The organism is uncultured Martelella sp. (genome assembly GCF_963677965.2).
Lineage (GTDB): Bacteria > Pseudomonadota > Alphaproteobacteria > Rhizobiales > Rhizobiaceae > Martelella > Martelella mangrovi.
Genome location: NZ_CAXXFM010000001.1, coordinates 57,672 through 110,134, shown reverse-complemented (window position 1 = coordinate 110,134; position 52,463 = coordinate 57,672). Strand labels below are relative to the sequence as shown.

Genomic DNA, 52,463 nt, shown 5'->3' with positions numbered 1-52,463 from the left:
AATGGGTTTTGCAGGATGACCTTGTCAGTGTTGTCGAAACCAAAGGTTCGGCCGCCTCTGACGCTGCCGAACAATCGGCCAACGATGCAGCGCAATTCGCTCAGACTGCGGACGAAAGAGCGACTGCGGCTGGTGTGAGCGAGACAAATTCGGCCGAAAGTGAAGCTAATTCGGAATCTTACAAGGATCAGGCCTTCGCCAGCTTGTCTGGTTCCCAAACCTACAAGAATGACGCGGCCCTGCTCGCTCAACAAGCGCAGGATGCGCGAAACGCAACTATCGCGGCAACCGACCTTAGCGCAATCGCCGAGTTCATCGACACTGATGCTGACCTGTCCGGCGCTGGTCTGAGCGCCAATGACATTGTGATGGTCTGGAAAGATAACACACGCGGTGATGCGACCACCCTTTATCAATGGGACGGCTCAGCTTTCGGCGATCCTACGGTCTGGCTCAACTCTCAGCGGCTTTCTGACCGCCAGCAAATGCTGCCCTATCTCTCGAAACAGATCATTGAATGTATCAGCGCACATCAGGCCAAAACCTACGGCCAATCGGTTTCGTACCTGTCACTGATCGACAGCATCAATGGCGAACCTGGATACGCCCTTCTGCCGTGGTTGTCCTCGAAGATATACAACAAGTCTCTCGATCCTGCCAGCGGCGACGGTGTTCCTGCCCGTGCGTCAACGACAGGAGGAATGGCTGCTGTTGAAGTCGGGGCAATAGCGTCCACGTCGAGCGACGATTACGCGGCGATTTTTAACGGCAATACGGCGGTTTGGAATGTCGGCTCGTGGACGGTTCGGAAGGGCGGCGCTTCGTTTGATTTCGACACGCTCACGCTTTGCTACATTGTCACGGCCGGTGGCGGGACTATCGAATTTTTCCGAGACGGTGTGTCCGTTGGCGGTCCTTACGATACGTCTGTTGGTACGGTCGGAGCCATAGGCTTCGCCGAAGCAGTCGAGACGGACAACACCCGCACTGCCGAGTTGACAGTAGTGATTTCCGGCGGAACCGTGAAATCTTGTGCGACCACCAACGGGCACGGCCTTTATCGTCTGCAAGAAACGGATACAGGTAACCGTCTTTATGATCACAACTGGCTGGCAGAAGGCGGGCTTGGCATCTATGACGCGGTTGAATTCGCACAAAGCCGCGCCAACACACAAGCCTTGGTCGCGCGACTTGCGCCGGACATCATCACAGTCAACGGGCGTGAACAGATTGAAACCGTCGAGGACGCCGCACCCCTTCTGTTCGATATCCTCGACGCCGCAGCACCAAACTGCGACAAGGTTGTTTTTTCTGGAGCACCTATCCCATATGGTGGCGCGGATGAGGCCAGCTCCATCCAACAGGCCAATCTCTGGCGGGCCTTCACACTTCAGCGCCGCGCTCTCAACAAACCATACACATTCATCGATATCCGAAATCAATTCGAAGTCGATGGAGACCCGACGACTGCCTTAGGTTATTTCCAAGCCCTGCCGGATGAATGGGAAGACGGTGGTGTGCACATCGGACCGGAGGGGATGGCGGCGTTTTACGGTCCATGGACACGGCTTTTCAGTAGTATCCTACCCGGTCAAGGCGGACAAAGTGGCGCTCCTTACACGCGCGAAGCTGGTTGGCTTGGTATTGATACACAGATCGCCGACATTAGTGGTTTGGGCTATAAGTTTTCAGTGATCGCCCCCTACGACGGTAGGTTTTATCTACCCCGCTCTGTTCGGTTTCTGACCAATGAAAGTCTGGGCAATAACGACGAATACTTTCAGGTAGGTTCCGGTGGTACGGGGTCTGGTGGGCGTGATTATAAAAACCATGTTGTGCCTCTCACTATGTCTTTCGGCACGTGGGATGGTCGATTTTCCCGGTCCGAAAGTATCGTCAACGGTTTGCACGTCATCGAATACAAAGATAGCGCGGCCGACAATCCAGCGGACGATGCGATTGTGAAATTTGGCGCTGTATGGCACGACCAGATCACACTGGCGGAGGCAAACGCCCTGGCTGGTGGATCGATCAACCAGATTCGGGGCACAGTTGCCCATATCAATTACGGCACACAGACTGGCATGGCCGTAGCTTCTGGCGGTGGCAGCGGTTCGTGGCGCGCGCTTGGCAGAATGGTTTCACCACCCAATAACAGTGGGTCGCCTGGCGCGCCAGGCGACTTTGCCGCGTCTGCCACAGAGGTAAGCTTTTACATCGGGAACGGCGACGATAGCCACGCGTGGTCAATCTGGAAGAGATCTGCATTCGAGCCAGACGTTAGTGTTGTGGATGCTGCGACTCCTACATCCGCCGCTGCGACCTATGATCAGGCGCAGATTGATGCGCTGTTCGACGAAGTCGAGGCGTTACGTGATGCTCTCAGGGCAACGCAGCAAAAACTAAACGCTGACTTCAGCAAGCGCAGGTCCGCCGGCCAGATGTTATCGTCCTGACGAACATCGCTCGGCCAATCCTCCAATCTGATGACCGCACCGCCTCCACTCGAGGCGGACGGCGGAGTTATATCCCATGACAGACGAACAGAAATTCATCCTCTGGCTTGAGGGCCGGCTGACGGCGCATGGCTTTACGCCGGGCGCGATCGATGGCGTTTTCGATGATACGGCCAAGGCTGCGCTGACGGCGTTTCAGCGCGCGCGCGGCATTTCGCCATCCGGCAAGGCCGATGTCGAGACCGTGGCGGCGCTCAGGCTTTCCTCCAGCCGCGTGTCGCCGGCCGATCGTGACGACATTCCCGATCGTGACCGGCCGGGCGCCGCCGACGCGCGCGGCGGTCCGTGGCCGTTGCAGCGCGATTGCACGAAAATATTCGGCGATCCGCAAACGCAGGTGCCGGACAGGCTGGTCATGGTGCGCATGCCTTGGGATTGCCGCGCGGCATGGAACCCCGCGCTGCGCATCACTCGCCTGCGCCTGCACGAAAAGGTCGCCGACAGCGCCGAGCGCTGCCTCGATCGTGCGTCCCGCACCTTCGATAGCGACGCCCGCCATCGCCTCGGGCTTGATCTGAGCGGGGGCTCCTATGCCAAGCGGCGCATGCGCGGCGGCAGCAGCTGGTCAATGCACGCCTATGGCATCGCCATCGATTGGGACCCGCAGCGCAATGCGCTGCGCACGCACGCGCCGGAGGCTCGCCTTTCCCATGATGACGCCCGCCGCTGGTGGGAAATCTGGGAGGATGAGGGCTGGGTTTCGCTTGGCCGTGCGCGGGACTTCGATTGGATGCACGTCCAGGCGGCGCGGATCTAGCACCGTCACTTCAACCGAAAAATCGAGGTGACGCCATGATCGCGCTTTTCGCCTTCTGGATGATCCCGGCCGTGCTTTCCGTGGCCGTGGTCATCTGGTTCATCGCCGCCGCCCGTCGCGCGCCCATGAGCGCCAATGGCTATGCCGGGCTGATGGTCCGTGCGCGCGCGGCGCTATTTTCGCTTTTCGTCATGTGGGCGCTTTACGGCCTGTTCGCGCTGGGCGCATGGCTTGTGCGTCTGATCGGTGGCTGGTGATGGCTGAAATCGTCAAGTCCGCAGCGGAAAAGACCTTCAAGCGAGAGGCGGCAACCTTCCTCATGCTGTGGTTCATGGCGCTGACCTCGTGGGGCTTTTTCACCGGCACGGAAGACATGCGCAAATATATCCTCGGCATGCTGATCATCCCGATCCCGACCATCTTTGCCGGCGCCTATGGCCTAGACTGGATCGGCAAGAAAACCCATTGGGGCGGACCGCCGGAAAACGCACGGCCGGGCAAGCCCAAAGCGGCGGAAGGTGAGGGCGCATGAGCTGGGTTATCGCGATATGGTCATGGTTGACGAAAACCCGCCTCGGCCGCTTCGTCGGCGCCACCCTGTTGGTGGCGCTGATTGCCGGCGCTGCCGTCTTCTGGATCAACCGTGAAATAAACGGCGTGTGGAAGCGCGGCATTGCCGAGGGCGAGCGGCGGGAACGCGTCGCGTGGGAGGCCGAAGAGTTCGAGCTTCGCAACCAGCTGCAGACGGCGGAAGATGACAAGCAGGCGGCTTATAACGCCATTGACGCGAACGACCAGGCCCGCCGGCGCACGGCGCTCGAACAGGCCCAGACAATCAGCGCGCTGCAGATGTCGCTGGAACAGGAAAGGCAGGCCAATGGCGGCAGCACATGCACAAAAGCGCCTGGTGGCGCTTCTTCTTCTGGCGCCGGCCGCATTTCTCGCGGCGTGTGGAACGACATCCGAGCGGCGGATAACGATTGATCCGGCCACCGTCAACCAGGCGAAAACACCGGATACGCTTCTGGAGCCATGTGAAGACCTGGAAGCGCTGCCGGCCGAACCGCCGGATGTCTATGGCGCGGTCTCGTTCCTGATCCGCGACCGGGCGCAATACCGCAACTGCGCGGCCGAAAAACAGGCACTGATCGATGTGATCGCGGTGCAGGAAGGGCGGCAAGACCGGCCTTCGAATTGAAATGCGTGCGCAGGGGCGGCGGCATGACCATGACGGAAGCAGAGCGCAATGCGCTCGAAAAACTGACCAAAGTCGATGAGGAAGGCGAATTCCCGCCCTTCACGACGGAAGAGCGAAAAGCCCTGAAGACCCTTGCCAAGGCCATGCGCGGCATCGAGGCGATCGGATGGCTCGCAGGATCTCTGAAAACCTTCCTGATATGGCTCGGGATTATCGTAGGAGCGTGGGTTTCATGGAAAGCGGGATTTCTCGAATGGATGCGGGCGAACCTTTGACGCGCCGGCTCTGGATGCACTTCGCACGGCACGTCTTCATGTTCGCTCTGGCTGGGCTGGTGTTCGCCGTCCTGTCGATGATCTGGCGCCAGGCCGTGCCGGTCGTCGCATTCATGCATGCCGATGAATGGCAGGTGATGGACGGCCGGGTCAGTGCCCATGTCCAGGGCTACAAGCTGCGCAAATGCACACGGATCGCCGGCAGCGAGGTCGGCTATGTGCGCACCGATGGCGATGCCTGGATTGAAACCCGATTCGCTTACCTCGCCGACGACACGCCGGATAACAGCAAGCCGCGCGGTTGGTATTCATTCGGCCGTTGGCAGTGGAACGATCAGGGCCGCCCGCCATCGCATGTGATGATGACCATCCAGCACGATTGCGACGGAAAACTGCTGAGCACGACCATCGGCCCGTTCCGCGTAGATCGGTAATAACAAATCGTTTTGGTGATGAGTAAGCCGCTCCTGGAAACCGGGGCGGCTTTTTTGTATTTATCCACAGCGGTCAAAAAACGGTGAATTGTTTCTTATTGCCGTGGGGCACGTGGTCGGCAAGTATTTGTTTTTAAAGTCCGTGCTGTTGGCATGCGTGGGGCACGTAGGCATTGAAAGGATTATGAAAATTGAATTTTCCGTGTCTTCCCGAGCGCGCCATTTTAACTTCTCCTGAATTTGTAAGATTTCTGCGCTTGGTTTTGTGCCGGGTTGTTCGTGTGTCCTGTTGTCCGGCGTGTGCCGAATGACGTCTGCGCGGCAACAGAAAAGCCGGCCCGTTTCCGGCCCGGCTTGTCGCAGTCGTCGTTTCTCAAACTTACGCCAACCCTCAAAACACCCCGATCATGGGAGGCGGAATCGTGGGTGCTTGGTCTTAGCCGTATTCTGCCATGTCTGCGGCGACGGCGGCCTGCATTTCGTCGAGAATGTCTGGCAGGGCGCTCAGGACGCGGTTCCAGCGCGGCATCAGCGGCGTGGCGTCCGGCGTTTCCAGGAAGGAATTGCCGGCCTCGATGAGGTTCGAGGCAAACAGTTCGACAGCCTGTTCCTCCTTGTGGCGGTCGGTGGAAAGGCCGTTCATGCGCGCATCGTTGTGATAAACCTCGACGAGGTCGAGCGCGTTGCGGAAATAGGCGGCCTTCACCGTTCTGAGCGTTTCCTGCGAGAAGGTCACGCCGTCGGTCGCAAGCTTGCGGAACACGGCCTTGCAGATATCCGTCGACATGCGCGACAGGCCCTTCTGGGCGTCTTCCGGCGAAAGCGGCTGATGCTTGTGGTCATAGGCATCGGCAATATCGACCTGGCAGATGGCGGTGTTGGAATAATTGCGCCACAGCTCCGAAAGCACGCCGATTTCCAGGCCCCAGTCCCACGGAATGCGGATATCGGGCAGGATATGGGTGCGCATCGCGAATTCGCCGGCAAGCGGATAGCGGAAGGCTTTCAGATAATCGATATAGGGCTGGTGGCCAATGGTCTTTTCAAGGCTGAGCAGCAGCGGCGTGACCAGAAGCCGGGTGACGCGGCCGTTGAGCGAGCCATCGGCAATGCGCGGGTAATAGCCCTTGGAAAACACGTAAGGGAAGGCCGGGTTGGTGACCGGATAGACGAGGCGGGCCAGCATTTCGCGCGAATAGGTGACGATGTCGCAGTCGTGAAGGGCAACCACGGAGGAATTGCGCGCGCCGAGCACATAGCCGATGCAATACCAGACATTGCGGCCCTTGCCCGGTTCCTCCGGCGCAAGCGCGGCATCGCCAAGGCGGTTGTGAACGGCTTTCATGCGCGGGCCGTCATTCCACAGAACCGCATGCTGCTGCGGCAGGCGGCTGAAATATTTCAGCGCGTAACGGTACTGTTCCTCGTCAGCCTGATCGAGGCCGATGATGATGTTCGAGATATAGGGCACTTCCGTCAGATGATTGACGATATTGTCCAGCGCTTCGGCCTCGAGTTCGGAAAACAGCGATGGCAGGATCAGCGTGATCGGCCGGGTCGCGGAAAAGCTAGTGAGCTCGCGTTCGACCCGATGCAGCGAGCGCTCGCGCAGATTGTGAAGCGTTGCGACAACGCCATTTTGATGAAAATCAGCCATTGCAGGCGCTCCTGGTCTTTTTGTTGCGGCAAGGCCCGAAGACGGGCGGCCGAAAGGGGAAGGGCCTTACCTACCAACTATATTATGCCAATAATTGCAATATCATGTCGTTCCAGCCGGATGGGCCCGGCTGCTCGGATCGGGTGATGTGGCCCTCGCGCTCACGCTGGCTTTCTTCAAGCGGGGCGTGGGCGGGATTGGCGATGATAACCCCCCTGTCAGCGGCTTGAAGCATAGCGGCGTCATTGGGGGCGTCCCCAAGCGCGATGGTGAAGACGGGGCCGCCGGTCTTTTGCCGGAAAAACGCGGCGACACGCTTCATCGCGTCCGCCTTGGAGGTTTGCGGCATCAGCGTGAAAAAACGTCCGCCCTGGACTGCCTGAAAGCCGTTTTCCCGCAGATATGTGCGGAATGTTTCACGCTCCGCCTCACTGCCGGACCAAAGACCCGGTTCGGAAAAGCGCCGTTGCCGGGCAAGCCGCGCGGCTTCAATCCGCATGCCGGTTTTTTCGGCAACCGTTTCGTCGCTCCAGTCGCCGAACCCTTCGAATTTTGCTCTTAAGTCCGGCGGCATCGCGGCCAGCGTGGCGCGCAGCCGCTCATAGGTATCTTCGGCGTCATCCTCCGAAAGGCCGACAATTCCTGCGCCGTTTTCCACGATCATCGGGTCGTTTATGCCGATGTCCGCGGCAATCGGCCGCATCTCCGCCTCCGTCTTGCTGCTCGCCAGCACAATCGGGATGCCGCGCGCCTTGAGCGCTTCGAGCGCGGGGCGTGCCGGCTCGAGCGAATAGGTCTCGTGGTCGAGGAGTGTGCCGTCGAGATCGGTGAAGACGATTTTCATGGGCGGGCCTTTCGAATCTTGAAGCTTCACATCGCTAAACGCCTGCCATGCCGGTTTGTTGCCGGCCGGGATGTTCAGGCTCCGCCGGATTTTGCCAGAAACTGGCGGGCGGCATAAAGCGAGATCGCCGAGGCATTGGAGACATTGAGTGACTTGATCGGCCCCGGCATATCGAGGCGGGCCAGCGCCGTTACGGTCTCGCGGGTTTTCTGGCGCAGCCCCTTGCCTTCGGCGCCGAGCACAAGGGCGATCCTGTTGCCGTTCATCGTTTCTTCCAGGGGGGCGGGACCTTCCGAATCAAGACCGACGGAGGTGAAGCCCATGGCATGCAGTTCTTCCAGAGCCTTGGCGAGATTGGTGATCTGGATATAGGGAATATGTTCGAGCGCCCCGGAAGCGGACTTGGCCAAAACACCTGATTCGGCCGGGCTGTGGCGCATGGTGGTGATCACGGCGCCGGCGGAGAAGGCGACGGCGGAGCGCAGGATTGCCCCGACATTGTGCGGGTCGGTCACCTGGTCGAGCACCAGAAGGAGCGGGCTGTCATGCAGCGCATCCAGCTTGCGCACCGGCAGTGCCCGGGTTTTCAGCATCACGCCCTGATGGATGGCGTCTTCGCCCAGAATATCGTCGATTTCACGCGGGCGCACGATATCGACGGCCAGGTGTTTCGGCAACTCAAGGCCGTCCGTCAGCCGGGCAAACGCATTCTGGGTCACCTTCAGGGAGAGCAGCTTGCGCTCCGGATTTTCGATTGCAGCACGCACCGTATGCAGGCCGTACAGCAGCACCTCGTCGTCGCTGACGGGCAGGGGGCCGGGCGCCTTTTTCGGGCCGCGCCTGCCGGTTTTTTCGGGTTGTCCCTCGCGAAAACGCTTGGCATCGCGGTGCGCGCGTCTCAGCTTGGCGTAGTGGGCGTCCCTGGGGGAGCCGTTCTGGTCATCTTTTTTGCTCATGCGCCCCTTATAAAGCCGCAGCCGGCCTCAAGCTAGAGCCCTTCAGGTTTATATGGAAGCGTTCTGCGGCAAGGAATTTGCGCCAGAACCAAGGGCTTTGGCGCAGGGCATAGCCGAAGCTATGTCCAAGCCGAAGACCGCCGGTAATGGCGCAAATTAATGCCGCCCTTCAGGGTTTGCCGAAACCGGCCATCCACTTTGTCGAAGCCCTTCGCCATAGCTATGGCTATGCCGCGCGGGCTTCTTCGCGTGGAATGACCGGTTTGGGCAAACAGAACTGTTTCCATATAAACCTGAAGGGCTTTAGGCCATTGAAGCTGAAGAAAGCCGAAAGCTGCGTGTGCGGGAAAGCGGCTGTGATTTTTCTGTCATTTTTTTCTGGCGTCCCGTGTTGACAGAGCGGGGCGAGCCGGTCATATACGCGGCGCAGATCGACATCGCCCAACGCAATCGCGAACGGCCAGACGATCTGAGGCATGACTGCCGTCCAGGCTGGTACTGGAGGAGTGCGTGAGTGGTTAAAACGGACGGACTGTAAATCCGTTGACTTAGTCTACGTTGGTTCGAATCCAACCTCCTCCACCACCGGCGTCTGACATTTGGGCGGGTATAGCTCAATGGTAGAGCAGCAGCCTTCCAAGCTGAATATGCGGGTTCGATTCCCGCTACCCGCTCCAGATTTTACCGTGATTGATTCTCTATCCGACGTGGTTGCAGGGATATTGTAAATTCCCGTGATGCCGCTATCATGCGCGTCTATTGACTGAATGCAAAACGGCGCTTTGGGGCATGGAGGCGCCGGTTTCCCGTCACGGGACGATAATCTGTATCAACGGGTAGGGGCGGGGGCACGCTTTTGGCGTCGGCAACAGTTACGTTATGATGATGCAAGCGCTCATAGTTCCGGGCGGGCTGCTGATTCTGGCCGGAAGTTTCATTGTTGCCTGGTTTACCGGCGTGCGCCGCCTGTATCTTATTCTTCTGGCCGGTTCCTATGGAATGCTGGCTGTTGGCTTTTGCGCCATGATGCTGCGGGGGCTTTTGCCCGATGCCTTCATCCTGCCGGTTGCCAACGGTCTTTTCATCGCCACGCAGATCGGCCTTGCGGAGGCCCTGCTGCAGCGCCGGGGCAAAAGTTTCGGCATAGCGGTCAACATGGCCGTTTTCCTCATCACATTCGCGATCTATTGCTACTTCCTGTTTTTCGGTTCGACATTCGAACGCACACTGGCGATCAATGTCGCGCTCTTCCTGATCATGTTCGTCACCATGCTGCGTTTCTGGATCCGCAGGGACGACACTATCCATGACAAGCTGATTTTCTGGACCATCGTTGCGCTTGGTCTGGCCCATTCCGTCCGGTCAATCGGTATTTTCTATTCCGTCGACATCGTCGATCCGAATTCGATTTTCTGGCAGTTCATGCAGGTCTACATCCTGTTGCTGGCGATGGTTCTGGCGCTCGAGGTGCTGGCTGCGCATTTTGTGGAATCGCTCGACCGGCTGAACACCCTGCGCGACCGCGACAAGCTGACCGGTGTGCTGAACCGCGAGGGTTTCGACCGGGCTGTTGGGGGCTTTTATACCGATCGTTCGGCAACCCTCGTCGCGATGACGCTGCTCGATCTCGACAATTTCAAGGTTACCAATGACACGCTGGGCCATCCCGCCGGAGACATGGTGCTGAGAGCCTTCGGGGAAATCCTGCGGCGGGAGACGCGCGCGACCGATGTGATCGGGCGCATCGGCGGCGACGAGTTTGCCATCTTTTCCGTCGGGCTTGACCGTCAGGGCGCCTGCGTGATGGCGGAACGTATCCGCAATCATCTGAGCCAGCGCTGGTTTTCGGATGCCGGGATGGATTTCGAGGCAACCTGCAGCATCGGTGTGGCGACCGCGCGCTCGCAGGAGGGCTATGAAGCGCTTTATCGCATGGCCGACAATGCGCTTTACGGGGCAAAGCGGCTCGGTCGCAACCGGGTTGTGGCCGAGGGCGCGCCGTCCACTGTCGTGCGCGAGACATCGGTTCTTGCCGGGTGCTGATGGTTGCCGGGCTCCCGGCATGGGCTGCCGGCTGCCGCTGTCGGCCGCATCCAACGCGTTGACGCGGCGCTGTTTTTTCCCAAAACCGGCATTCACACGCGCAACCGGCCCGGTGAAACCTGTCGGCTTTCGGGCTCTGCTGTGGTCCGGCGTGTCAAAGTATTGAATTTGGTCTTGCTTATTGGCGGCGAAAGCCTTAAACGGCGGCACTAAACCGGTTCGCCGGGTCATCCGTGTTACCAGTTACAGGAAGCATTTTCATGGCAAAGGCAAAGTTTGAGCGGAGCAAACCGCACGTCAACATCGGCACGATTGGTCACGTTGACCACGGCAAGACGACACTGACGGCTGCGATCACGAAGTTCTTCGGTGACTTCCGTGCGTATGACCAGATTGACGCGGCGCCGGAAGAAAAGGCACGCGGCATCACCATCTCGACGGCACACGTCGAGTATGAGACGGAAAAGCGTCACTACGCGCACGTCGACTGCCCCGGCCACGCCGACTATGTGAAGAACATGATCACCGGTGCGGCTCAGATGGACGGCGCGATCCTGGTGTGCTCGGCCGCTGACGGTCCGATGCCGCAGACCCGCGAGCACATCCTGCTTGCCCGTCAGGTTGGCGTTCCGGCCATCGTTGTCTTCCTCAACAAGGTTGACCAGGTCGACGACGAAGAGCTTCTCGAGCTCGTTGAAATGGAAGTTCGCGAGCTGCTGGACTCCTACGAGTTCCCCGGCGACGAAATCCCGATCATCAAGGGGTCGGCTCTGGTTGCTCTGGAAGATGGCGACAAGGCTATCGGCGAAGATGCAATCCGCGCCCTGATGGCTGCTGTTGACGACTACGTCCCGACGCCCGAGCGTCCGGTTGACCAGCCGTTCCTGATGCCGATCGAAGACGTTTTCTCGATCTCCGGCCGTGGTACGGTTGTGACCGGTCGTGTTGAGCGCGGCATCATCAAGGTTGGCGAAGAAGTCGAGATCGTCGGCATCAAGGACACGCAGAAGACGACGGTTACCGGCGTTGAAATGTTCCGCAAGCTGCTCGATCAGGGCGAAGCCGGCGATAACATCGGCGCACTGATCCGTGGTGTTCAGCGCGACCAGGTTGAGCGTGGCCAGATCCTCTGCAAGCCCGGCTCGGTTACGCCGCACACGAAGTTCAAGGCAGAAGCTTACATCCTGACCAAGGATGAAGGTGGCCGTCACACGCCGTTCTTCACGAACTACCGTCCGCAGTTCTACTTCCGTACGACGGACGTGACCGGTGTTGTCACGCTGCCGGAAGGCACGGAAATGGTCATGCCGGGCGACAATGTTACGGTTGACGTCGAGCTGATCGTTCCGATCGCGATGGAAGAAAAGCTGCGTTTCGCTATCCGCGAAGGCGGCCGCACCGTCGGCGCCGGCATCGTGGCCGCTATCGTCGAGTAATTTCTGAACTTTCAGAAATTTATGAACCCCGTCGGGAAACCGGCGGGGTTTTTGTATGTCGGGTACGCCGCGTGATGGTCAGCGCCGGCGCAAGGCCTGTTGAATTTTCATGGTCAGCTGCGCGCAGGTTTCGTCGAAACCGGCCTCGTCAGTGCGGACAATGAAATCGCTGAACGCGCGTTGACCATATCCCTGATCAATCATCTCCCGGCTGCGGGCTATCTCGTCGGAACTGAGTACGCGTTGTCGCGCTGCGATGTGCGCCATATCGGCGATCAGGCCGATGCAGTGGCACTCTATGCCCGCGCGCGCAAACGTCTTTTGGAAGAATATCCAGTTGGTGCACCGTATCGGATAGGAAACGATCACCGCTGTTTGTGATTGCAGCTTGTCCTGGGCTGCCCGGGCGATGCCGCGGTTGGTCTGCAGGATTGATCGCAAGTAGCCCGGCGCGGAGAGATCGTCGCCGTCTATAAACCCGTAGCCGAGGCTGGCAGCGGCCGCGCGCCCGAGGGTGCTTTTGCCGACACCGATCGGGCCGTCCAGCAGAATGACCGCTTTCTGCATCGTGGCCCTCTTTTTGTTAGCCGCCCACCAGCAGCAACGCCAGCGGCAGCGTAAAGAACGACAGCACCGTCTGCACCGTGACGACGGCCGAATAAAGCCGTGCATCGCCGCCAAGCTGGCGGGCGAGGACGTAGCCATTCATGGCGGTGGGGACGCCGGCGCCGAGCACCATGATCGTCAGCGGCATGCCGGAAATACCGACAAACGACGCAAGCGTATAGATCATCAGCGGAAACAGGCCGAGTTTCAGCAGCGAGGGCAGCAGCACGATTGGTTTCGGTTTCAGTGCATCGGACAGCACAAGCCCCGCGCCGACCAGCACGAGGCCCATGCCGAGTGCTGCGCGGGCCACCAGGTTCAGTGCATCATAGACCGGCTGGTAGACCGGCAGCGCCAGCAGGTTGAAGGCAATGCCGACAAAGGCCGAGGCAATCAGCGGATTGGTGACGATCTTGCGGGTCATCATGCCGATATTGCGATTTTCAGGCGAAAACCAGACGAGCACGAAGACATTGATGAAGTTGAGCGGAATGATCGTGACCGTCATCATCAGCGAAATCACCGCCATGCCTTCAAGGCCGGCAGATTTGTCGGCAATGGCCAGCGCCACGAAGCCGTTCCATCGTGTCGCGGTCTGAAACACCGACGTGAAGGCGGAGGCCTTGATGCCCGTCGGTTTCAGCAAGGGCCAGAGCAAAATGGACAGCAGTGAAAGGATCAGCACGCCCGAAAGCGTGACCCAGGCGATGTCGCCGGCGGCAATGCTTGAAAAATCCGCACGGGCCAGTGTGGTGAACAGCAAAGCGGGAAAAAGAACGTAATAACCGAGCTGGTTCAGGCCGGCCCAGAACGCCTGGTCGAAGATCGGCAGCCGCTTCAGTCCTGCCCCGAGTGCAACGGTCAGAAAGATCGGCAGAACGCTTTCGAAGATGATCAGCATGCATGTATTCCGTGTTTTTATTGCCCGCCGGTTAACCGTCGGCGGGAAAGCCGCTTGCCAGCCGATACGATTTACTGTCAGAGAAGACAGGAGGAGGGGCGGAAAAGCAATGCTGGATCGGCGGACGCGGCAATTTCAGATCGGTGCGATGGGCGTTCTGCTGGCGGCGCTGCCGGTTGAACTCGTCGTCAGCGGCGCCATTCTGCTTGCTTTCGTTTTCGTCGATTACCTGTTCGACCCCAGACGCATGCTGCGCGATCCGGCAACCGGATGCGAGCCGTAGGTTTATACCAAGAGTCAATGATTAGAACGCATATGATGCGCGCTGGAATGGTCGTCCGAGTAGGAAAATACCGCAGAGCGATGCTCAAGCATCGCGCGAGGATTTTGACGCCCTCGGTGGCCATTCCAGCCGCACCCTTTCAGGGCCGGGCGATTTTGAAAGCCCGCGTCGTTGAAAATCCTCGCCGTAGCTATGGCTACGACTGCGGTTTTCGCCTAGCCGGCTTTCAAAATCGCTCCGGTCATATGCGTTCTAATCATTGACTCTTGGTATTAGTTCCGCGAAAGCCCCAAAAGCCGGTCCAGAGCGCCTTGCAGGATGAAGGATGCTGCGGCCGAATCGATCCGTCCGGCGCGCTTTTGCCGCGACACATCCATTTCCAGCAGCGCCCGCTCGGCCGCAACCGTTGAAAGCCGCTCGTCCCAGAAGGTGAAGGTGAGGGGCGTGATCGCCTCCATATTGCGCACGAAGGCGCGCGTCGACTGGACGCGCGGCCCGGAAGAGCCATCCATGTTGACCGGCAGCCCGATCACGAAAGCGGCGACCTTCTCCTTTTCCGCAAAGGCCAGCAGCGCCTCTGCATCTTTCATGAACTTGACGCGCTTGAGCACCGGGCGCGGCGTGGCGAAACGGCGCGACAGGTCCGAAAGTGCAAGGCCGATGGTCTTGGTGCCGAGATCGATGCCGGCAATGGCGGCGTGCGGCGGCAGGTGTTCGGCAAGTTCCTCGATTGTCAGCACCGTCATCTGGCTTTTCCCATGCTTTTGCCGCTTACCGATGGAAAATGGCGTGCGAGCGCATTACGTTTCATGCAATCGTGCTCAACTACCGCTTTGAAGGGAGAAATGCAAAATGAAGCTGACCTGGCTCGGACATTCCGCATTCCGGCTCGAGATCGCCGGTGCGACCATCCTGATTGACCCCTTCCTTTCCGGCAATCCCTCTTTCGAGGGGTTGGACAAGAAGACAGTGACGGAAGGCGTTACCCATATTCTCCTCACACACGGTCATGGAGACCATCTGGGCGACACCATTCCGATTGCCAAGGAAACCGGCGCCACCGTTCTCGCCAATGCGGATCTGGCCGCATGGCTCGGGTCGAAGGGGATCGAGAACCTGCAGCCCGGCAATACCGGCGGAACGGTCGATTTCGGCACGTTTACCGTCACCTTTACCAATGCGCTTCATTCCTCCGCCTTCATCACCGAAGACGGCGTCTCGCACGCGCTCGGCAATCCGAACGGGCTGATGCTGCACATCGATGACGAACCGACGCTCTATCACATGGGCGATACCGACATTTTTGCCGATATGGCGCTGATCAACGAACTGCACACGCCGGCAATCGGTCTCGTGCCGATCGGCGACCGTTTCACCATGGGCGGTGCGGTCGCAGCCCTTGCCTGCCAGCGTTATTTCAATTTCGACACCGTGATCCCGATCCATTATGGTACATTTCCGATCATCGACCAGACCCCGGAGGCCTTTGTAACCGGCATGGGCGGTGGCCCGACGGAAGTGCTGACGCCGAAACCGGGCGAAACGGTCGAGATCTGATCAAATGCCCCGTTGCGAAGGGCGGCGACGCCCTTTATAGCGTGGGGTGAAATGTTGAAACCGGAGAACTTTCATGTCCGTAGACACCGCGACCGTCAAACGCGTTGCCAGGCTGGCCCGCATCGCCGTCGATGACGAATCGGCAGAGCGCATGACCGGCGAACTGAACGCCATTCTCGGCTTTGTCGAACAGCTGGGCGAGGTTGATGTAAGCGGTGTCGAACCCATGACCTCGGTCATGCCGATGGAGATGAAAAAGCGGTATGATACTGTGACGGACGGCGACAAGGCCGACGATATCGTCGCCAACGCGCCGGAAACCGAGCGGAATTTCTTTCTGGTGCCAAAAGTTGTGGAGTGAGGGATGGTACAGCCGAAAATCGATATCGAGAGCCCCCAGCAGGACGACCTGAAGGCGCTCTTCACCGAATTGAAGACATCGCTGACGCGCATGTCGTCTTCCGATATGATCGACTACCAGCTGACCGTCGATGTCAGCGCCGTGGGCGCGACGAGCTTCGTTGCGCGTGTGGACGGAAAGCCGGTCGCAACGGGCGCGCTGGTGCGCCATACCGGCAGCGTGGCCGAAGCCAAGCGTCTGTTCACCGAACCGGCCTTCCGCAAGCATGGCATTGGCCGTGCGATATTGCGCCACATCAGTTCGCTGGCCAAGAGCGAAGGCTTCAAGGAACTCTACATCGTGACGGATGCCGAGTTGAAGGAATCGATCGCATTTTGCGAACATGCGGGTTTCGAACGTACTGAAACGTTTCTCAACCACAAACCGTCGAAGCAGTCCGTCTTCTTTCGCAAGGCGCTATAACAACACATAAAGTGAAGCAGATGACCGAACTGACCGCCCTGACCATCGCCGAGGCCCGTAACAAGCTTCAGGCGAAGGAGATCACCGCGACCGAACTGACGGCGTCCTATCTGAAGGCGATCGACGACTTTAACGGCACCTTCAATGCCTATGTCGCCGTCACCCACGAAAAGGCGCTGGCGATGGCAAAGGCCTCCGACCTGAAGCTGTCGCAAGGCTCCGGCGGTGCGCTTGAGGGGATTCCGCTCGGCATCAAGGATCTGTTCGGCACGCGCGATGTCCACACCCAGGCGGCTTCGCATATTCTGGACGGGTTCAAGCCGAAATATGAATCGACCGTCACCCAGAACCTCTGGGATGACGGCGCGGTCATGCTCGGCAAGCTGAACATGGACGAATTCGCCATGGGCTCGTCCAACGAGACCTCCTATTACGGTCCGGTGATCAACCCGTGGAAAGCCAATGGCTCCAATCGCGATCTGGTGCCGGGCGGTTCTTCCGGTGGTTCGGCGGCGGCCGTTGCGGCCAATCTGTGCGCCGGCGCTACGGCAACCGACACCGGCGGATCGATCCGCCAGCCGGCAGCCTTCACCGGCACGGTCGGCATCAAGCCCACCTATGGCCGCTGCTCGCGCTGGGGCGTGGTCGCCTTTGCCTCCTCGCTCGATCAGGCGGGGCCGATTGCGCGCGATGTGCGCGATGCGGCGATCCTGCTGAAATCCATGGCCAGCGTCGACGACAAGGACACGACTTCGGTCGATCTGCCCGTGCCGGATTACGAGGCTGCCATCGGCCAGTCGGTCAAGGGCATGAAGATCGGCATTCCGAAGGAATACCGCGTCGAGGGCATGCCGGAGGATATCGAAAAGCTCTGGAGCCAGGGCATTGCCTGGCTGAAGGATGCCGGCGCGGAAATCGTCGATATTTCGCTGCCGCATACCAAATACGCACTGCCCGCCTATTACATCGTGGCGCCGGCGGAGGCGTCTTCCAACCTTGCCCGTTATGACGGCGTGAAATACGGCCTGCGCGTGCCCGGCAAGGATATTGCCGAGATGTATGAAAACACCCGCGCTGAAGGTTTTGGCAACGAGGTGCAGCGCCGCATCATGATCGGCACCTATGTGCTGTCGGCCGGCTATTACGACGCCTATTACCTGAAGGCCCAGAAGGTGCGCACGCTGATCAAGCGGGACTTCGAAAACGTGTTTGCGCAGGGGGTCGACACGATCCTCACGCCGGCAACACCGTCGGCGGCCTTCGGCGTTGCCGATCAGGACCTCGCCAACGATCCGGTGAAGATGTATCTGAACGATATCTTCACGGTGACGGTGAACATGGCCGGGCTTCCGGGCATTTCGGTTCCCGCCGGGCTCGACGCAAACGGCCTGCCGCTCGGCCTGCAGCTGATCGGCAAGCCGTTCGACGAGGAAACCCTGTTCCGCACCGCTGCGGTAATGGAACAGGCAGCCGGTCGCTTCACGCCTGAAAAATGGTGGTGAGCCAGCAAGGGCCGGGCTTTCGCTCCGGCCCCAGACTGCTGACAAACCCTTGTTGCAGACACTCGGAGCTCGCCTAACCTCTGTCCGTCACCCCGGACTTGATCCGGGGTCCAGGGCGGTGGAACTCGTTGTATGCAAAGGGTTTAGCTTTGATAGTCTTCTATTTTTGGCCCTCGATGCCGGCTCAAGGCCGGCATGACGGAAGTGCCGGTGGGTACCTTTGTCAATAAACTGGGGCCGGGCTTTCGCTCCGACCTTTTTTACCAATCCTGAGACTTGGCATTTGCAGTGAAGGCCGGATTAGCGCCTGCGCTGCAAAAACGCCCAGTTCCGGTGCCAATTCCGTCACACTATCCACGTTCAAGCGCGCCGTTCAATTGATTTGAAAGGCTGAACGTGAAAACGCTTATTGTGACGTGTCTGGCGGCCTGTGTCGCGCTGTCGGGCTGCACTTCCATGCTTGCGGCAAACAGTGAAGATGCCGCGATCGACCACTTCGTCAGCCCGCCCGAGGGCGAAACGGCCAAGGCCTCCGGTCCCGATGACCGGATGAAGCTGTCCTATGCTTCGGAAGAGACGCCCAACCTGGCATCCCGCGCTTTCGACATGGTCGTGAAGCTTGGAAACAACAAGGTTGATGTCTACCGGTATCGCGATCCCGAAACCGGCCGCAGCGCCTATTTCGATGCCAAGGGCTATCGGCTCGGGCAGTATCTTCTGCGCAACCCCGTGCCCGATGGGCGGCGCACCTCCGGCTTCGGCAATCGACGTCATCCCGTGCTCGGTTATTCGCGCATGCATGCCGGTGTCGACTGGGCCGCGCCCGTCGGCACGCCGATCTATGCCGCGGCTGACGGTGTGGTGAAATTTGCAGGCAAACATGGCGGCGACGGGCAGATGACCGTCATCGACCACGGTCATGGCTATGAGAGCGCCTACAGCCATCAAAGCCGGTTTGCCGACGGCATCAAGGTCGGTACGCGGGTTCATCAGGGCCAGGTGATCGGCTATGTCGGCAAGAGCGGTCTGGTGACCGGCCCGCACCTGCACTATGCGGTGTCCGTCAACGGGCGCAAGGTCAATCCGATGCAGGTCCATTTCATCCGCGAAGGGCGGCTTTCCGGCACGGCGCTGGCGAAATTTGAAAAGGCGGTCGCCGCCGACAGCAAAAAGGCGAATGCCGGGGCAGGCGTCTGAGGGGATCAGGCCTCACCGTCGGTTTTCCCAGGCTTTCGTTTTTTCTCGTCGGGACGGAATGTGTAGCCGGTCTCGACGGCGGAAAGGCCGTATTTTTCGCGCAGCGCGTCCATCGCCGTTTCGGCTGCCGCGCGGCGGGCCGCCTTCGGGTCGACAAGGTCGGGCGGGTCGGCAATGGCGGGATCGCAGAGTTCGCCAATGCCAATGCCGATCAGGCGGAATCTGGTGCCGTCGGCCTCGTTTTCCAGCAGTGACAGCCCGGTCGCGAAGATCCGGTCGGCAAGCTGGGTCGGGGCTTCCAGATGGCGGCTGCGGGTGCGGGTCTTGAAGTCGGCGGTCTTCAGCTTCAGCGTCACCGTGTGCCCGGCATGGCCCGCCGCCTTGGCGCGGCGCGCGGTCTTTTCGCTCAGGCGCCTGAGGTGCCCGGCAAGTGTCTCGAAATCGCTGATATCGGTGAAGAAGGTGGTTTCGTTGGAGACGCTCTTGGCAGCGCGTTCCGGCGTCACGCTGCGCGTGTCCTCGCCGCGTGCCAGATGATAGAGGCGCTGGCCGATCGTGCCGTAGCGGCGCAGCAGTTCGTTCTTTTCCATCTGCTGGAACTGGCCGATCGTGGTCAGGCCATCGCGCTTCAGCGTTTCGGTGAAAGCCTTGCCCACACCCCAGATCATGCCGACGGGCTTGTCGGCCAGAAACGACATGGCCTCTTTTTCACCGATGACGGAAAAGCCGCGCGGTTTCCGGAAATCCGACGCGATCTTGGCGAGGAACTTGCAATAGGAAAGCCCGATGGAAATCGTGATGCCGAGTTCGTTTTCGACGCGGATGGCAAAGCGGGCAAGCGTTTCGGCGGGCGTTGCCTTGTGTAGGCGCTCGGTGCCGGATAGGTCGAGGAAGGCTTCATCGATCGAAAGCGGTTCCACGAGCGGTGTCAGGTCATGCATCATCTGCCGCAACTGGCGGCCGACGGCTGAGTATTTTTCCATGTTCGGAGGGATGACGACGGCTTCGGGGCAGGCTTCCAGCGCCTTGAACATCGGCATCGCCGATTTCACGCCGCGAATGCGGGCAATATAACAGGCCGTGGAGACAACGCCGCGCTTGCCGCCGCCGATGATCACCGGCTTGTCGGCGAGCGAAGGATCGTCACGTTTTTCGATTGAGGCATAAAACGCGTCGCAGTCGATATGGGCGACCGAAAGCGTGAAAAGCTCTTCATGGCGCAACAGGCGCGGGCTGCCGCAGCGCGCGCAGCGCCGTGCGCTGCCCGAGGCCGGAGCGATGCAGTCGCGGCACAATCCGTTTGCCTGAGAAGTCATCTGGGCCATAGCGATCGGAACAAAGGTTGAACATGCTGAAATTAGTGCCGCCGGCCGGAGAGGGCAAGCACGGATTGCATGCTATCAACCATTGTCTGCAACATGACGGCGGATAATCGCCGCGGCATGGTCCCAGCCCGTTGCCACCACGGATGGCGGCATGGTCTTCGGCGCCAGCGCACGGTAATCGTCATTGATCAGCAGGTTGATCGTCAGCGCGTCCGGCAGGCATTCGCTCACTGAACGGCAATTATACAGCATGTCGTCCACGAAAATCAGCTGCGGCGGATGGGTCTTGCAGAGTGTCCGAAGGACCTCGCCCTTCGGTTTTTCCGAGGCAATCAGCGGGAATGCGAATCCGAATCGGGAAAGCAGCCGCCGGCGCTTTTCCAGATGGGTGGGCGGCATTGCCGTCAAAAGCAGGACATCGGCAATGTCTGTCAGGTCTTCGAGTGTTTCGCGCGCTGCGGCAAACGGCTTCTGCCAGTCCTCCTGCTGGTCGTAGAAGGCGGAAAGCAGTGATGCGACCCTGGCATTTTCCACCCGTCGCCCGTCGGCAAGCGAAATCACATTGCCGTTGAGGCTGAAGGTCTCCAGGTTGAGTGCATGGCCGTTGGCCCTCAGGAAGGCCTTGAAGGGTGCGACGAACTGCAGCACCACTTCATCCACATCGACGACGAGAAGCGGCCGCGCGCCGATATCGAGGTCTTCGCCGGTTTCGGCTGCAAGGCAGGTCATGGTTCGAAGCCATTGCCGTATTCGAGCTTCTGCCAGGCGCGCGACACCGTTTCAGGCGCGATGTCGTTGTCATTGCAGAAGGCCATCAGGGTCGGCTCATGTCCGGCGATGAAGCCGATCATGGCCCGTTCGAAGCCCGGATCCTCGGTGAGCGCGCGCAATTGACCGACTTCGACGCCCGACAGCGCGCAAAACCGGTTCAGCATGTCGGGATTGCCGGAAAGCCAGACCAGAATAGCGATGGCGAGTTCGTTATCCGGCGCAGTATTTTCCGATTCTTTTTGAAATTGTTTCAAGCGGATTTCCGTTTCTTAACCAAATCGCCCTAAACTCGGCTTTTGATGCGCTGATAGTGGCACCAGGGCGATTCTAACGCCTTGCCGGCGCGTTGCAAGCCGGTGCAAGGGGATAGCGCGAATGGCCAAGCAGGTTCTGATCGTCGAAGACAATGATTTGAATATGAAGCTTTTTCGTGATCTCGTTGAGGCGCAGGGCTATGAAGTGGTGGAAAGCCGGACCGGGGCGGATGCGTATGAACTTGCCCGTATCTTCAGGCCCGGTCTTATACTGATGGATATTCAATTGCCGGAACAGTCAGGTCTCGAAATCGCCCGGGCGCTGAAAGCGGACAGTGAACTTGCAAAAATCCCCGTCATTGCGGTCACGGCGTTTGCCATGCGTGGCGATGAGCAGCGCATCCGCGAGGCCGGCTGCGATGCGTATCTGTCGAAACCGGTTTCCGTGCCGAATTTCATCAAGACCGTGAAGGCCTATCTGGGTGATGCCTGAGGGGGCGAATTTGAATACCGCAACGCATGAAAGCATTGTCCTGATCGGCGGCGAGGGGGCTGTTGCCCAGACGCTGTCGGCAATGCTGAGCGGCTGGTCGGTTGGGTTCTTCCAGGCCGATTTTTCCGACAGCGACACAACGATGGCCGCCGTCGATGCCGCAAGCCTGATTCTGGTTGCCGTCGACGATGATGCACCGGGCCCGGCACTGGCATGCTGCGGCATTTTGAAAGAGAGTGATTCGGGGGTCAGCGCGCCCGTTGCCATCGTGACGCCGGAGCGGGCGGACGCGACCCTGCGGCTTGCGGCCCTGCGTGCCGGCGCCGATGATGTGATCGGGCTTGAGCATAATCTTGCCACCGCCGCCGCCAGGATTTCGGCGCTTTTGCGTTTCCATGCGCTGCAGGGGGAGGCGGGGGCGTTCGAACACGCCTTTTCAGCCCCGCGCGCGGCAGCCGTGCCGGATGAAACCGTGCGGGTTCTGGTTGTCGCCGAAGACGCTTCGATGCGCCAGGACCTGCTGAAAAGCATGCTGTCGCTGACGACGACCGTGGCGACCGGCGATCTGCGCGAAGCGCTCTATCTTGCGTCCAGCCAGCATTTCGACCTCGTGCTGGTGCATGGCGGGGCCGTACTTTCCGATGCGTTGCGGATCTGCGGACAATTGCGCTGCGTGCCCGGCATGCGGTTCGTGCCGCTGTTTGCGCTGTGCGAGCCCGGCGCGCTGCCCGACATTTCGGGAGAGGCGGCGCGCAGTGCGGATGATTGCATGACATGGCCGGGCGAAACCGGGGAACTGGTGTTGCGGGCGCTGCTGCATCTGCGCCGCAAGCGCTATGTGGAGGCACTGGGCGCGGTGGTCAGCGACTATTCCGAGGTGCCCGAAACGACCGAAAGCGACACCGGGCTTCTGGCCCCGGAGCGTTTTGCAACAACCCTGAACGCGCTGAAGCGTGAGGCCTCTTCGGTTGGAGAACCGCTCTATATGGGCGTGGTCAGGGTGCCGGAAGACCCCGCAGGTACACGCGCCGACGCGGTGGCCGCGCTGATCCGCTATCACCTGAGTGGTCGTGATGCCGCCAGTCGGGTGGAAGACGGGCTGTTCGCCATCCTCTATCCCGATCGTCACCGCGATGATGCTGAACAGGCCATCGCCACGCTGCGCCAGAGGCTTGATGCCAACCTGGCCGCATTGACGGGGGAGGGCGCCCGCGATGCGCTTCAGCCCGCAGCCGATATGGCGGAGCTTGCCATTCGCACCGCGCTGACGGAAGTAAACTGATTTCGGGGCAAGGATCGGCAAGTCGCATTGCCGTCTATTCTTGTTGCCGGCAGGGGCGCGGAAGACGCTTTTACAGGCTGAAATGAGCGGCGATATCGGGGCTGAAGCCGGCTTGGACGGTTTTGGTCCGGCGGTAAGGAAAGCCAGTAAATGCTTGTCCGTTAACCATAAAATGGACAGAATTTCGGTTGATAAGCAGAAATCGGTTGATTAATATTTGGGAGTGTTCAAGGTTGCTAACGCAGCCTTTGACGGTTGCCCCATGATGCTCAGGTCCGCCGCATCTCCTGAAATCGTGGGGTCGGTCGGCTGATCGTTGCCGGAGTTCCTCGTGCCCCGACCGTTCAGCCGACCGCTCTTCCCTTTCGCGTTCTTGTCGTGAGTTACAGCGTATCCGTCCGGGCCGGCGAAACGGTTCCTGATGATCCGCGCCGGCGCCGTTTTTTTCATGTTATACTTCATCCACGACGAAGTGCATGGCGTGTCCGTTCATGCAGTAGCGCAGGCCTGTGGGCGGCGGGCCGTCGGGGAAGACATGGCCGAGATGGCCGCCGCAGTTTGCGCAGCGGATTTCGGTGCGCACCATGCCGTGGCTGTCGTCACGCAGTTCGGTGACCACGCCGGGTTCGACCGGCTCGAAGAAACTCGGCCAGCCGCAGCCGGCATCGAACTTGGTGTCGGAGCGAAACAGGGCCGTTTCGCACCCCGCGCAAAAATAGGTTCCCGATTCGAAACTGTTCCAGAAGGGGCCGGTAAACGGTCGCTCCGTACCGTGCTCGCGCAAGATATGGTACTGTTCGGGCGTCAGTTCATCGCGCCATTGTGAATCTGTCAGCGTTTTTTTCTGTTTATTGCTCTGGGTCAATGTCGCACTCCGCTTTCTTTTGCCGTTTAATGGAATTGCCTGCAGTTCAAGTTGGGTTGCGACATGAAGAAAAGCAATGGTTTGTCGCGCCGGACGATGCCAAAGTGTTGAATTGCGCGAAACGTCATTTCGAAGGTGTGAAAAGCGTCGGCAACCCTTGAGCCGGTGCTTTTCTTGCCGTAACACGTATCTTTGATGCGCCTTTCGTCCGGCCTGTACGGCGTCGGCGTTGTGTATTGTTAGTTTTTGGGGATGCCATGACCGCCAGTGAAACGGCTCTTGTATTTTTGGCCTTGTGCTTGCCTTTTCTGGGCGCGGTCTTTTCTCCGATACTCTACCGGATATTCCATTCGAATGCGCCGTGGCTTCTGGCGCTTGTGCCGTTGTTTTCGCTGGTGCAATTCGTTCGCCTCATTCCGCAGGTTGCCGATGGTGCGGTGCTGACCGGTGGTTATGACTGGATACCAAGCCTGGGCTTGCGCTTTTCCTTCCTGCTTGACGGCCTTTCCCTGACATTCGCGATCCTGATCACCGGTATCGGCACCATGATCGTGCTGTATTCCGGCGGCTACATGAAAGGGCATCCGCAGCAGGCGCGGTTTGTGTCCTTCATGTTCATGTTCATGGGCGCGATGCTGGGCGTGGTGGTGTCGGACGGGCTGCTGATGCTGTTCGTCTTCTGGGAGCTGACCTCGATCACCTCGTTCCTGTTGATCGGCTTCGACAACGAGAAGGAAGCCTCGCGCCGCGCGGCGCTGCAGGCGCTGGTGGTGACCGGCGGCGGCGGGCTGCTGCTTTTGGCGGGTGTGCTGCTGATCCAGCATATCACCGGGGTCGCTTCGCTTTCCGAACTGTTGCAGTCCGGCAATGTGCTGCGTGAAAGTCCGCTTTATCTGGCAGCCTTCATTCTGGTGCTGGGTGGGGCCTTTACCAAATCCGCGCAGTTTCCGTTTCATTTCTGGCTTCCCAACGCCATGGAAGCGCCGACGCCGGTTTCGGCCTATCTACACTCGGCCACCATGGTGAAGGCCGGGGTTTACCTGCTGATGCGGCTCAACCCGGTCATGGGCGATACCGCTGCATGGACGACCGTGCTGCCGGTTTTCGGTGCCGCGACCCTGATCGTCGGCACGCTGCTGGCGATCCGCCAGACCGATCTGAAACTGATGCTGGCCTATACCACCGTCTCCTCGCTCGGTCTGATGGTGATGATGACCGGTATGGATATTCCCCATGCCGCCGAGGGCGCGGTGCTCTATCTGATTGCCCATTCGCTGTTCAAGGGCGGGCTGTTCATGGTGGCCGGCCTGATCGACCACGAGACCGGAACGCGCGACCTGACGAAACTCGGCGGACTGGCAAAGGTCATGCCGATCACGTTTGCCGCGGGTCTTGCCGGCGCGATCTCCATGGGTGGTCTGCCGCCCTTCGTCGGTTTCCTTGCCAAGGAAGGGATTTACGAGGCGCTTGCCGCCGGCAGTCTGTTTGCCACGATCATTCTGCTGATTGCGATTTTCGGCAATGCGCTGATGTTTGCCATCGGCTTCGGCGTCGGGCTGAAACCGTTCATCGGCGCCAAGACCGAAACACCGAAACATGCGCATGAGGGGCCGGTGCTGATGTGGCTCGGTCCGGTCGTGCTCGGGGCGACGGCGTTGCTTGCCGCCTTGTTCTCGCATTATTTCAACACCCATATTTCCGGTCCGATGGCAAGCGCGGTTGCCGGCGAGGCGGTGGAAATCCACCTGTCGCTGATCCCGCATATCGGGGTGCCGCTGGCGCTTTCCGTGCTCACCGTGGCGCTGGCGCTCGTCGTCTACTGGCAACTTGCCAGAGGACGTGCGGCAATGGCCGGTCTTCTTGTCCGGCTCGGCCCCGGTCCCGATTCCTGGTTCGACAGTTTCATGCGCGGCATTGTCCGTTTTTCGTTCCGGGTTACCCAGACCATTCAGCCCGGTCGCCTCGAATTCTACATCACGGCGACATTCTGCGTGATTGCGGCCGTTCTTCTGGTGTCGCTCGTTTCCTTCGGCGAACTGCCGCAATGGCCGGGCTTTCCCGACAGTTTCCGCCTCGGCCACTGGGTCATTCTGGGCCTTGCCGTCGTCGGGCTTGCAGCGGTGATCACCGCGCATAACCGCCTGACGGCAATCGTGACGCTGGGCATTCAGGGGTTCTGCGTGGCCGTTCTGTTCCTGCTGCTCGGAGCGCCGGATCTGTCGTTTACCCAGTTCATGGTCGAAACGCTTTCCGTCGTCATCCTCACCCTGGTCATGACGCGGCTGAACCTTGTGCCGTCCGACCATCGTGCGATCGGCCAGAAACTTTTCGACGGTTCCATTGCCGTTCTGTGCGGCCTCGGTTTCGCGCTGCTGTTGATGCGCGCCACCCAGGTGCCGTTCGATGATGCGCTGACGGTGTTCTTCAACACCTATTCGAAAGCCATTGCCCACGGGCACAACGTCGTCAATGTCATCATTGTCGACTTCCGCGGAACGGATACGCTGGGAGAGATCGCCGTGGTCATGATCACGGGTCTGGCCATTCTGGCGCTGATCCGCCTGCGTGCGGCAAAACCGAAGGCAACGCCCGCAGCAAAAGAGGAGCAGGCACAATGAACACGCTGATCTTCCGAACGGCCGCGCCGTTTCTCTCCGCGCTGATGATGCTGTTTTCGATCTTCGTGCTGTTGCGCGGGCATAATGCGCCCGGCGGCGGGTTCATCGGCGGGCTGATCGCGGCTTCGGCGATTGCGATCTTCGGGATTGCCTCGGGGGTTTCGGCGGTGCGCCGTGCGATCTTCTTCCATCCGATGTCGATTGCCGGTGCGGGCCTGCTGCTGTCGGCGCTTTCCGGGTTCATCTCGATCTTTGCCCATGTGCCGTTCATGACGGCGCACTGGATCTATCCGGTGATCTTCGGCGTCGAGGTGCCGATTTCCACGGTTACGACCTTTGATATCGGGGTTTATCTGGTCGTCTTCGGCTCGATTTCCTCCATCTTTCTGGCGCTTGAAGAAAAGGACCATGTCTGATGGAATTCGTGCTGTCCTGCCTTGTCGGCCTGTTCTTTACTGCGGCGATCTACCTGATGCTGTCGCGCCACAGCGTGCGCATCATGCTTGGCATCGCCATTCTCGGCAACGCCGTCAATCTGCTGATCTTCACCGCAGGTCGGATCACCGGCTTCGTGCCGCCGATCATCCCCGAGACCCTGGAAACGCTGCCCGCCGGCACGGCCAACCCGTTGCCGCAGGCGCTGATCCTGACGGCGATCGTGATTTCGTTTTCGTTCTTCGCCTTCCTTCTGGTTTTGACCTACCGCGCGTATCAGGATCTCGACACCGATGATACCGACGATATGCGGGCCGCGGAGCCCAAGGATCAGCCCATGCCGCCGCTTGGCTACTGAACAAGGATAAAAAGACTCCTCCCATGGCCGCTTCGTCCTCCGCCCACAATATCGATCTGTCGCTTGCGCTGACAATGGAACCGTCAACGCTGACGGATTGGCTGCCCATCCTGCCGGTTGCGCTCTGCATCACGGTCGGTGCGGTGCTGATGCTGATCCGCAAGCACACGGTCTGGCATCCGGTGATTGCCATTCCCGCCCTTGCCCTGCTCGTCGTGATCGACAGCCTGCTGGTTTATGCTGTTTCAACCGATGGCCCGATCACCATGGTGGCCGGCCGCTGGCTGCCGCCCTTTGGCATTGCCTTTTCGGCCGACCTGCTGGGCGGGCTGTTTGCACTTGCCGCCGCGATTGCGGGCCTTGCCGGCGCGATCTTCGCCGTCGGCGACATTCGCAACAGCGGGCGGCGATATGGTTTCTATCCGTTTTTGATGCTGTTGATGGCCGGTGTTTCCGGTGCGTTTCTGACCGGCGACATCTTCAACCTCTATGTCTGGTTCGAGGTTCTGCTGATTTCCTCCTTCGGTCTGCTCATTCTGGGCTCCACCCACGAGCAGCTTGACGGTGCGATGAAATATGCGGTGCTGAACCTGATCGGCACGACGCTGTTTCTGATTGCCGTTGCCTATCTCTACGGCGTGTTCGGCACGCTCAACATGGCCGATATCGCGCTGAAGGCGCGTGCAGCGCCCGCGCTGCCGACGGCCACCATCGGCGCGCTGTTCGTGCTCGCCTTCGGGATGAAAGCGGCAGCGTTTCCGGTCAATTTCTGGCTTCCGGCGTCCTATCATACGCCCAGAACCGTGGTTTCCGGCCTGTTCGGCGGGCTTTTGACCAAGGTTGGCGTCTATGCGCTGCTCAGGGTCATGGTGATGATCCTGCCGGCCGATCTTGCCAATCTGGGCGCACTCGTCGGCATCAGCGCATTCCTCACCATGGTGCTGGCCGGGCTCGGTGCCATTGCCCAGCATGATATCCGCCGCACTGTCGGTTACATCGTGATCGTCGGCATCGGCAATGTGTTTGCCGGTGTTGCCGTGGGCGGGGTCTCCGGCCTGGAGGGGGCGCTGGTCTATGCGCTTCATTCGATGATCCTGATGACGGCGCTCTATTTTGTCGTCGGTCTTGCCGGGAAACTGGCCGGCGGGTTCTCGCTGGTTGAAATCGGCGGGCTTTACCGCAGCAATCCGGCTTTCGCGGGCCTGAGCTTAGCGGCCTTCTTCGCCGCTGCCGGGCTTCCGCCGTTTTCCGGTTTCTGGCCGAAGGCGATCCTGGTGCGGGCAACGCTTGATGCCGGCCAGTGGTGGCTGGCGGCCGCCATTCTGTTTGCCGGGTTCTGCACCACGATTGCGCTCGGGCGCATTTTCCTCCTGGTCTATTGGCGTCCGGCAACGGAACCGCCTGCCGCCAAGGTGGCCCTGCCGCTGTCACAGAGCCTGCCGGTGATCGCGCTGATGGCGCTGGTGGTGGTCTTCGGGGTCTATCCCGAGCCGCTTCTGGCGATTGCCACACAGGCCGTTAACGGCATTATCTCGCCTGACGCCTATTTCATGTCGGTCTTTCCCGGGGGAGGGTACTAGATGACAATGCTGCTCCTGAACCTTGTTCTTGCGATCGTCTGGGTCGCGGTTACCGGCAGTGCATCGCTGCACAATCTGGTGTTCGGCTTCGTGATCGGTGCGATATCGTTGGCGCTCGTTCGCCATCAGGTCGGCGGGGCCGGGTATTTTTCCAGAGCCCGGCGCATCACGGCGCTGATACTGGCCTTTCTTTACGATCTTATGGCGTCGGCCTGGTCGGTCGCCAAACTGGTCTGCTCGCCGCGCATGGAGCTGAAGCCGGGTATCCTGCGCTTCGAACTGTCACTTGAAAGGGATTTTGAAATCGTTCTGCTGGCCAATATGATCACCCTGACCCCCGGCACGCTGACCGTGGATGTCTCCGACGACAAGAAATATCTCTTTATCCATGCCATCGACTGTTCCGATCCCGACGGTATTCGCCGCGACATTGCCAACGGGTTCGAGAGAAAGATCAGGGAGGCCTTTGCCTGATGACGCCTGATATGATCGTAGGAGTTGCCGCCGACATCGCAATTGCGATCCTGTCGCTGGCGCTTGTTCTCACCGCCTTTCGGGTGGTCAGGGGACCGACACTGCCGGACCGGGTTCTGGCGCTCGATATGCTGGTGGCCGTTGCCATGGGCTTTATCGTGATGATTGCGATCCGCACCGGTTTCACGCTTTATGTCGATATTGCCATTGCACTCGGTCTTGTCGGCTTTCTGGCAACCGTGGCCTTCGCCCGTTTCATCCGTTCCAGCGCCATGCGCGACGAGACGGAAACCGGATTTCAGGTCCGACCGCATCCGATGGCTTATGATGCGGGAAGCGCTGGTGAAGACGTGCCGGTGGTCTCTGCCGACGCCGCGAAGAAGGAGTAGTCCGCGATGGATTATGTTATTGCCGTTTTCGTTTCCGTGCTGATGCTCGGCGGTTCCATCTTCGCGTTGACCGCGGCAATCGGGATCGTGCGCCTGCCGGATCTCTACACGCGCATGCACGCAGCCTCGAAGACGGGCACGGTGGGGGCTGGCCTGATTTTTCTGGCCATCGGCGTGCACTCCGGCGATGTCGCGACCTTTGTGCGGGCGTTTGCGGGTATCGCATTTTTCGTGCTGACGGCGCCGATTTCGGCACACCTTCTGGCGCGGGCATCGCATCAGGTCGGTTACCCTCTCCACGAGAAAACCGTGCAGGATGACCTTCAGAGTTACGAAGAGGGATAGTTTTCCTAACTTGTCCGAAAAGAACTTGAAGTATAAGGCGAGGTGGGATGCGATAGTTCATCGTTCTCACCTTTTTTTTGAAACAAAAAGATACGATTTATCTGATTGTAACTTTACTTTTTTGTTTAGAATGGTATTTGCTTCCGGGAGCATGGGCGACAAGCTCTTGCCCGAATAGAAAATAATATCTGTCTCTGCGTTGATGCGGGTTTCGATCTTTCTTGTCTGTTTGATCGTTTCCTACTGGCCAAACGTGCATCCAGTTCCGTTTCTGTGCTTTCGGGTCCGGTCTTTGTTCCGGTCGGGGCAGTTTACGTGGAATTCGGCATCGGTTTGTGGCAGGCGCTCATACGAGAGACAAAAAAGAAGAGAATAGGAGTGAATGATGACAGAAGCTGTGGTCGACCAAGAGACCCAGAATCTTGTTGAGCTGACCGCCGATATTGTTGCGGCCTATGTCAGCAACCATGTTGTTCAGCCCACGGATTTGCCGAGCCTGATTCAGGAAGTGCATGCCGCATTGAACAATACGGCGCGCCCGCAGGCGAATGTTCAGGCTGCGGAAAAGCAGAAACCGGCTGTCTCGGTTCGCAAATCGATCAGCGGTGACCATCTGGTCTGCCTGGAATGCGGCGGTAACTTCAAATCGCTGAAGCGTCATCTGATGACCCATCACGAGCTGACGCCCGATGCCTACCGCGAAAAATGGGATCTGCCTGTCGACTATCCTATGGTGGCGCCTTCCTATGCGGAAGCCCGTTCGCGCCTCGCCAAGGAAATGGGACTCGGTCAGCGCCGCAAGGGCTGAGCCTCTCCCACCACTCCTTGCATAATGCCAGCCGCGAAAGCGGACTGGCATTTTTTTTGTTGAAAGCGCTGTCAGGCAATCCTTGTCAGACCGGTTGCCGTGCCGTTGTCAGCGCTGGCGCTCACCGAATACTCATATGATTTAATGCTCTCATTAAGTGTGTATTTACAAATTTACACGTAGATGGACGTGGTTGAAAGAAGTAGGAAAATAATCCTAAAATAGTTCGGGATAAGTCAATAAAAACAACCATAGGCTATCTAGAGGTGCCGCTTTCTGTCCCCACTATCTCGATAAGTGTGAGAATAAAATCCTATTCAAGCCGGGAGATGACATGAACGAACATAAAGCAGCGCCCACAGGGACAGCGCATTTTCATCAGTCCTTCGTCCATCAGGCCCCGCGCGCCACCACATGGTCTCTGGAACGCGCCGGTCAGATGGCCGACATTCGCAAGGCATGCCGTATTGTCCTGCTGATCACCAGGGAAATGGCGCAGGTTGCCGGAGATCGGGTAACGCTGAGAGCGGAGCGCCGTCGCTCGGTCTCCCATTTCCGGCAAATCGCAATGTATGTCTGCCACGTCTCGCTGCAGCTGTCGTTGAGCGAGATCGGCGCGGCATTCGGGCGTGATCGTACGACCGTTGCCTATTCCTGCCGTGTGATCGAGGACAGGCGCGATAATCGGGAATTCGATGAATTCGTGGCGTCGGTCGAGCGCCTTGCCTATTCCGTGGTCATGGCCGAGGTGCGGGAAAATGGCTGAGAGGGATAGAGGACGAGGAGCTGCAAAAACATTGCGCACAGGTGAGAAGACGCCGCTTGAGACCCTGGCCCGCCTGAAGGCGCGCGATGGTTCTTCCTTTCTGCCGCCTGCCGCGCATGACGCCGGCGAGCGTCTGCTGTCGGATTTTATGCGGGCGCAGATGCAGCCAAAGATAACGGCCTCGCTGCAGCCGCGCCTTGAAAGTCGGGGCCCCGGGCTGAGGCAGGACGGTGCGGTATTTTCCGACACCGCGATGGATGCGCGGCGCCATGTCGCCCGGGCGTTGAAGGCCGTCGGTCCCGAACTGGCCGATGTGATCCTCGATTTCGTGTGCTTCGAGAAAGGGCTGGAGCAGATGGAGCGGGAGCGGCAATGGCCGGTGCGTTCGGCAAAGCTGATGGTGCGCACCGCCCTGATGGCGCTCGCGCGCCACTATGCACCGCGCCATCGCCGGGTGTCCCACCACTGGGGCGAGGAGGGGTATCGTCCCGATATTTCGGCCATGTTTGCCGATGAGTAAGCCTCAGGCCGCCAGTGCTCCGGCGGCTGTCTGCCGGATTTTCGTCACCATGGCATTGAGACCGTTGGTGCGCTGGGCGGAGAGGTGGTCGACAAGGCCGATGCGGCGGAAGGTTTCGATGGCATCCGTGGCGGCAATCTCCGAGGCTTTCCGGCCGGAATAAACGGTCAGAACGATCGAAACGAGACCGCGCACGATGAAGGCGTCCGAATCGCCGCGAAACCGCATCACCGGATCGTCTCCCGCTTCTTCCTCGCTGACGAGCCAGACCTGGCTGGCGCATCCATGCACGCGGTTTTCCTCGTTCTTTTCAGCATCGGGCAGGTCCGGCAGTTCCTTGCCGAGTTCGATCACGTATCGATAGCGGTCTTCCCAGTCTTCCAGAAAGGAAAAATCGTCGATGATCTGGTCGAGTTTCTCATTCATGAGGCGCCTCTTTTCTGTCGCTGCGCTTCATATAGTCCGATGCAGTCCTGATTGAAACGGCAGCGCCGGTGTTTGCCCGGGGAAGATGGTGTCAGCGCGGGCGCGGCGTGGGCAGCGGCACGTTTTCCGGCAGGCCGGAAATCCGCACCGGTTCGGTGGCGGTTGACGGCTGCCGGTCTTGCGGTGCGATCGCGCCGGTGCGGATAAAGTCCGTCTGCGTGGAAGGCTCTTCTGCCATGCGGTCGGAGACTGTGGTGCCGGCTGGCGCAACATCGGCGGGTCGGGTGGTTTTGCTGGCGGCCGGGGCGGGGGCTTCGGGCTTTTCCTCTGCCGTGTCGGAAAACTGTGCATCGAGATAGAGATAGACGATTTCCGCCCCCTGGCGGGCCCGGTTGCCGAGGAAGCCGAGGAGACCGGCGCCGTCGTCGCAGACGTCCGGCCGCTCATCGCACATGCCGCTCATGTAATCGATCGTGCCGCGGGCGGCAGACACGGCCCCGCCGATATCGCTGCTATTCGGCAGGGCGGAATGATGGCGTCCCGAATTGCTGCCCAGCAGAACGGGCGCGAAGAACGGCACGATCAGCAGCAGCAGAAAAATCATGAATGCCGATTTCAGCAGAAATCTCATTGTTTCCTTGCCCGTTCGTCGGTTTCGGTAGTGCATGTCCGGGCGGCCACGCGTTCATACTCTATTATAGGAGGGTAAATGAGCCGCTAAAAGGTCCGGCCCTGATCGTCGTCATGCAATGAACGGGCTTGCGTTTCCATTCTGGCTTGAAAGAAAGGTGATGGAATACAGAATGTTACGGAGAATTTTATAGAACGGAAAGGTTGCATGCTGTGACGAAGCATTAACCATGTTGCATGTTTTTGCCGTGTCGATCCGTTTTTGTTGTCTGGCCGCAGGCCTTGCCTTCCATTACCCTTCGTTAAGCCGAACCGGCTAACTTGGCGCCGATCCGACAGGGGGCGACGTTGGCTGCGGCTGACGCCAGGACGCGATATGAAGAGTGAAGATGAATGGCAAAGGCAAGGAAAAAGCAGAGCAGGCGCGGCAAGAAGACGCCGTCCATCCTGAGGCGTAGTTGTGTTTCAATCGGGGGATTTGTCGCCCGCCACCCGTCCTGGGTTGGGGGACCGCTGGCCTTCGGCGTCGTTCTGAGTTTCGTTTCCGCCAATGCGCTCTGGTACCAGCCGGGGCCGCATCCCGAACCGCTGATGAAAACCCGGCAACCGTCCGATCCCTATGCCGTTCCCGGACGGCGGATGGCGCGTGAAGAGAATTTCGAAACCTTCCGGATCGAGCTGGAAAATGGCGATGACGACCGCGCGGTCGAAGTTGCCGCACTTGACCGTTCCGACGGCGGTGACGATCTGATGGCGATCCTGCAATCCGTCGAGCAAGCGCCTCCCAAACCGGCACCTTCGGTTAGAGCACCCAAGCCGCGCGAGACGGTTGCCGTCGATGACCATGCCATTATCCGTCAGGTTCAGGAACGTCTTGCAGCGGCCGGCTATTACGAGGGCAAGCCCGACGGTGTTACGGGGCCGCTGACGGAAGCGGCTGTGCGTGCCTTTCAGGCCGATCAGGGGATTGCCGAGACCGGTGTTGCCGATGAAGGCCTGCTGGCCCTCCTGAAAAGCAGCGATACCGGCTTGCCGCCGGTGCCGACGCGGCGGGCGGAGGTGGCGGCCGGTGTGCAAACTGACAATCCGACGGGCAGCATTTCGGCTTCGGCGTCTGTGGCCGATCCGATGGTGGTGGAAATACAGCGTGGTCTGGTGAATATCGCCTATGACGACGTCACGGTTGACGGCGTTGCCGGTGCCAACACCCGTGCAGCAATCCTGCAGTTCCAGAAGCACTACCGTCTGCCGGAAACCGGCGAGCCGAGCGTGGCCGTGCGTGACAAGCTGGCGGAAATCGGCGCGCTCTGACGGCCGCATGTCCGACTTCTCCTTGAACAGGATACCGGGCCATGCGCCTTAAATCGGATATCTTCGTATCGGCGCTGGTGCGCCGGGTGTTTTCCAGCGGCGATTTTGCCGTTGTGGAGCGCAAGGGCGCGGCCGATGCCGGCGCGATCGCGATCCGGCAGGTGATGCGGGATGGCCGCGAATGCCTGTTCATGCCTGCGCCGCAGTTTTTTACGGCAGAAAGCGCCGAAGACCGGCTTTTCGAAAAACGGCTGGACCGGGCCACGCCTGACGAGGTGGAAGGCAAGCTGGAAAAGGAAGTCCGGTTTGACAGCGATCTCTGGGTCGTGGTGCTGGAGACCGAAACGGTCGAGGGGCTGTTCGCCGTTGCCGGTGAGGATGAGTGAGCCGTCCTGAAGGTCAGGCAGAGCGGCGGGTCTGACGCCGCGGGGCGTTTTCGCTGGCAGCTTTTTCCTCTTCGGCGCGCCTGTTCTGCCACGCCAGCAATTCCTCGATACAGGCGGTCGGCTGCAGGCCGTCGACGAGTTTTTCCGCCGCATCTTCATTGTTCTGTCTGTCGCCGGCAAGGTCGGGCGCGATGCGCGGGAGCACGTAGGTCGTGTCATCCTTCGTCATGCCGAGCGCGATGAGCGCGACACCGAGACGCCGGCCGCTCGCCTCGGCCAGGACTTCGGCGGCAAGCACGCGGTCGCCGCCAAGGGCGCGGGCAAATGTTTCGAGAAACAGCGTGCCTTCGCCACGGCGGGCAAAACGGACGAGCAGTGCGGTCTGCAGCTCCGAAAGCGTTGAAAGGCCAAGCCTGTCTTCGGCCGCGCTGCCCGCTTTCGCCGCCATTGCCTTCAGCGTCTGGCGCAAGACCTCGCTTTCATCGCGCGAACCGGTGCGGACATCGAAATTGCCTTCCGGGACTTCATCATCTTGCGGGCGGTGGCAGCCGATCAGCGCCTGAATGACCTTTTGCGACAGGTCGGCGCGGTGGATGATGGCGCGGATGTGCTCCTCGCTCATGGTTTCGATCAGCACTGTCAGGGTTTCGTCGGAAATTGCCGGCGAACGGGCCAGGAAAGGCGCCGAGATGGCGATTTCCTGCCTGCCGATATAGTGGCAGATCTCCTGCGGGACATCGGGATGGCCGGAAAGGGCGGCCACCGCCTGGCGCCGGGCTTCGGGTGTCGATGCCTCATAGACCGGGGGGAACAGTTCGACAAAGCGGCGGCGTTCGGCAGCACTTGGTTTTTCAAGCGCTCCGAAACTCGAGACCGTTGCCATCAGCACGACATCGAGCTTGCGCGTATTCTTCAGCCCTTCAAGTTCCCGGTAACGATCGACCAAGGCCGTACTCCCCGACGAGACCATCGGCAGCTTATCCGCCGGATGATGTCATTCTTCTCTGCCACACCGGGATGTCGAAAAAACGGCAGTCGTATTCTCGCCCGACGCATAGATGTCTTCAATCTGACAAGAGGTTAAGGGGAAAACGTTAGAAAGATGTTAACCATAGGCGATTGTCGGCATTGACCGGCGGCACGGCTAGAGTCCTTCAGGTCTAAATGGAAGCGTTCTGCGGCAAGGAATTTGCGCCAGGACCAAGGGCTTTGGCGCAGGGCATAGCCCTAGCTATGTCCAAGTCGAAGACCGCCGGTAATGGCGCAAATTCATGCCGCCCTTCGGGTTTGCCGAAACCGGCCATCCACTTTGTCGAAGCCCTTCGCCATAGCTATGGCTATGCCGCGCGGGCTTCTTCGCGTGGAATGACCGGTTTGGGCAAACAGAACTGCTTCCATTTAGACCTGAAGGACTCTAAACTCGCCGCCGGTCGGACCGGGTCAGATCGCCAGATATTCCTCGCGCAGTTCGACATTGTCGAGCACATCTTGGGCGCTGCCGGAAAAGACGACCTCGCCGGTATCCATGATCACCGCGCGGTCGGACAGTCTGAGGGCGGCAACGGCGTTCTGTTCGACGATGATGGTGGTGATGCCGAGATCGCGGATCTGGCCGACGATCTTCTCGATTTCCTGGACGATCACCGGAGCGAGCCCTTCGTAAGGTTCGTCCAGAAACAGGATCTTGATCTTGCGGGCCAGCGCGCGGGCGACCGCCAGCATCTGCTGTTCGCCGCCGGAAAGGGTGACGGCTTCCTGATTGCGGCGTTCGGCAAGGCGGGGAAAGCGATCATAGATTTCCTCGACCGACCAGCCCTTATCGCCGGCGACCTGGGCCAGCGTCAGGTTTTCCTCCACCGAAAGCCCGCCGATGATCCGCCGGTCTTCCGGCACAAGCTGGACGCCGGCGCGTGCGGCCTGAAAGGCGCGCTTGTTGTGCAGCGGCTCGCCATCAAGCCAGATTTCGCCCTGGCTGAGGGTCGGGCTATCGAGGCGGGCAAGTGTTCGAAGCGTCGTGGTCTTGCCGGCACCATTGCGGCCGAGAAGCGAAAGCACCTCGCCCTTCCTGATGTCGAAGGACACGCCCTGCACGATATAGCTTTCGCCATACCAGGCATGAATGTCGCGCACCGACAGAAAGGCATCATTGACTGTTTCCGACACGTTGACCTGCTCCCCGGCGAAATTGCGTTTTTCCATGGCCATGTTCATTCGTGAGCCTCCCCGAGATAGGCTTCCCGGACCTTCGGATTGCCACGGACCTCATCGGGAGAACCTTCGGCGATGATGCGGCCCTGGGCAAGAACCGAGATCTTGTCGGCAAGCGAAAACACGACATGCATGTCATGTTCGATGATCACCTTGGTCATGCCGCGGGCCTTGATGCGCTGCAACAGCTCGATGGTCATGTTGGTGTCGTGGCGCGCCATGCCGGCTGTCGGCTCGTCGAGCAGCAGCAGTTTCGGTTTCTGGATTAGACACATGGCCAGTTCCAGCCGGCGCTTGTCGCCGCGCGACAGCGAGCCGGCCTCATGATGGCGGCGGGCGGAAAGGCCGATATCCTCGAGCATGAATTCCGCCTCGTCGCGAATTTCCTTCTCGCCGGAAAGCGCCCTGACGGCGTTCAGCCGGAAAGCGCCGTCGCGCCGGGCGAATGCCGGGATCATGACGTTTTCGATCAGCGTCAGGTCCGGGAAGATTTCCGGGGTCTGGAACACGCGCGATACACCCATCTGGTTGATTTCGTGCGGTTCGTGCCGGTCGAGCGTCTGTCCGTCGAAGATCACATGGCCGTGGCTTGGCTTGATGCGGCCGATGCAGACATTGAGCAGGGTCGACTTGCCCGCGCCGTTCGGGCCGATAATGGCGTGGACCTTGCCGCTTTCGACCTCGAGGTCAACGTCGGAGAGGGCGCGCAGGCCTCCGAAGCTCTTGTGAACATCGGCAACGTGCAAAACGATATTCTTCTCTGCCATGGTTCTACTCCGCGGGCTGGATTTTTGCGGCCGACTGCGCCTTGCGACCGCCGCCACCGCCAAAGAAGCGGACACGCAGGCGTTTGGCGCCTTCCATGATGCCGCCGGGCAGGAAGATGACGATCGCCATGAAGATGAGACCAAGCGTCAGGTGCCAGCCATCGCCGACGAACAGCGACAACAGCCCGACAAGCGGCGTCTCGATCACGTCGGGCAGGGCCGACAGCGCGCCGTGCAGCGCGGCATCGTTGAACGAGGAAAAGATGTTTTCGAAATATTTGATCACGACGGCGCCGATGACCGGGCCGAGCAGCGTGCCGACACCGCCGAGAATGGTCATCAGCACCACCTCGCCGGAGGCCGTCCACTGCATGCGTTCGGCACCGGCCAGCGGATCGGTGACGGCCATCAGCGCGCCGGCAAGACCTGCGAACATGCCGGAGATGATGAAGGCGGAGCGCAGATAGGGGCGGGTGTTGAAGCCGGTATACATCATCCGGTTCTGGTTGGACTTCACCGCCTTCAGCATCATGCCGAAGGGCGAGCGGAAAATCCTGAGCGTGATGAAGAAGCAGACCAGAAGGGCGATGGCACAGAAGTAAAACCCGGCATAGCCCTGAAGCTCGATCCCGAAGAAATCGGGTGAGGGCAGGCCTTCGCCGGGTGTCAGAAACATATGGTCGATGATGCGCGGGTCGTTTTGCGACAGTTGCAGGCCGGTTTCGCCGTTGGTGATCGGGGTCAGCACAGAATAGGCGAGATTGTAGCTCATCTGTGCGAAGGCGAGCGTGAGGATCGAGAAATAGATGCCGGAGCGGCGCAGACTGACATAGCCGATAAGGGCGGCAAACAGGCCCGAACAGATCATGGCGAAGATGATCGCCGGAATGGCGTTCATGGTGAAAAGCTTGAACGACCAGACGGCGGCATAGGAGCCGACGCCGAGAAAGGCGGCGTGACCGAAGGAAAGATAGCCCGTCAGCCCGAACAGGATGTTGAAGCCGATGGCGAAAATCCCGAAGATCGCGAATTTCTGCAGCAGGGCCGGATAGGCGGCTCCCAGCGGCATGAACAGGATCGGCGCCAGAAGCACGATCACCGAAAACACGATGAACAGCAGCCAGTCGTTGCGCGAAAGATTGGCAAACATTCGGTTAGTCCTCCATCACGCCACGGCGGCCCATGAGCCCGCGCGGCATGGTCAAGAGAATGATGACGGCAACGAGGTAGATGATCACCTGGTCGATACCGGGAATGATGGATTTGACCTCGTTCATCGAGGCGAAGGATTGCAGGATGCCGAGCGTGAAGCCGGCAACGATGGCGCCGGGCAGGGAACCCATGCCTCCGACCACGACGACGACGAAGCTCAGCACCAGGAAATCCATGCCGAGATGATAGTTCGGCGGCAGGATCGGCGTGTACATCACACCCGCAAGTCCTGCGACGACGGCGGCGATGCCGAAGACGACGGTGAAGCGCTTCTCGATGTCGATGCCGAGAAGGCCGACGGTCTCGCGGTCGCGCATGCCGGCGCGCACGACCATGCCGTAGGTGGTGAATTGCAGGAAGGCAAAGACCGCGCCGATGACCAGTGCTGCAAACAGGAAGTAGATCAGCCGCCACCAGGGATAGACGATGAAGGCATCGGCCATGCCGAACCAGGCTGCGATATTGGCGGTGCCGGCAAAGGCGTCGGGGGCGGCCTGCGGCACGGGATTGGCGCCGTAGATCTTCTTGATGATCTCCTGCAGCACGATGGCCAGCCCGAAGGTCACCAGAATCTGGTCGGCGTGGGGACGTTTGTAGAAAAAGCGGATCAGCCCGCGTTCCATGACAAGCCCGATGATGAGCATGACCGGAATTGCCAGCAGGATCGAGAGCGGAACCGACCAGTTGATCATGGCTGCGCCGAAATCACCGAAGGCGTATTCCATGTAGGGCACGGGGCGCGGCGCAAACAGGGCGCCTTCCGCCTTGGGCGGCTGGACCGGCCATGTCAGAAGGGCATTGAAGGTGACGGCGCAAAACGCACCGAGCATGAACAGCGCGCCATGGGCGAAATTGACCACGCCGAGCGTGCCGAAGACCAGCGTCAGGCCAAGGGCGATCAGCGAATAGGCTGCGCCCTTGTCGAGGCCGTTCAGAAACTGAATGATGATGGCGTCCATTGACCGCGTTTCCACTGTTGCCGGAAGGGCCGGGCGCTATTGTTACGCCCGGCCGAAAATGCAGCGATCGTTTCAGATCAGCAGGTCTTGGCCGTATCCGGGCCGAGCTCGCCGCCGAAGATCGACGGGTCGTATTCGACATCGGCACGCGGCACGACCTTGACGACTTCCAGAAGGTCGAATTCGCTTTGCGGATCGGGATTGCCGCGCACCACCAGCACATCCTTCATGCACTGGTGATCGGCGGCGCGGTAAAGGGTCGGGCCGTTGCCCATGCCATCGAACTCGAAACCTTCCAGCGCCTTGATGACTTCCGGTGCGAAGAAGGTGCCGGCGCGTTCCACGGCATCGGCATAAAGCAGGGCCTGGACATAGCAGGTGTGGGCGGCCTGGGACGGCGGGAAGCCGTATTCCGCGCCGAAGGATTTGACGAAAGCCTGGCTGCCGTCATCATCGAGCGACCAGTTCCAGTTGGCCGAGCCGAGAATGTTTTCAGCGGCCGCGCCTGCGCCCTGCGCCATCAGGCGGGAGAACAGCGGCACGACGATCTCGAAATTCTTGCCGTTGACCTGCTTGTCCTTCAGACCGAACTGCACGGCCTGGGTCAGGGAATTGACCATGTCGCCGCCGTAATGGTTGAGGATCAGCACGTCTGCGCCGGAATTCAGCACCGGGGTGATATACTGTGAGAAATCGCCGGCGCCGACCGGCGTCTTGACGGTCTGGACGGTTTCCCAGCCGAGACCTTCCGTCGCGTTCTTGATCGATTCCTCCTGGGTCCAGCCCCAGGTGTAGTCGGCGGTCAGGTGATAGGCGCGGCGGTCGGAACCGTATTCCTGCTGGAGTACGGGCGCGAGTGCCTCGCCCGACTGATAGGCGTTGAAGAAGTGACGGAAACCGTAGCGGCGCTTGTCCTTGCCGGTGGTGTCGTTGGAGTGGGTGAGACCGGCCATGAAGATCACGCCCATGTCCTGGCAAAGGCTCTGGACGGCGACAGCCACGCCCGAAGATGAGCCGCCGGTGATCATCACCGCGCCTTCCTTCTCGATCATGCGCTTGGCGCTGTCGCGGGCGGCATCGGATTTGGTCTGTGTGTCGCCGGTGACGTAGTTGACCTTCTTGCCGAGAATGCCGTTGCCCTTGAGCGCCTTGGAGGAGAAGGTGGCCAGCATGCCGCCGTCGCCTTCCCCGTTCAGATGCTTGGCGGCAAGCTGCAGCGCCTTCATTTCATCCGCCCCCTCATCGGCGTAAGGCCCGGTCTGCGGCACGTTGAAGCCGAGGGTGACGGTGCTGCCGGTCGGCATGTTGCAGGACATGTCCTGCGCATAGGCTCCGCGCATGAAGTGCATCGGTGCGGCCAGCGTCACACCGGCAGCCGCACCCGCGCGCAGCAGGCTGCGTCGGTTGATGATAAATTTTGACATCGGACTCCTCCCAAGTCGTCAGAGATGACTGCACGCTCCTCAGGGTGCAGCGGCGCTTTCCTCCAAAGCGCATGGAAGACAGTAACAAGCGGTCAAATTGTCGCAATTGAGCGAAAGTGATAAGACCTTGGTCGAAGGCAGCGCCGGCTTACCTTCGGCATATGCGCCGATGGCGGGTTGAACCGCGGGACAGGCCGTCGCATATAGCGGCCTTCAACATGAAGGTGATCCGGATATGGTCGACAAGGCACAGGAACAGCAACCGTTCTGGCGGACAAAGCGGCTCGATCAGATGAACAACCGCGAATGGGAGAGCCTGTGCGACGGTTGCGGGCTGTGCTGTCTCAACAAGCTGGAGGACTGGGAAACCGGCGAGATTGCCTATACCTCGGTTGCCTGTCGCCTGCTCGACGGCCACAGCTGTCAGTGTTCGGACTATCCGGAGCGCTGGAAAACGGTGCCGGAATGCATTCAGCTCGACCTTGCGGGCGTTGAGGAAATCCCCTGGCTGCCGCCGACCTGCGCCTATCGGCTCGTGCATGAAGGCCATGACCTTTACTGGTGGCACTATCTCGTTTCCGGCGATCGCGAAACCGTGCATCAGGCGGGCATTTCCGCGCGCGACCGGACGGTCAGCGAGATGGAGGTGCCGGTGGAGGATTATGAGGACTACATCATCGAATGGCCGGCGCTGACGGGCGAGAAGACCGGCTGATTGGTTCCAATTCCGGTTTGTCCCTGCGCGCTTGATCCAGCGCAAGGCAGGGCTAAGGACGGGTTTTATGTATTCATCCTCGTAAGTATGAATATAAAGGAATCCTCCCATGGCTACCGACTACGTTCAGATGACCGTCGATGTTTCGAAGCAGACCGCCGTGCTTCGCAAGGACATAACCGAAACGATGAGCGGGTTTTCGGCAATGGCGGGCGCAGCCTGCAAGGCGAATGCACTTGATGCCAAGACCAAGGAATATATCGCGCTCGGCATGGCGGTGGCGCTGCGCTGCGAGCCCTGCATCGCCTTTCATGCCAAGGCGCTGGTCAAGCTTGGCGTGACCCGGGCGGAATATGAGGAAGTGCTGGGGGTCGCCGTCTATATGGGCGGCGGACCGTCGCTGATGTATTCCGCACACGCGATGGAAGCCTTCGACCAGTTCTCGGCAAAATGAGAAAAAAATCTCATAATAGGAAAATAATCCTTGACGGCGTTACGGTCGTTTGATAGGTTTTGTCTACAGTCGGAAATCTGTGAGGGTCGGAGACGACACCAAACCCGGTTTCAGGCTCATCATCCGATTTTTCAGCCCGGTTTTCCAGCCGGGCTTTTTTGTTGCCGAACGGCTGCCGGAGCGCCGGAAGGAGGTTTCGTGGTTGACCATGAGACATGCGATATTTCGCTGTTCGGGCTGTGGCCGCGCAGCCCGCGCTATGACGGCGATCTCGCCGGGCGGCGTGTGGAGACGGCCTATCATGTGATTGAGCCGAAGGCGCGCAGTGGCGATGCCGATGACGCGCTCAGGCTTTTGCTGAATGATCTGACGGCCGAGATGCGGGCGCAGTTTGCCTTTTTCCGCAAGCTGCGGATGGCGGCGGTGAAGAAGAGCCGCGCCGAAGACGGTGATGCGACGGATGTGCGCGGTGAGGTGAAAGCGGCGGCCGACGCGGTGGCGCTGATCATCCGCACGCTGGAAAAGGCCGACGAATTGCAGCGCCGGCTTGCCGAAAACCGCCGCAATGCGGAAGAGCGCGATCTCAACCTCAGGGATTATGACGATGCCAAAGCCCACTTCCTCGACCTCATCGAAAAGCGGGCCGAGGAACTGGCGCAAAAGCGGATCGCCGAGCGGGCCACAACAGGTACAGAATGATCCTTATGCCTTTGTCCGTGAACTGGCGCGCGACTGGTCGTTTCTGGCGCGACCGGAACAATTGCCGCCGGAAGGGCACTGGCGGACATGGCTTTTGATGGGCGGGCGCGGTTCCGGCAAGACCCGCGCCGGGGCGGAATGGGTGCATGATCTGGCGCTTGCCGGAGGGCCGAAAAGCGATCTGCGCATGGCGCTGGTGGCCGAAACGCTGGGCGATGCCCGCGAGGTGATGATTGACGGCGTATCCGGTATCTGCCGGGTGGCGCGGCGGATGAAACCGGTTTTCGAGATCACGCGGCGCAGGCTGGTCTGGCCGAATGGCGCCATGGCCTATCTGTTTTCCTCCGAAGATCCGGAGGCGCTGCGCGGGCCGCAGTTTCATTTTGCCTGGTGCGATGAGCTGGCGAAGTGGCGTTACGGGCAGGAATGCTGGGATATGTTGCAGTTCGGGCTGCGGCTTGGCGCGACGCCGCGCCAGATGGTGACGACAACGCCGCGTGCCGTGCCGCTGCTGAAAAAGCTGATGGCGGAGAATGATACCGCGCTGACGCGGATTGCGACGGCCGATAACCGCGCCAATCTGGCGCCGGGCTTCATCAAGGCGCTTGCGAGCCGCTATGGCGGCACGCGGCTTGGCCGCCAGGAACTGGACGGCGAACTGATCGAGGATCGCGAGGACGGGCTCTGGAGGCGCATGGAACTTGAGGCGGCCGTTTCGCGCAATGCAATGGCGACGGGGCGGATTGTCGTTGCTGTCGACCCGCCTTCGGGCTCCGGCCGCCGGTCCGTCTGCGGCATCGTGGTTGCCGGAGCCATGGAAAATGGCGGCGCATTGGTGCTGGCGGACTGTTCCGTTGAGGGCGGGACGCCGGCGCAATGGGCGCTGGCCGTGGTCGAGGCGTTTCGCCGGTTCGATGCCGACCGGGTGGTGGCGGAGATCAATCAGGGCGGCGATATGGTGACTGCCATGCTCAAAAGCGTTGATGAACGCCTGCCGGTTTCGACGGTCAGGGCCAAACGCGGCAAGTTTCTGCGCGCCGAACCGGTGGCGGCACTCTATGAGCAGGGCAGGGTGCGCCATGCGGGGCATTTTGCCCGGCTCGTCGACCAGATGTGCGATTTCGGGCCGGATGGGCTTTCCGCCGGACGCTCGCCCGACCGGCTGGATGCGCTGGTCTGGGCACTGACGGCTTTGCTTCTGGAGGGCGACGGCGTGCCGCGGGTGCGCGGCGTTTGAAAGCTATTGACGCTTGCACCGCACAATGACGCATGCTAGCCGGTTGCCGCTATCGGCCGTTTCGGCATTGCATGAGGTTTTTGCATGATCAGACATATCGTTTTCTTTTCGGTGCCGGAAGGCGGTGACGCGGATGCGGTCGAGGCCGGTCTTTCGATCCTGACGGAAAACCCGCATGCAACAGTGCTGGAGATCGGCCGCAACGCGCGCAGCGATCTTTATGACGAGAAAGTCGATTTCATCGTCTATGGCGAGTTTACGGACGAGGCGGCGCTTGCCGCCTATCGCGCCCACCCGCTTTATGAGAAGTCGACCTCTCTGGTCCGGCCGCTCCGCGAAATGCGGATTGCCGCCGATTTTGACTCTTCGGTTGCAGTGCGGCACTCGCGCTACAGGGACTGAGGTCTCAACTGAAATTTGACTGACAAAGCCCCGGTTCGCCGGGGCTTTTTTGTTTCAAGCCAAGGAAAAAGGGGTGAGGCATGAAAATGCCCTTTCATCTGCCGGGCAGGCGCCCGACCGACGCTGCCCGCGTGTCCGATAAAAAGGCGGCGACAATGGTCTCCGCGCTGGCGCTGAGCGGCGAGGCGCGCTGGTCCGGCCGCTCTTACACCGCCCTTGCCCGCGAGGGGTTCATGAAAAACCCGGTCGCCCATCGGGCTGTCCGGCTGATCGCCGAGGCGGCAGGGAACATGCCCTGGCAATTGTTCGAAAACGGCACGCTTGTTTCCGATCATCCGCTGCTTTCGCTTTTGAAACGGCCGAACCGGCGCATGTGCGGGGCGGATTTTCTCGAAGCCCTGTTCGGGGCGTTGCTGCTTTCGGGCAATGCCTATGTCGAGCCGATCGTTCTGGGCGAGGATTTGCGCGAACTGCATCTTCTGCGGCCTGACCGTATCCGCGTCATCGAGGGGCGTGATGGCTGGCCGGAGGCTTATGAATATCGCACCGGCAATCATGTGAGCCGGTTTGCCGCCGAAGGGGATGGTTTGAGCCTGCTTCATATGCGGCTGTTTCATCCGCTTGACGACCAGACGGGATTTTCACCGCTGGCCGCCGCCCAGCGGGCGCTCGACCTGCACAATGCGGCGTCGGTCTGGAACAAGGCGCTGCTCGACAATTCGGCTCGACCGTCCGGCGCGCTGGTCTATCAGCCCAAGGATGGCGGTAACCTGACCGCGGAACAGTATGAGCGGCTGAAGCAGGAGCTGGAAGAGGGTTATAGCGGCCCGGTGAAGGCCGGGCGGCCGCTGCTTCTGGAAGGCGGGCTCGACTGGAAGGCGATGGGGCTGACGCCGCGCGACATGGATTTTACCGAGGCGCGCAATGGTGCGGCCCGCGATATCGCGCTTGCTATCGGCGTGCCGCCGATGATGCTCGGCATTCCCGGCGACAACACCTATTCCAACTATCAGGAGGCCAACCGCGCCTTCTACCGGCTGACCGTGCTGCCGCTGATTGCCCGCACCGCCGCCTCGCTGACGGCCTGGCTGGAGCCGGTTTACGGCGAGGGGCTGAAGCTTGAACCCGACCTTGACCAGGTGCCGGCCCTTGCCGCCGAACGCGATGCGCTGTGGGCCCGCGTTTCTGCGGCCGCTTTCCTCACCGATGAAGAGAAGCGCGAGGCCGTGGGGTACTGAGCATGAGCAACAAAAATCCTGAAACAGGAGCGGATATGGGCGGGAAAACCATGCTGGCCGATGAACTGAAATATGCCGATCTGTCGCTGACGGACCTTGCCGGCGACGGCTCGTTTTCCGGTTATGCCAGCCTGTTCGGCGAAATCGACCTCGGCAAGGACATGATCGAGCGCGGCGCGTTTTCGCGCTCGCTGCAGAAACGCGGGGCCGAAGGCGTGCGGATGCTGTTTCAGCACGATCCATCCGAGCCGATCGGCGCCTGGCGCAAGATCCGCGAGGACGGGCGCGGGCTTTATGTCGAGGGTGTGCTTTCGGCCGATGTGGCGCGGGCCCGCGAGGTGCATGCGCTGATGAAATCCGGCGGTCTCGACGGGCTTTCCATCGGGTTCCAGACCGTGCGCGCCAAGACCGATGCGAAAACCGGGGTGCGCCGGGTGCTGGAAGCGGATCTCTGGGAAATTTCAATCGTCACCTTTCCGATGCTGCCATCGGCACGCATTGCCAGCGTGAAGCAGGCCGGTGACGCATTTCCCACAATCCGAGAATTCGAGCGATGGCTGACGCGGGATGCCGGCCTGAGCCGAAAGGCGGCGCGCCGGCTTCTGTCCGGCGGCTATGACGCGCTGGTCGGCGGGCGGGATGCGGCCGGCGGCGACGAGACCGACGACGAACGGCTGCTCGGGCTTTTGAACCGCGCACGCCGGTTGATGTCGTCCTGACCTTTTCAATCAGTGAGAGGAATTCATCGTGACAGATATGAAGATGAAAGCGGCGCCCGAGATCAAGAGTGCGCCCGCGAGCATTTCGGAGGCGTTCGAGGCGTTCATGTCGAGCTTCGAGAGCTTCAAGGATGCCAATGACCGCCGGCTTGGCGAAATCGAAAGCAAGATGGGCGAGGATGTGGTGACCCGCGAAAAGGTCGACCGCATCAACCGCGCCATGGATGCACAGGCCCGCCAACTTGAGGAAATCCAGCTGAAGAAGGCGCGACCGGCGCTTGGCCGCGGCACGAGCCTTGCGGCGAGCGAGCACAAGGCGGCGTTCGAGAATTATATCCGCCGTGGTGACGAGCATGGATTGCGTGCGCTCGAGGCCAAGGCGATATCGACGACGGAAAGCGATGGCGGTTATCTGGTGCCGGATGAAACCGACACGGAAATCGGCCGCAGGCTCTCTGCCGTCTCGCCGATCCGCCGGCTGGCAACGGTGCGCCAGGTTTCCGGTGCGGTGCTGAAGAAGCCGTTTATCGCCTCGGGCTTCACGGCCGGCTGGGTCGGCGAGATTGCCGATCGCGACCAGACGGCAACGCCGGATATCTCCGAACTGACTTTCCCCACCATGGAGCTTTACGCCATGCCGGCGGCAAGCGCCTCGCTGCTTGACGATGCGGCTGTCGATGTCGAAAGCTGGATCGCTTCGGAGATCGATATCGCCTTTGCCGAGCAGGAAGGTGCGGCCTTTGTCAACGGCAATACGGTGAATACGCCCAAGGGGTTCTTGAGCTACACCACCGTGGCCGACAGCGCCTGGGAGTGGGATATGATCGGCTATATCGCCACCGGCGTCGACGGCGATTTCAAGGCGGCCGATCCTTCCGATACGCTGATCGAGACGATCTATGCGCTGAAGGCGGCGCACCGCCAGAACGCAAATTTCGTGATGAATCGGAAGACGCAAGGGGCGATTCGCAAATTCAAGGATGCCGACGGCAACTATCTCTGGCAGCCGCCTGCAAGTCTTGGCCAGCCGGCCTCGCTGATGGGCTTTCCGGTGACCGAAGCGGAGGACATGCCGGATGTCGGCACCGACAGCATGTCGATCGCCTTTGGCGATTTTGCCGCCGGGTATCTGGTTGTCGACCGCGCCGGTGTGCGGGTACTGCGCGATCCCTATTCCGCCAAGCCTTACGTGCTGTTCTACACCACCAAGCGCGTCGGCGGCGGGGTGCAGAACTTCGAGGCGATCAAGCTGGTCAAGTTCGGCGAAGCGTAAGCGGCGGAACGGATACGAAGCAACCCGGCAGTCTAGACACTGCCAGGATTCAGTTTGTTGACAAAACCCGTTGCGCTCTTCTTATCCGTCACCCCGGACTTGATCCGGGGTCCAGGGCGACATGACGCGTACCTTTGAAGGGGGTTTCGCGGCAATGCCTCGCCAGGCGGCTCCGGATGCTGGCTCAAGGCCGGCATGACGGCGCACGGGACTTTGTCAGCAGTCCGACCCCGGCAGGTTCTGCCGGGGTTTTTTGATGGCACAAGGACACGATTGCGATGAGTTATGCCCTGATCACGCCGGCAGCGGAAGAACCGGTGACGGTCTCCGAGGCCAGGGATTTTCTGCGACTGGACAATGGTGACGAGGACTCGCTGCTGGGCGATCTGATCACCACGGCACGGGACTATCTGGAGACGATCAGCGGCCTTTCGCTGGTGACCCAGCAATGGCGGCTGTGCCGTGATGACTGGCCGTCAAGCGGGATGGTGTCGCTGGCGCGCGGGCCGGTGCAATCGGTCGAGGCCGTCACGGTCTACGATGGCGGCGGTACGCCGTCCGTTGTTTCGCTTGATCGTGCGCGGCTGGATGGCCGGGCGCGGCCGGCGCGGTTCTATCTGCCGGCGCTTGCCGGACGGCGTGCGGGCGTGAACGGGATCGAGGTTGATTTTACGGCCGGGTTCGGAGCCGCGGCGGATGTGCCGGAGGTCGCCAGGCAGGCGATCCTGCGCCACGTCGCCCACATGTTTGTCTTTCGCGGGGTCGTCAGCGCCGGGCAGCAGCCTGCCGGTGCGCCGGATGGTTATGACCGGCTGATTGCGCCGCTGAAAGCCTGGAGGCTTTGATGCTGACACTCGACCCCGGCGCATTTTCCGCGCGTCTCGATTTGATGACGCCTGAGGCCACCTCTGACGGGCAGGGCGGTGCAACAATCACCTATGTGGCCTTCGCAAAAGCCTGGGCCCGGATCGAACCCGTATCGATTGCCTTCAGCGAAGAGGCCAATGGCGAGACCTTTCGGGTGACCCACGAAATCTGGCTGAGGGCGCGCGCTGATCTCGTGCCCGGCATGCGATTTCGGCGCGGCAGCCGGGTTTTCAGACTGGCCGGCTGGCGCGATCCGGATGAGACCGGGCGCTATACGGTCTGCCGTTGCGAGGAGGTGGCGACATGAGTTCTGCTGAAAACGCACTGCTCGGCGCAATCCACAGGACGCTGAATTCCGACACGACGCTGTCGGCACTGATCGGCGCCGATGCGATTTTCGACCGGCTGCTCAGCCGGCCGCGTTTGCCGGCCATTGTCTTTGGAGAGTGCGAGACCCGCGACTATTCAACGTCCACGGAGAGCGGAAGCGAGCATTTTCTGACCATTGAGATCTGGTCGGAGGCGCATGGCCGCAAGACGTTGCAGACAATCGAGGCGCGGGTGAAAGCGCTGCTTCATGACAGCGATCTGAGCCTTTCCGGGTTTGCGCTGATCAATCTGCTGCACCGCTCCACGCGGGTGCGACGGGTGACGCGGACCGGCTATTTCCTCGCCGAAATGCGGTTTCGCGCCGTGACCGAACCCGCCTGAGCCGGCCCTTTTTCCAATTCTGAACGGAGAGTGTGATGACAGCCCAGAAGGCCAAGGATCTGCTGCTGAAGCTGCATAATGGAAGTGCCTATGAGACGGTCGCCGGCCTCAGGTCGAAGCGGCTCGCATTCAATGCCGAAACGGTGGACATTACCGATTCGGAAAGTGCGGGACGCTGGCGCGAGCTTCTCGGCGGCGCGGGCATTCAGCGCGCCTCGCTGACGGCGAGCGGTATTTTCAAGGATGCCGCGTCCGATGAAACGGTGCGTGCGGCCTTTTTTGCCGGTGCGCTTGTGAGTGCGGAGATCGTGATCCCGGGATTTGGCACGCTTGCCGGTCCGTTCCAGTTCACATCACTCGAATATTCCGGCCAGCACAATGGCGAGCTGCAGTTCGAAGTCGCCCTTGAATCGGGCGGGGCGATCAGCTTTGGAGGCGGAGCATGACACGCAGCGATGCCCAAGGCCGCGCCAACCGCTATCGCGGTGAGGTGGAAGCGGTGATTGACGGCGAACGCCGTATTCTGTGTCTCACGCTGGGCGCGCTGGCAGAGCTTGAGACGGCGTTTTCGGCCGATGGTCTCGGTGATCTTGGCAAGCGGCTGGGTTCCGGACGGCTGAAAGCGCATGACCTGATTGCCATCATTGGCGCAGGTTTGCGCGGCGGCGGCAATGCCATCGACGACGACGAGGTGGCGGCGATGAGCATGGAAGGCGGCGTGGCGGCCTATGCGAAACTCGCCGGTGAACTTCTGACCGTGACCTTTTCGGGAGGAGAGGCTGTTCGTCCGCAAACGGACGGAAACACGCCGGACCCTTCCTAGCCGCAGCGGCAGCGCCCGAACCTCCCGGCGCCGAACCGTTCCCCTGGCGGTCGGTGCTTCATACGGGGCTTTGCCTGCTGCGGCTGCAACCGGACGATTTCTGGGCGCTTTCACCGGTCGAATTTGCGGCGATGACGGGGGCTTTTGCGCCGGTCGCGCCCTATCCGACACGGGCGAACCTTGAAGACCTGATGATGCGTTACCCCGATCAAGCGAGGAACGGTAATGGAACCTGACACAAGCGATAATTATGCCGATGCCGTGAGCGGTGCGAGTGCGCTTTATGACGTTCTGGGCGACCTTGAGGCGCAGTCCGACCGGTTTTCGAGGGCGATCACCGGCGCACTGAAGGATGCGACGCTTTCCGGCAAGGGGTTGCAGTCCGTGCTGGGGGACCTCGGGCGGCGGCTTTCCGAGCTGGCGCTGAACTCGGCGCTGAAGCCGCTCGAAAATGCGATTTCCGGCCAGATCGGCAATCTTGCCGAAGGACTGGTTCAGGTGTTTGCCCATGCCAATGGCGGGGTGCCGGGCCGGATCACGCCATTTGCTTCCGGCGGCGTGGTTTCGCGGCCGACCTATTTTCCGATGAGCGGCGGGCTCGGGCTGATGGGGGAAGCCGGCAGTGAGGCGATCTTGCCCCTGAAGCGCGGTTCCGACGGCGCGCTTGGTGTTGCCGCTTCAGGCGGCGGCGGACCGCAGATCGTCTTCAACGTGACGGCGCAGGATGCCGCGAGCTTCCAGAAGAGCCAGGGGCAGATTTCCGCGATGCTGGCCAGAGCCGTGCGCTCCGGTCAGCGCAATATCTGAGGGGGCACCATGAGCACGAGCTTTCACGACGTGCGCTTTCCGTTGCGGCTGTCGCTTGCCGTCAGCGGCGGGCCGGTGCGACGCACCGATATTGTCAGCCTTTCCAACGGACGGGAAAACCGCAACCAGCGCTGGCGCAATTCCAGGCGCAACTATGATGCCGGTTCCGCGGTTCGTTCGATTGCGGATTTGTATGAACTGACGGCATTTTTCGAAGCGCGGAACGGTCAGCTTTACGGTTTCCGCTTTCGCGACCCGGTCGACTTCAAGTCCTGCGGGCCGCTGGCCGAACCCGGTCCCTCGGACCAACGGATCGGGCAAGGGGACGGCGCCACGACCGCGTTTCAGCTGATCAAGACCTATGGCGACAGTGCGGCCGCGTTTGTGCGGACGATCGAAAAACCGGTGGCCGAAACTGTGCGAGTTTCGGTCGACGGGATCGAGAGCCTGGAAACGGATTTTTCCGTCGATGCGACGACCGGGATCGTCACTTTCGATGGCAGAGCGGTGCCGGCGGACGGAGCGGAGATATTCGCCGGATATGTTTTCGATGTGCCGGTCCGCTTCGATATCGACCGTATCGACATCAATATGAAAGCCTTCAATGCGGGCAGTGTGCCATCTGTGCCGCTGGTGGAGATCATGCCATGAGAGCAATGAATGCGGCGCTGCAGGCGCACCTTGTGCAGGACGCGACCACTGTCTGCCACTGCTGGCGGCTTGTGCTGAAAAACGGAACCGTTCTCGGCTTTACCGAACATGATCGCGATCTCTTTTTTGCCGAAACGCAGTTTCTGGCGGCAAGCGGTTTTTCATCCTCCGGCTTCGAGGCCGAGGACGGCCTTGCGGCCAGCACCAATGAGGTCGTCGGCGGTTTTTCCAATGATGCCATTACGGAAGAAGCACTGTCGGCCGGCGACTATGACG

At 60.3% G+C, this 52,463-nt stretch carries 65 protein-coding genes, 2 tRNA genes and 1 pseudogene (2 of these 68 cut by a window edge); 49 read left to right on the top strand and 19 right to left on the bottom strand.

All coding sequences use genetic code 11. From position 1 onward, the window contains the following. The 8 genes from ACHZCU_RS00575 to ACHZCU_RS00540 form a co-directional block, all read left to right on the top strand. Window positions 1-2,456: the 3' portion of a hypothetical protein gene (locus ACHZCU_RS00575; RefSeq protein WP_319517227.1), read on the top strand. It extends 181 nt beyond the left edge of the window; the window shows 2,456 of its 2,637 coding nt (coding positions 182-2,637); the start codon falls outside the window, past its left edge; its stop codon occupies window positions 2,454-2,456. Between the two features lie 76 nt (window positions 2,457-2,532). After that, window positions 2,533-3,273 carry a M15 family metallopeptidase gene (locus ACHZCU_RS00570; RefSeq protein ID WP_319517226.1) on the top strand — a complete coding sequence of 247 codons (741 nt, stop codon included), beginning with the start codon at window positions 2,533-2,535 and terminating at the stop codon, window positions 3,271-3,273. A gap of 35 nt (window positions 3,274-3,308) precedes the next feature. Then, window positions 3,309-3,530: a hypothetical protein gene (locus ACHZCU_RS00565; protein ID WP_319517225.1), complete on the top strand. Its 222-nt coding sequence runs from the start codon at window positions 3,309-3,311 to the stop codon at window positions 3,528-3,530. Further along, window positions 3,530-3,805: a hypothetical protein gene (locus ACHZCU_RS00560; RefSeq protein ID WP_319517224.1), complete on the top strand. Its 276-nt coding sequence runs from the start codon at window positions 3,530-3,532 to the stop codon at window positions 3,803-3,805. Before ACHZCU_RS00565 ends, ACHZCU_RS00560 begins: the two co-directional genes overlap by 1 nt. Further along, window positions 3,802-4,257, top strand: a complete 456-nt coding sequence (locus ACHZCU_RS00555) for a hypothetical protein (RefSeq protein WP_319517223.1) — start codon at window positions 3,802-3,804, stop codon at window positions 4,255-4,257. The genes ACHZCU_RS00560 and ACHZCU_RS00555 overlap by 4 nt, the downstream gene beginning before the upstream one ends. Beyond that, window positions 4,181-4,471 carry a hypothetical protein gene (locus ACHZCU_RS00550; protein ID WP_319517222.1) on the top strand — a complete coding sequence of 97 codons (291 nt, stop codon included), beginning with the start codon at window positions 4,181-4,183 and terminating at the stop codon, window positions 4,469-4,471. The genes ACHZCU_RS00555 and ACHZCU_RS00550 overlap by 77 nt, the downstream gene beginning before the upstream one ends. A 23-nt stretch (window positions 4,472-4,494) precedes the next feature. Beyond that, on the top strand, window positions 4,495-4,746 hold the full coding sequence (locus ACHZCU_RS00545) for a hypothetical protein (protein ID WP_319517221.1): 252 nt from the start codon (window positions 4,495-4,497) through the stop codon (window positions 4,744-4,746). Next, on the top strand, window positions 4,725-5,180 hold the full coding sequence (locus ACHZCU_RS00540) for a hypothetical protein (RefSeq protein ID WP_319517220.1): 456 nt from the start codon (window positions 4,725-4,727) through the stop codon (window positions 5,178-5,180). Before ACHZCU_RS00545 ends, ACHZCU_RS00540 begins: the two co-directional genes overlap by 22 nt. A gap of 436 nt (window positions 5,181-5,616) precedes the next feature. Here the strand turns inward: ACHZCU_RS00540 and ACHZCU_RS00535 are convergent, their stop codons facing one another. The 4 genes from ACHZCU_RS00535 to ACHZCU_RS00520 form a co-directional block, all read right to left on the bottom strand. Further along, a complete protein-coding gene (locus tag ACHZCU_RS00535) occupies window positions 5,617-6,837 on the bottom strand; it encodes a glycosyl transferase (RefSeq protein WP_319517219.1) in 1,221 nt (406 codons plus the stop codon). An 82-nt stretch (window positions 6,838-6,919) separates the two neighbouring features. Beyond that, window positions 6,920-7,681, bottom strand: a complete 762-nt coding sequence (locus tag ACHZCU_RS00530; protein ID WP_319517218.1) for an HAD-IIB family hydrolase — start codon at window positions 7,679-7,681, stop codon at window positions 6,920-6,922. Between the two features lie 74 nt (window positions 7,682-7,755). Beyond that, a complete protein-coding gene (locus ACHZCU_RS00525) occupies window positions 7,756-8,637 on the bottom strand; it encodes an RNA methyltransferase (RefSeq protein WP_319517217.1) in 882 nt (293 codons plus the stop codon). 226 nt (window positions 8,638-8,863) lie between these two features. Further along, the gene (locus ACHZCU_RS00520; protein WP_319517216.1) at window positions 8,864-9,115 is read right to left on the bottom strand and encodes a hypothetical protein; all 252 of its coding nucleotides are present in this window, start codon (window positions 9,113-9,115) and stop codon (window positions 8,864-8,866) included. A 22-nt stretch (window positions 9,116-9,137) separates the two neighbouring features. On the opposite strand from ACHZCU_RS00520, the gene ACHZCU_RS00515 reads away from it, so the two are divergent. The 4 genes from ACHZCU_RS00515 (at window position 9,138) to tuf (ending at window position 12,116) form a co-directional block, all read left to right on the top strand. Further along, window positions 9,138-9,222: transfer RNA gene (locus ACHZCU_RS00515), tRNA-Tyr, on the top strand. A gap of 18 nt (window positions 9,223-9,240) precedes the next feature. Beyond that, a tRNA-Gly gene (locus ACHZCU_RS00510) sits at window positions 9,241-9,314 on the top strand. A 208-nt stretch (window positions 9,315-9,522) separates the two neighbouring features. Then, on the top strand, window positions 9,523-10,680 hold the full coding sequence (locus tag ACHZCU_RS00505; RefSeq protein ID WP_319517215.1) for a GGDEF domain-containing protein: 1,158 nt from the start codon (window positions 9,523-9,525) through the stop codon (window positions 10,678-10,680). Window positions 10,681-10,940: 260 nt separating this feature from the next. Then, a complete protein-coding gene (tuf, locus tag ACHZCU_RS00500) occupies window positions 10,941-12,116 on the top strand; it encodes an elongation factor Tu (protein ID WP_319517214.1) in 1,176 nt (391 codons plus the stop codon). Window positions 12,117-12,194: 78 nt separating this feature from the next. Here the strand turns inward: tuf and ACHZCU_RS00495 are convergent, their stop codons facing one another. Next, the gene (locus ACHZCU_RS00495) at window positions 12,195-12,683 is read right to left on the bottom strand and encodes a shikimate kinase (RefSeq protein ID WP_319517213.1); all 489 of its coding nucleotides are present in this window, start codon (window positions 12,681-12,683) and stop codon (window positions 12,195-12,197) included. A 16-nt stretch (window positions 12,684-12,699) separates the two neighbouring features. Next, window positions 12,700-13,623: an AEC family transporter gene (locus tag ACHZCU_RS00490; RefSeq protein ID WP_319517212.1), complete on the bottom strand. Its 924-nt coding sequence runs from the start codon at window positions 13,621-13,623 to the stop codon at window positions 12,700-12,702. A gap of 109 nt (window positions 13,624-13,732) precedes the next feature. Between ACHZCU_RS00490 and ACHZCU_RS00485 the strand changes: the two genes are divergently transcribed. Next, entirely contained in the window at window positions 13,733-13,906 is a 174-nt protein-coding gene (locus ACHZCU_RS00485; protein ID WP_319517211.1) for a hypothetical protein, read from the top strand. Window positions 13,907-14,178: 272 nt separating this feature from the next. On the opposite strand, the gene ruvX is transcribed toward ACHZCU_RS00485, so the two are convergent. Beyond that, window positions 14,179-14,652 (bottom strand): Holliday junction resolvase RuvX, encoded by a 474-nt coding sequence (gene ruvX, locus ACHZCU_RS00480; protein WP_319517210.1) that lies wholly within the window; start codon window positions 14,650-14,652, stop codon window positions 14,179-14,181. Between the two features lie 106 nt (window positions 14,653-14,758). Between ruvX and ACHZCU_RS00475 the strand changes: the two genes are divergently transcribed. The 5 genes from ACHZCU_RS00475 to ACHZCU_RS00455 all read left to right on the top strand — a co-directional run bounded on the left by ACHZCU_RS00475 (window position 14,759) and on the right by ACHZCU_RS00455 (window position 18,985). After that, on the top strand, window positions 14,759-15,463 hold the full coding sequence (locus tag ACHZCU_RS00475; protein WP_106305159.1) for a metal-dependent hydrolase: 705 nt from the start codon (window positions 14,759-14,761) through the stop codon (window positions 15,461-15,463). A gap of 73 nt (window positions 15,464-15,536) precedes the next feature. Further along, window positions 15,537-15,824: an Asp-tRNA(Asn)/Glu-tRNA(Gln) amidotransferase subunit GatC gene (gene gatC / locus ACHZCU_RS00470; protein WP_319517209.1), complete on the top strand. Its 288-nt coding sequence runs from the start codon at window positions 15,537-15,539 to the stop codon at window positions 15,822-15,824. Between the two features lie 3 nt (window positions 15,825-15,827). Continuing rightward, on the top strand, window positions 15,828-16,286 hold the full coding sequence (locus tag ACHZCU_RS00465) for a GNAT family N-acetyltransferase (protein WP_106305153.1): 459 nt from the start codon (window positions 15,828-15,830) through the stop codon (window positions 16,284-16,286). 20 nt (window positions 16,287-16,306) lie between these two features. Further along, the gene (gene gatA / locus ACHZCU_RS00460) at window positions 16,307-17,788 is read left to right on the top strand and encodes an Asp-tRNA(Asn)/Glu-tRNA(Gln) amidotransferase subunit GatA (RefSeq protein ID WP_319517208.1); all 1,482 of its coding nucleotides are present in this window, start codon (window positions 16,307-16,309) and stop codon (window positions 17,786-17,788) included. Between the two features lie 396 nt (window positions 17,789-18,184). Next, window positions 18,185-18,985, top strand: coding sequence for a M23 family metallopeptidase (locus tag ACHZCU_RS00455; RefSeq protein WP_319517207.1), 801 nt, complete (start codon window positions 18,185-18,187; stop codon window positions 18,983-18,985). Window positions 18,986-18,990: 5 nt separating this feature from the next. On the opposite strand, the gene ACHZCU_RS00450 is transcribed toward ACHZCU_RS00455, so the two are convergent. The 3 genes from ACHZCU_RS00450 to ACHZCU_RS00440 all read right to left on the bottom strand — a co-directional run bounded on the left by ACHZCU_RS00450 (window position 18,991) and on the right by ACHZCU_RS00440 (window position 21,335). Next, on the bottom strand, window positions 18,991-20,301 hold the full coding sequence (locus tag ACHZCU_RS00450) for a DNA polymerase IV (protein WP_394705995.1): 1,311 nt from the start codon (window positions 20,299-20,301) through the stop codon (window positions 18,991-18,993). A gap of 84 nt (window positions 20,302-20,385) precedes the next feature. Next, window positions 20,386-21,039 carry a hypothetical protein gene (locus ACHZCU_RS00445; protein ID WP_319517205.1) on the bottom strand — a complete coding sequence of 218 codons (654 nt, stop codon included), beginning with the start codon at window positions 21,037-21,039 and terminating at the stop codon, window positions 20,386-20,388. Then, window positions 21,036-21,335 (bottom strand): DUF3572 domain-containing protein, encoded by a 300-nt coding sequence (locus ACHZCU_RS00440; RefSeq protein ID WP_106305141.1) that lies wholly within the window; start codon window positions 21,333-21,335, stop codon window positions 21,036-21,038. The genes ACHZCU_RS00445 and ACHZCU_RS00440 overlap by 4 nt, the downstream gene beginning before the upstream one ends. 121 nt (window positions 21,336-21,456) lie before the next feature. Here ACHZCU_RS00440 and ACHZCU_RS00435 point away from each other — a divergent pair, with 121 nt between their 5' ends. Together ACHZCU_RS00435 and ACHZCU_RS00430 are read left to right on the top strand one after the other, a co-directional pair. Next, window positions 21,457-21,828, top strand: coding sequence for a response regulator (locus tag ACHZCU_RS00435; protein ID WP_319517204.1), 372 nt, complete (start codon window positions 21,457-21,459; stop codon window positions 21,826-21,828). 10 nt (window positions 21,829-21,838) lie between these two features. Next, entirely contained in the window at window positions 21,839-23,110 is a 1,272-nt protein-coding gene (locus ACHZCU_RS00430; RefSeq protein ID WP_146132264.1) for a hypothetical protein, read from the top strand. A gap of 451 nt (window positions 23,111-23,561) precedes the next feature. Here ACHZCU_RS00430 and msrB read toward each other — a convergent pair whose 3' ends face one another. Further along, window positions 23,562-23,975: a peptide-methionine (R)-S-oxide reductase MsrB gene (gene msrB / locus ACHZCU_RS00425; protein WP_106305132.1), complete on the bottom strand. Its 414-nt coding sequence runs from the start codon at window positions 23,973-23,975 to the stop codon at window positions 23,562-23,564. Window positions 23,976-24,232: 257 nt separating this feature from the next. Between msrB and ACHZCU_RS00420 the strand changes: the two genes are divergently transcribed. The 10 genes from ACHZCU_RS00420 to ACHZCU_RS00375 all read left to right on the top strand — a co-directional run bounded on the left by ACHZCU_RS00420 (window position 24,233) and on the right by ACHZCU_RS00375 (window position 32,268). Next, entirely contained in the window at window positions 24,233-26,593 is a 2,361-nt protein-coding gene (locus ACHZCU_RS00420; RefSeq protein ID WP_319517203.1) for a putative monovalent cation/H+ antiporter subunit A, read from the top strand. Continuing rightward, window positions 26,590-27,009 (top strand): Na(+)/H(+) antiporter subunit B, encoded by a 420-nt coding sequence (locus ACHZCU_RS00415; RefSeq protein WP_319517202.1) that lies wholly within the window; start codon window positions 26,590-26,592, stop codon window positions 27,007-27,009. The genes ACHZCU_RS00420 and ACHZCU_RS00415 overlap by 4 nt, the downstream gene beginning before the upstream one ends. Next, window positions 27,009-27,386, top strand: a complete 378-nt coding sequence (locus ACHZCU_RS00410; RefSeq protein WP_106305124.1) for a Na+/H+ antiporter subunit C — start codon at window positions 27,009-27,011, stop codon at window positions 27,384-27,386. Before ACHZCU_RS00415 ends, ACHZCU_RS00410 begins: the two co-directional genes overlap by 1 nt. Window positions 27,387-27,409: 23 nt before the next feature. After that, complete coding sequence (locus ACHZCU_RS00405) at window positions 27,410-28,966, top strand: Na+/H+ antiporter subunit D (protein WP_319517201.1); 1,557 nt, start codon at window positions 27,410-27,412, stop codon at window positions 28,964-28,966. After that, window positions 28,967-29,440 (top strand): Na+/H+ antiporter subunit E, encoded by a 474-nt coding sequence (locus ACHZCU_RS00400; RefSeq protein ID WP_106305118.1) that lies wholly within the window; start codon window positions 28,967-28,969, stop codon window positions 29,438-29,440. Next, window positions 29,440-29,829, top strand: a complete 390-nt coding sequence (locus ACHZCU_RS00395; protein WP_319517200.1) for a cation:proton antiporter — start codon at window positions 29,440-29,442, stop codon at window positions 29,827-29,829. Before ACHZCU_RS00400 ends, ACHZCU_RS00395 begins: the two co-directional genes overlap by 1 nt. 6 nt (window positions 29,830-29,835) lie before the next feature. Then, on the top strand, window positions 29,836-30,174 hold the full coding sequence (gene mnhG / locus ACHZCU_RS00390) for a monovalent cation/H(+) antiporter subunit G (RefSeq protein WP_319517199.1): 339 nt from the start codon (window positions 29,836-29,838) through the stop codon (window positions 30,172-30,174). Window positions 30,175-30,559: 385 nt separating this feature from the next. Further along, window positions 30,560-30,982: a MucR family transcriptional regulator gene (locus ACHZCU_RS00385; protein ID WP_106305261.1), complete on the top strand. Its 423-nt coding sequence runs from the start codon at window positions 30,560-30,562 to the stop codon at window positions 30,980-30,982. Between the two features lie 334 nt (window positions 30,983-31,316). Next, entirely contained in the window at window positions 31,317-31,748 is a 432-nt protein-coding gene (locus ACHZCU_RS00380) for a helix-turn-helix domain-containing protein (RefSeq protein ID WP_227023618.1), read from the top strand. A 31-nt stretch (window positions 31,749-31,779) separates the two neighbouring features. After that, entirely contained in the window at window positions 31,780-32,268 is a 489-nt protein-coding gene (locus ACHZCU_RS00375; protein ID WP_319517198.1) for a DUF6456 domain-containing protein, read from the top strand. Window positions 32,269-32,271: 3 nt separating this feature from the next. Here the strand turns inward: ACHZCU_RS00375 and ACHZCU_RS00370 are convergent, their stop codons facing one another. Both ACHZCU_RS00370 and ACHZCU_RS00365 read right to left on the bottom strand, forming a co-directional pair. Continuing rightward, on the bottom strand, window positions 32,272-32,694 hold the full coding sequence (locus ACHZCU_RS00370; protein ID WP_319517197.1) for a SufE family protein: 423 nt from the start codon (window positions 32,692-32,694) through the stop codon (window positions 32,272-32,274). Between the two features lie 91 nt (window positions 32,695-32,785). After that, a complete protein-coding gene (locus ACHZCU_RS00365; RefSeq protein WP_319517196.1) occupies window positions 32,786-33,325 on the bottom strand; it encodes a DUF5330 domain-containing protein in 540 nt (179 codons plus the stop codon). Between the two features lie 392 nt (window positions 33,326-33,717). On the opposite strand from ACHZCU_RS00365, the gene ACHZCU_RS00360 reads away from it, so the two are divergent. Continuing rightward, window positions 33,718-34,635: a peptidoglycan-binding domain-containing protein gene (locus tag ACHZCU_RS00360; RefSeq protein WP_319517195.1), complete on the top strand. Its 918-nt coding sequence runs from the start codon at window positions 33,718-33,720 to the stop codon at window positions 34,633-34,635. Between the two features lie 41 nt (window positions 34,636-34,676). Continuing rightward, window positions 34,677-35,021: a DUF1491 family protein gene (locus ACHZCU_RS00355; RefSeq protein WP_319517194.1), complete on the top strand. Its 345-nt coding sequence runs from the start codon at window positions 34,677-34,679 to the stop codon at window positions 35,019-35,021. A 13-nt stretch (window positions 35,022-35,034) separates the two neighbouring features. Here ACHZCU_RS00355 and ACHZCU_RS00350 read toward each other — a convergent pair whose 3' ends face one another. The 6 genes from ACHZCU_RS00350 to ACHZCU_RS00325 form a co-directional block, all read right to left on the bottom strand. Then, a complete protein-coding gene (locus ACHZCU_RS00350; RefSeq protein ID WP_319517193.1) occupies window positions 35,035-35,967 on the bottom strand; it encodes a hypothetical protein in 933 nt (310 codons plus the stop codon). A 494-nt stretch (window positions 35,968-36,461) separates the two neighbouring features. Continuing rightward, a complete protein-coding gene (locus ACHZCU_RS00345) occupies window positions 36,462-37,220 on the bottom strand; it encodes an ABC transporter ATP-binding protein (protein WP_319519721.1) in 759 nt (252 codons plus the stop codon). Between the two features lie 8 nt (window positions 37,221-37,228). After that, entirely contained in the window at window positions 37,229-37,996 is a 768-nt protein-coding gene (locus tag ACHZCU_RS00340) for an ABC transporter ATP-binding protein (protein ID WP_106305088.1), read from the bottom strand. Between the two features lie 4 nt (window positions 37,997-38,000). Beyond that, window positions 38,001-39,146, bottom strand: coding sequence for a branched-chain amino acid ABC transporter permease (locus ACHZCU_RS00335; protein ID WP_319517192.1), 1,146 nt, complete (start codon window positions 39,144-39,146; stop codon window positions 38,001-38,003). A gap of 4 nt (window positions 39,147-39,150) precedes the next feature. Further along, entirely contained in the window at window positions 39,151-40,167 is a 1,017-nt protein-coding gene (locus ACHZCU_RS00330) for a branched-chain amino acid ABC transporter permease (protein ID WP_106305082.1), read from the bottom strand. A gap of 77 nt (window positions 40,168-40,244) precedes the next feature. Continuing rightward, entirely contained in the window at window positions 40,245-41,591 is a 1,347-nt protein-coding gene (locus tag ACHZCU_RS00325) for a substrate-binding protein (protein WP_319517191.1), read from the bottom strand. 235 nt (window positions 41,592-41,826) lie between these two features. Here ACHZCU_RS00325 and ACHZCU_RS00320 point away from each other — a divergent pair, with 235 nt between their 5' ends. From ACHZCU_RS00320 to ACHZCU_RS00240, 17 genes and pseudogenes are all read left to right on the top strand, one after another. After that, the gene (locus tag ACHZCU_RS00320; RefSeq protein WP_319517190.1) at window positions 41,827-42,306 is read left to right on the top strand and encodes a YcgN family cysteine cluster protein; all 480 of its coding nucleotides are present in this window, start codon (window positions 41,827-41,829) and stop codon (window positions 42,304-42,306) included. 109 nt (window positions 42,307-42,415) lie between these two features. Further along, complete coding sequence (locus tag ACHZCU_RS00315) at window positions 42,416-42,760, top strand: carboxymuconolactone decarboxylase family protein (protein ID WP_106305073.1); 345 nt, start codon at window positions 42,416-42,418, stop codon at window positions 42,758-42,760. A 198-nt stretch (window positions 42,761-42,958) separates the two neighbouring features. Then, window positions 42,959-43,459 (top strand): hypothetical protein, encoded by a 501-nt coding sequence (locus ACHZCU_RS00310; protein WP_319517189.1) that lies wholly within the window; start codon window positions 42,959-42,961, stop codon window positions 43,457-43,459. Next, window positions 43,359-44,696, top strand: coding sequence for a DNA-packaging protein (locus tag ACHZCU_RS00305; RefSeq protein WP_394705994.1), 1,338 nt, complete (start codon window positions 43,359-43,361; stop codon window positions 44,694-44,696). The genes ACHZCU_RS00310 and ACHZCU_RS00305 overlap by 101 nt, the downstream gene beginning before the upstream one ends. A gap of 84 nt (window positions 44,697-44,780) precedes the next feature. Continuing rightward, window positions 44,781-45,098, top strand: a complete 318-nt coding sequence (locus ACHZCU_RS00300; protein WP_319517187.1) for a Dabb family protein — start codon at window positions 44,781-44,783, stop codon at window positions 45,096-45,098. A gap of 80 nt (window positions 45,099-45,178) precedes the next feature. Continuing rightward, window positions 45,179-46,336, top strand: coding sequence for a phage portal protein (locus ACHZCU_RS00295; RefSeq protein WP_319517186.1), 1,158 nt, complete (start codon window positions 45,179-45,181; stop codon window positions 46,334-46,336). 35 nt (window positions 46,337-46,371) lie between these two features. Beyond that, window positions 46,372-47,055 carry an HK97 family phage prohead protease gene (locus ACHZCU_RS00290; protein ID WP_106305056.1) on the top strand — a complete coding sequence of 228 codons (684 nt, stop codon included), beginning with the start codon at window positions 46,372-46,374 and terminating at the stop codon, window positions 47,053-47,055. 37 nt (window positions 47,056-47,092) lie between these two features. Beyond that, window positions 47,093-48,328, top strand: a complete 1,236-nt coding sequence (locus ACHZCU_RS00285) for a phage major capsid protein (protein WP_319519720.1) — start codon at window positions 47,093-47,095, stop codon at window positions 48,326-48,328. Window positions 48,329-48,606: 278 nt separating this feature from the next. After that, entirely contained in the window at window positions 48,607-49,173 is a 567-nt protein-coding gene (locus ACHZCU_RS00280; RefSeq protein ID WP_319517185.1) for a phage head-tail connector protein, read from the top strand. Continuing rightward, window positions 49,173-49,502, top strand: a complete 330-nt coding sequence (locus tag ACHZCU_RS00275) for a phage head closure protein (protein WP_106305050.1) — start codon at window positions 49,173-49,175, stop codon at window positions 49,500-49,502. The genes ACHZCU_RS00280 and ACHZCU_RS00275 overlap by 1 nt, the downstream gene beginning before the upstream one ends. Then, the gene (locus ACHZCU_RS00270; protein ID WP_319517184.1) at window positions 49,499-49,906 is read left to right on the top strand and encodes a DUF3168 domain-containing protein; all 408 of its coding nucleotides are present in this window, start codon (window positions 49,499-49,501) and stop codon (window positions 49,904-49,906) included. Before ACHZCU_RS00275 ends, ACHZCU_RS00270 begins: the two co-directional genes overlap by 4 nt. 35 nt (window positions 49,907-49,941) lie before the next feature. Continuing rightward, entirely contained in the window at window positions 49,942-50,352 is a 411-nt protein-coding gene (locus tag ACHZCU_RS00265; protein ID WP_319517183.1) for a phage major tail protein, TP901-1 family, read from the top strand. After that, on the top strand, window positions 50,349-50,729 hold the full coding sequence (locus ACHZCU_RS00260) for a gene transfer agent family protein (RefSeq protein WP_319517182.1): 381 nt from the start codon (window positions 50,349-50,351) through the stop codon (window positions 50,727-50,729). Before ACHZCU_RS00265 ends, ACHZCU_RS00260 begins: the two co-directional genes overlap by 4 nt. 47 nt (window positions 50,730-50,776) lie before the next feature. Then, window positions 50,777-50,965: pseudogene (locus ACHZCU_RS00255) on the top strand (rcc01693 family protein); the annotation flags it as partial. Beyond that, entirely contained in the window at window positions 50,955-51,536 is a 582-nt protein-coding gene (locus ACHZCU_RS00250) for a phage tail tape measure protein (RefSeq protein ID WP_319517181.1), read from the top strand. The pseudogene ACHZCU_RS00255 and the gene ACHZCU_RS00250, both read left to right, overlap by 11 nt. 9 nt (window positions 51,537-51,545) lie before the next feature. Beyond that, entirely contained in the window at window positions 51,546-52,187 is a 642-nt protein-coding gene (locus tag ACHZCU_RS00245; RefSeq protein WP_319517180.1) for a DUF2460 domain-containing protein, read from the top strand. Next, window positions 52,184-52,463, top strand: the beginning of a protein-coding gene (locus tag ACHZCU_RS00240) for a DUF2163 domain-containing protein (RefSeq protein ID WP_319517179.1). Its footprint extends 611 nt past the window's final position; 280 of the gene's 891 nt are visible here — the first part of the coding sequence; its start codon is at window positions 52,184-52,186; the stop codon falls past the right edge of the window. The genes ACHZCU_RS00245 and ACHZCU_RS00240 overlap by 4 nt, the downstream gene beginning before the upstream one ends.

Excerpts from the sequence above, each read along its gene's own strand:
- ACHZCU_RS00415 (WP_319517202.1), top strand. The coding sequence starts at position 26,590 with ATGAACACGCTGATCTTCCGAACGGCCGCGCCGTTTCTCTCCGCGCTG.
- ACHZCU_RS00305 (WP_394705994.1), top strand. The coding sequence starts at position 43,359 with ATGACGATGCCAAAGCCCACTTCCTCGACCTCATCGAAAAGCGGGCCG.
- ACHZCU_RS00405 (WP_319517201.1), top strand. The coding sequence starts at position 27,410 with ATGGCCGCTTCGTCCTCCGCCCACAATATCGATCTGTCGCTTGCGCTG.
- ACHZCU_RS00325 (WP_319517191.1), bottom strand. The coding sequence starts at position 41,591 with ATGTCAAAATTTATCATCAACCGACGCAGCCTGCTGCGCGCGGGTGCG.
- ACHZCU_RS00530 (WP_319517218.1), bottom strand. The coding sequence starts at position 7,681 with ATGAAAATCGTCTTCACCGATCTCGACGGCACACTCCTCGACCACGAG.
- ACHZCU_RS00465 (WP_106305153.1), top strand. The coding sequence starts at position 15,828 with ATGGTACAGCCGAAAATCGATATCGAGAGCCCCCAGCAGGACGACCTG.
- ACHZCU_RS00420 (WP_319517203.1), top strand. The coding sequence starts at position 24,233 with ATGACCGCCAGTGAAACGGCTCTTGTATTTTTGGCCTTGTGCTTGCCT.
- ACHZCU_RS00340 (WP_106305088.1), bottom strand. The coding sequence starts at position 37,996 with ATGGCAGAGAAGAATATCGTTTTGCACGTTGCCGATGTTCACAAGAGC.
- ACHZCU_RS00495 (WP_319517213.1), bottom strand. The coding sequence starts at position 12,683 with ATGCAGAAAGCGGTCATTCTGCTGGACGGCCCGATCGGTGTCGGCAAA.
- ACHZCU_RS00360 (WP_319517195.1), top strand. The coding sequence starts at position 33,718 with ATGGCAAAGGCAAGGAAAAAGCAGAGCAGGCGCGGCAAGAAGACGCCG.
- ACHZCU_RS00380 (WP_227023618.1), top strand. The coding sequence starts at position 31,317 with ATGAACGAACATAAAGCAGCGCCCACAGGGACAGCGCATTTTCATCAG.
- ACHZCU_RS00355 (WP_319517194.1), top strand. The coding sequence starts at position 34,677 with ATGCGCCTTAAATCGGATATCTTCGTATCGGCGCTGGTGCGCCGGGTG.
- tuf (WP_319517214.1), top strand. The coding sequence starts at position 10,941 with ATGGCAAAGGCAAAGTTTGAGCGGAGCAAACCGCACGTCAACATCGGC.
- ACHZCU_RS00320 (WP_319517190.1), top strand. The coding sequence starts at position 41,827 with ATGGTCGACAAGGCACAGGAACAGCAACCGTTCTGGCGGACAAAGCGG.
- ACHZCU_RS00565 (WP_319517225.1), top strand. The coding sequence starts at position 3,309 with ATGATCGCGCTTTTCGCCTTCTGGATGATCCCGGCCGTGCTTTCCGTG.
- ACHZCU_RS00560 (WP_319517224.1), top strand. The coding sequence starts at position 3,530 with ATGGCTGAAATCGTCAAGTCCGCAGCGGAAAAGACCTTCAAGCGAGAG.
- ACHZCU_RS00485 (WP_319517211.1), top strand. The coding sequence starts at position 13,733 with ATGCTGGATCGGCGGACGCGGCAATTTCAGATCGGTGCGATGGGCGTT.
- ACHZCU_RS00445 (WP_319517205.1), bottom strand. The coding sequence starts at position 21,039 with ATGACCTGCCTTGCAGCCGAAACCGGCGAAGACCTCGATATCGGCGCG.
- ACHZCU_RS00285 (WP_319519720.1), top strand. The coding sequence starts at position 47,093 with ATGAAGATGAAAGCGGCGCCCGAGATCAAGAGTGCGCCCGCGAGCATT.
- mnhG (WP_319517199.1), top strand. The coding sequence starts at position 29,836 with ATGGATTATGTTATTGCCGTTTTCGTTTCCGTGCTGATGCTCGGCGGT.
- ACHZCU_RS00490 (WP_319517212.1), bottom strand. The coding sequence starts at position 13,623 with ATGCTGATCATCTTCGAAAGCGTTCTGCCGATCTTTCTGACCGTTGCA.
- ACHZCU_RS00280 (WP_319517185.1), top strand. The coding sequence starts at position 48,607 with ATGAGTTATGCCCTGATCACGCCGGCAGCGGAAGAACCGGTGACGGTC.
- ACHZCU_RS00345 (WP_319519721.1), bottom strand. The coding sequence starts at position 37,220 with ATGGAAAAACGCAATTTCGCCGGGGAGCAGGTCAACGTGTCGGAAACA.
- ACHZCU_RS00475 (WP_106305159.1), top strand. The coding sequence starts at position 14,759 with ATGAAGCTGACCTGGCTCGGACATTCCGCATTCCGGCTCGAGATCGCC.
- ACHZCU_RS00520 (WP_319517216.1), bottom strand. The coding sequence starts at position 9,115 with ATGCCTCAGATCGTCTGGCCGTTCGCGATTGCGTTGGGCGATGTCGAT.
- ACHZCU_RS00365 (WP_319517196.1), bottom strand. The coding sequence starts at position 33,325 with ATGAGATTTCTGCTGAAATCGGCATTCATGATTTTTCTGCTGCTGCTG.
- ACHZCU_RS00260 (WP_319517182.1), top strand. The coding sequence starts at position 50,349 with ATGACACGCAGCGATGCCCAAGGCCGCGCCAACCGCTATCGCGGTGAG.
- ACHZCU_RS00315 (WP_106305073.1), top strand. The coding sequence starts at position 42,416 with ATGGCTACCGACTACGTTCAGATGACCGTCGATGTTTCGAAGCAGACC.
- ACHZCU_RS00250 (WP_319517181.1), top strand. The coding sequence starts at position 50,955 with ATGGAACCTGACACAAGCGATAATTATGCCGATGCCGTGAGCGGTGCG.
- ACHZCU_RS00410 (WP_106305124.1), top strand. The coding sequence starts at position 27,009 with ATGGAATTCGTGCTGTCCTGCCTTGTCGGCCTGTTCTTTACTGCGGCG.
- ACHZCU_RS00435 (WP_319517204.1), top strand. The coding sequence starts at position 21,457 with ATGGCCAAGCAGGTTCTGATCGTCGAAGACAATGATTTGAATATGAAG.
- ACHZCU_RS00535 (WP_319517219.1), bottom strand. The coding sequence starts at position 6,837 with ATGGCTGATTTTCATCAAAATGGCGTTGTCGCAACGCTTCACAATCTG.
- ACHZCU_RS00265 (WP_319517183.1), top strand. The coding sequence starts at position 49,942 with ATGACAGCCCAGAAGGCCAAGGATCTGCTGCTGAAGCTGCATAATGGA.
- ACHZCU_RS00395 (WP_319517200.1), top strand. The coding sequence starts at position 29,440 with ATGACGCCTGATATGATCGTAGGAGTTGCCGCCGACATCGCAATTGCG.
- ACHZCU_RS00525 (WP_319517217.1), bottom strand. The coding sequence starts at position 8,637 with ATGAGCAAAAAAGATGACCAGAACGGCTCCCCCAGGGACGCCCACTAC.
- ACHZCU_RS00330 (WP_106305082.1), bottom strand. The coding sequence starts at position 40,167 with ATGGACGCCATCATCATTCAGTTTCTGAACGGCCTCGACAAGGGCGCA.
- ACHZCU_RS00545 (WP_319517221.1), top strand. The coding sequence starts at position 4,495 with ATGACCATGACGGAAGCAGAGCGCAATGCGCTCGAAAAACTGACCAAA.
- ruvX (WP_319517210.1), bottom strand. The coding sequence starts at position 14,652 with ATGACGGTGCTGACAATCGAGGAACTTGCCGAACACCTGCCGCCGCAC.
- ACHZCU_RS00335 (WP_319517192.1), bottom strand. The coding sequence starts at position 39,146 with ATGTTTGCCAATCTTTCGCGCAACGACTGGCTGCTGTTCATCGTGTTT.
- ACHZCU_RS00450 (WP_394705995.1), bottom strand. The coding sequence starts at position 20,301 with ATGACTTCTCAGGCAAACGGATTGTGCCGCGACTGCATCGCTCCGGCC.
- ACHZCU_RS00295 (WP_319517186.1), top strand. The coding sequence starts at position 45,179 with ATGAAAATGCCCTTTCATCTGCCGGGCAGGCGCCCGACCGACGCTGCC.
- ACHZCU_RS00570 (WP_319517226.1), top strand. The coding sequence starts at position 2,533 with ATGACAGACGAACAGAAATTCATCCTCTGGCTTGAGGGCCGGCTGACG.
- ACHZCU_RS00300 (WP_319517187.1), top strand. The coding sequence starts at position 44,781 with ATGATCAGACATATCGTTTTCTTTTCGGTGCCGGAAGGCGGTGACGCG.
- ACHZCU_RS00505 (WP_319517215.1), top strand. The coding sequence starts at position 9,523 with ATGCAAGCGCTCATAGTTCCGGGCGGGCTGCTGATTCTGGCCGGAAGT.
- ACHZCU_RS00275 (WP_106305050.1), top strand. The coding sequence starts at position 49,173 with ATGCTGACACTCGACCCCGGCGCATTTTCCGCGCGTCTCGATTTGATG.
- ACHZCU_RS00270 (WP_319517184.1), top strand. The coding sequence starts at position 49,499 with ATGAGTTCTGCTGAAAACGCACTGCTCGGCGCAATCCACAGGACGCTG.
- gatC (WP_319517209.1), top strand. The coding sequence starts at position 15,537 with ATGTCCGTAGACACCGCGACCGTCAAACGCGTTGCCAGGCTGGCCCGC.
- ACHZCU_RS00555 (WP_319517223.1), top strand. The coding sequence starts at position 3,802 with ATGAGCTGGGTTATCGCGATATGGTCATGGTTGACGAAAACCCGCCTC.
- ACHZCU_RS00370 (WP_319517197.1), bottom strand. The coding sequence starts at position 32,694 with ATGAATGAGAAACTCGACCAGATCATCGACGATTTTTCCTTTCTGGAA.
- ACHZCU_RS00540 (WP_319517220.1), top strand. The coding sequence starts at position 4,725 with ATGGATGCGGGCGAACCTTTGACGCGCCGGCTCTGGATGCACTTCGCA.
- ACHZCU_RS00400 (WP_106305118.1), top strand. The coding sequence starts at position 28,967 with ATGACAATGCTGCTCCTGAACCTTGTTCTTGCGATCGTCTGGGTCGCG.
- ACHZCU_RS00290 (WP_106305056.1), top strand. The coding sequence starts at position 46,372 with ATGGGCGGGAAAACCATGCTGGCCGATGAACTGAAATATGCCGATCTG.
- ACHZCU_RS00245 (WP_319517180.1), top strand. The coding sequence starts at position 51,546 with ATGAGCACGAGCTTTCACGACGTGCGCTTTCCGTTGCGGCTGTCGCTT.
- gatA (WP_319517208.1), top strand. The coding sequence starts at position 16,307 with ATGACCGAACTGACCGCCCTGACCATCGCCGAGGCCCGTAACAAGCTT.
- ACHZCU_RS00385 (WP_106305261.1), top strand. The coding sequence starts at position 30,560 with ATGACAGAAGCTGTGGTCGACCAAGAGACCCAGAATCTTGTTGAGCTG.